The organism is Paraburkholderia sediminicola (assembly GCF_046027355.1).
Taxonomy (GTDB): Bacteria; Pseudomonadota; Gammaproteobacteria; order Burkholderiales; family Burkholderiaceae; genus Paraburkholderia; species Paraburkholderia sediminicola_B.
The window spans coordinates 111534-166630 of record NZ_JAQQEK010000021.1 but is presented as its reverse complement, the minus strand read 5'-3'; the positions used below and the strand labels follow the sequence as shown (position 1 = coordinate 166630).

The following is a 55097-nucleotide window of genomic DNA, read 5'->3' as shown; positions in this document are numbered from 1 at the left end:
TTTGACAAGCGTATTAACGATGCTTGAAAACCGGTTTGCGCTTCTCCACGAACGCGGCCATACCTTCCTTCTGATCTTCGGTGGCGAAGAGCGAATGGAACAGGCGCCGCTCGAAATGCACGCCTTCCGCCAGCGTCGTTTCGTAGGCGCGGTTGACCGATTCCTTCACCATCATCACGGCCGGCAGCGGGAATTCCGCGATCGTCGCAGCCGCAGCCACTGCCTCGTCAACCAGGGAAGCAGCCGGAATCACACGCGACACCAATCCGGCCCGCTCAGCTTCGGCGGCATCCATGAACCGCGCGGTCAGGCAGAGGTCCATCGCCTTCGCCTTGGAGACCGCGCGCGGCAAGCGCTGCGTACCGCCGGCGCCCGGCATGATGCCGAGCTTGATTTCCGGCTGGCCGAACTTCGCCGTGTCGGCGGCGAAAATGATGTCGCACATCATCGCCAGCTCGCAGCCGCCGCCGAGCGCGAAGCCGGCCACCGCCGCAATGATCGGCTTACGAATGGAGCGAACGGTTTCCCAGTTGCGGGTGATGTAGTCACCCTTGTAGACATCCATATAGGTATAGGTGGACATCATGCCGATGTCGGCACCGGCCGCGAACGCCTTTTCACTGCCCGTGACCACGATCGCGCCGATCGCGTCGTCGGCGTCGAACTCGCGCAGTGCCGCCCCCAACTCGTCCATCAATGCGTCATTCAAAGCGTTCAACGCCTTCGGGCGATTCAACGTGATCAAGCCGACTCGTCCCCGCGTCTCAACCAGAATGTTCTCGTAAGCCATGCCGCCTCCTAAGGGTAGAAAAATTGCGCGCGAAAACACTTCGCGCGGTCATCTTAATAATGCTACCATTCACCAACCAACCGGTCGGTCAATTATTCGACAGGCTTTTCCCAACGTACAGCCAAGCCCCTCTGCCATGACACATCCGCTATTCACCAAGCACGAAGACACGCTGCAAAAGGCACTCACCGCGGTTGAAACGCGCGGCTACTGGAGCCCGTTCGTCGAAATGCCCAGTCCGAAAGTGTACGGGGAAACGGCCAACGCGGACGGCGAAGCCGCATTCAAAGCGCATCTCAACGCGACGTTCCAGTTGGACCAACCGTCGACGGGCGAAACCGTGGGCGCCGAAGTCTCACCGTTCGGATTCCCGCTCGGCGTGCGCTACCCGAAGGCCGACCCCACCGCCCTGATCGCGGCCGCCGCCGCTGCCCAGCGCGATTGGCGCGAGGCAGGCCCGCAGGCATGGATTGGCGTGTGCCTCGAAATCCTTGCCCGCGTGAATCGCGCCAGCTTCGAAATTGGCTACAGCGTGATGCACACGACCGGCCAGGCATTCATGATGGCCTTCCAGGCCGGCGGCCCGCACGCGCAAGACCGCGCGCTCGAAGCCGTCGTGTATGCGTGGGACCAATTGCGCCGCATTCCCGGCGACGCCCACTGGGAAAAGCCGCAAGGCAAGAATCCGCCGCTCGCCATGCACAAGCGTTACACCGTCGTGCCGCGCGGCACCGGTCTCGTGCTCGGCTGCTGCACGTTCCCGACGTGGAACGGCTATCCGGGCCTCTTCGCCGATCTGGCCACGGGCAACACGGTCATCGTCAAGCCGCATCCGGGCGCGATCCTGCCGCTCGCACTGACCGTGCGAATCGCGCGCGACGTTTTGCGCGAAGCGGGATTCGATCCGAACGTCGTTACCTTGCTGGCCACCGAGCCCAACGACGGCGCGCTGGTCCAAGATCTGGCCCTGCGCCCCGAAATCAAACTCATCGACTTCACGGGCAGCACGCAAAACGGCACGTGGCTCGAGCGCAATGCGCACCAGGCACAGGTCTACACCGAAAAAGCCGGCGTGAACCAGATCGTGATCGACTCGGTCGACGACATCAAAGCTGCTGCCCGCAATATCGCCTTCTCGCTCGCGCTGTACTCGGGCCAGATGTGCACCGCGCCGCAAAACATCTACGTGCCTCGCAACGGCATCCGCACCGCGGAAGGCACGCTTGGTTTCGACGAAGTCGCTCAAACCATTGCCGGCGCTGTGCAAAAACTCGTCGCCGACCCGGCTCGCGCCGTCGAACTACTCGGCGCGATTCAGAACGATGGCGTGACTCAACGCATCGACGAAGCCGCAAAACTCGGTCGCGTGCTCGTCGAGAGCCTGACGCTCGGACATCCCGCTTTCGCCGGCGCCCGCGTGCGCACGCCGCTCGTGCTTCAACTGGATGCCGCCACCGACCAGGCGCAGTTCACCAAAGAATGGTTCGGTCCTATCTCGTTCGTGATCGCGACGGACTCGACTGCACAGTCGCTCGATCTCGCCGGCGCGATCGCAGCCGAGCATGGCGCGCTAACGCTGTCGGTCTACAGCACGGACGAAGCGGTGCTCGAAGAAGCGCACGAAGCATCGATCCGCGGCGGCGTGGCCTTGTCGATCAATCTGACCGGCGGTGTGTTTGTCAATCAGTCGGCAGCCTTTTCCGACTTCCACGGCACGGGCGCGAACCCGGCGGCCAATGCCGCGCTGGCGGACGCAGCCTTCGTATCGAATCGCTTCCGCGTAGTTCAAAGCCGCGTTCATGTTGAACCGAAAGCGGCGCCGGCGGTAGCTGGCTGAATGGCATAAGACAAAACGCGGCTTCGTCCTATGCCGTTTGGCCGAATGGACCGGGCTGCGCACCCCAACTAACATGAGACATCGGATCGGCACCTCCCGCCGATCCGCCCCAGCAGGAATCCACATGAACGACGCCTTCATTTGCGATGCGATTCGCACTCCAATCGGCCGCTACGGCGGCGCCCTGAAAGATGTCCGCGCCGACGACCTCGGCGCGGTGCCAATCAAGGCGCTGATCGAACGCAATCCCGGCGTCGACTGGCGCGCTCTCGACGAAGTCATTTATGGCTGCGCGAACCAGGCCGGCGAAGACAATCGCAACGTCGCGCGTATGTCTGCATTGCTGGCCGGCTTGCCCACCGAAGCGCCCGGCGCAACCATCAACCGCTTGTGCGGCTCGGGTATGGACGCGGTCGGCACTGCGGCGCGCGCAATCAAGGCGGGCGAAGCACGCCTGATGATCGCCGGCGGCGTCGAAAGCATGACGCGCGCGCCGTTCGTCATGGGCAAAGCGACTGGCGCGTTCTCACGTCAGGCGGACATTTACGACACGACCATCGGCTGGCGCTTCATCAATCCGCTGATGAAACGTCAGTACGGTGTCGATTCGATGCCTGAGACCGCCGAAAACGTTGCCGTCGAATTCAGCGTGAGCCGTGCCGATCAGGACGCGTTTGCGCTGGCGAGCCAGCAAAACGCCGCTCGCGCCCAGCAGGACGGCACCCTGGCCCAGGAAATTGTCGGCGTCGACATCGCGCAAAAGAAGGGTGACCCCGTACGCGTGCTGCTCGATGAGCACCCACGCGAAACTTCGCTCGAAAGTCTGGGCAAGCTCAAGGGCGTGGTTCGTCCGGACGGCAGCGTGACGGCCGGCAATGCGTCGGGCGTGAACGACGGCGCGTGCGCGCTGTTGCTCGCGAACCAGCAGGCGGCCGATCAATACGGCCTGCGCCGCCGCGCCCGCGTAGTGGGCATGGCAACAGCGGGCGTCGAGCCGCGCATCATGGGTATCGGTCCGGCGCCGGCCACGCAAAAGCTGTTGAAGCAACTCGGCATGACGCTCGAACAACTCGATGTGATCGAGTTGAACGAAGCCTTCGCATCGCAAGGTCTGGCTGTTCTGCGCACGCTCGGTCTGCGCGACAACGACCCGCGCGTCAACCCGAACGGCGGAGCCATTGCGCTTGGTCATCCGCTAGGCGCTTCGGGCGCGCGCCTGATCACGACCGCGCTGTACCAGTTGGAGCGAACCAACGGCCGCTTTGCGCTTTGCACGATGTGCATCGGCGTAGGCCAGGGCATCGCGCTGGTCATCGAGCGGATCTGAACGTCAGCGCCACAGCGCCCAACGGTCAAAGAGACTTTGAGGAGACACCCAATGTCATATGAAGCGATTCGACTGGACATCGACGCATCGAGCCATGTCGCAACCATCACGCTGAACCGGCCGGACAAACTCAACAGCTTCACGCGCGCGATGCATCAGGAGTTGAGCGCCGCGCTCGACCAGGTCGAAACGACGGGCGCCCGCGCGCTCGTGCTCACCGGCGCGGGCCGCGGCTTTTGCGCCGGCCAGGACCTCGCCGACCTCGACTTCACGCCAGGCGCCATGACCGATCTGGGTGAACTGATCGAGCAACATTTCAATCCGCTGATTCGCCGCCTGCAAGCGTTGCCGCTGCCTGTTATCGCCGCGGTGAACGGCACGGCCGCCGGTGCGGGCGCCAATCTCGCGCTCGCGTGCGACCTCGTGCTCGCGGCTCGCTCCGCCAGCTTCATTCAGGCGTTCGTGAAGATCGGCCTCGTACCGGACTCGGGTGGCACATGGTTCCTGCCGCAACGCGTCGGCATGGCTCGCGCATTAGGGCTCGCCATCACCGGCGACAAGCTCAGCGCGGAAAAAGCTGAAAGCTGGGGCTTGATCTGGCAAGCAGTCGACGACGCGGAACTCGCCGCCACCGCGGTGAAACTCGCGGCCCAACTTGCGCAACAACCCACGCGCGCCATCGCCGCTATCAAGCAGGCCATGCGTGCGGGCGCGACGCAAACGCTGGACCAGCAACTCGATCTCGAACGCGATCTGCAACGCCAGTTGGGTGCTTGCCACGACTACGCGGAAGGTGTGCAAGCCTTCGTTGAAAAGCGCGCGCCGCGCTTCGAGGGCCGTTGACATGTCCGCTCAAGCCAACCATCCCAATCAGATGACGCCCGACGAACTCGCTCGCGCGACCGCTGCCGCGATGTACGAGAACGACGCGTGCAGCCGCGCGCTCGGCCTCGAAATCGTCGAAGTGCGCCCCGGATACGCGCGCCTGCGCATGGACGTACGCGACGACTTTCTGAACGGCCATCAGATTTGTCACGGCGGCCTGATTTTCACGCTCGCGGATTCGACCTTCGCGTTCGCCTGCAACACGTACAACATCAACACGGTTGCCGCCGGCTGCTCGATCGAGTTTCTGCGGCCCGTGAAAGGTGGCGACGTGCTGACGGCGGAAGCCGTCGAGCAGACGCTGAGTGGCCGAACCGGTATCTATGACATTCGCGTGACGAACCGTGCCGAGGAAACCGTTGCGATGTTCCGCGGCAAATCGGCGCAAATCAAAGGCAATCTGATTCCCACAGGCGATTGATCACGGCAACCTCGCGGCAAACCCGCGAAAACTCCGAGACACCACGCAGCAAACCCATGACAGATTCGCGGCCCAGTAGCGGCTCTTCGCCGCCACACCTTTAAACAGCAGCCAGCCCCGGTTTTTGCGCGCAAGCGCACGTATATCAGACCCAAGCATTGAGGCAGCAAGGAGACATTCGATGACCACCGCCCTTCCGCTCGATCCGATCGAGACCGCCAGCCGCGACGAACTTGCCGCGCTCCAACTTGAACGGCTTAAATGGTCGTTGAACCACGCCTATGAAAACTCGCCGGTTTATCGACACAAATTCGACGAAGCCGGGGTTCATCCGAGCGAAGTGAAAACCCTTGCGGACCTGGCGCGCTTCCCCTTCACCACCAAGAAGGATCTGCGCGACAGCTACCCGTTCGGTATGTTCGCCGTGCCGCAGGAACAGATTTCACGGATTCACGCGTCGTCCGGTACAACGGGTAAGCCGACCGTGGTGGGTTACACCGCGCGCGACATCGACACGTGGGCGAATCTCGTCGCGCGTTCGATCCGCGCCGCCGGCGCGAAGCGCGGCGACAAGGTTCACGTGAGCTACGGTTACGGCCTGTTCACGGGCGGTCTCGGCGCACACTACGGCGCCGAACGCGCGGGGCTCACCGTGATTCCGTTCGGCGGCGGCCAGACCGAAAAGCAGGTGCAACTGATCCAGGACTTCCGGCCGGACATCATCATGGTGACGCCGAGCTACATGCTCTCGATTGCGGACGAACTCGAGCGTCAAGGTATCGACCCGGCCAATTGTTCGCTGCGCCTCGGCATCTTCGGCGCGGAACCGTGGACCAACGACATGCGTCAGGCGATCGAAAAGCGCATGGGCATCGACGCTGTCGACATCTATGGCCTGTCCGAAGTGATGGGTCCAGGTGTGGCGTCGGAGTGCGTGGAAACGAAAGACGGCCCGACCATCTGGGAAGATCATTTCTATCCCGAGATCATCGATCCCGAAACCGGCGAGGTGCTGCCGGACGGCGAACTCGGCGAACTGGTGTTCACGTCGCTGACCAAAGAAGCGCTGCCGATCGTCCGCTACCGGACGCGCGACCTGACGCGCCTGCTGCCGGGCAGCGCCCGCACCATGCGTCGGATGGAGAAAATCACCGGCCGCTCGGACGACATGATGATCGTGCGTGGCGTGAACGTATTCCCGACGCAGATCGAAGAACTGCTGCTCAAGCAGCACGCGCTCGCGCCGCACTATCAGATCGTGCTGACCAAGGAAGGTCCGCTCGACGTGTTGACGTTGAACGTCGAGCCTTGCCCAGAATCTGCGCCGGATACGGCCGCGTTGAACACGGCCAAGCAGGCATTGACCTATGACATCAAGGCGCTGATCGGCGTGAGCGCGGTGGTGAACGTGCTGGGTGTGAATGGGATCGAGCGTTCGGTAGGCAAGGCGCGGCGCGTGGTGGACAAGCGCAAGTCGGGCCTGTAACAAGCGGGAAATAGCGCGCGGCGCGGCTGATCCGCACCGCGCCACGCGCTACTTAAACCTCAAGAATTCGGCAACAACAACCACATCCGGCCGCCCTGCTTCATCTTGCCGGCCAGATCGCCGGCGTCGTCGCCGAGGCCCCAGAAGTAATCCGCGCGTACGCCGCCCTTGATCGCGGAACCCGTATCTTGCGCGAAGACGAGGCGATTCATCGGCGAGTTCGTCAACGGACGCGTGGTCTGCAAAAACACCGGCGTACCAAGTGGAATCGAAGTCGGATCGACCGCAATCGACCGCTCCGGCGTCAGCGGCACACCCAGCGCGCCGATCGGGCCGTCCGCGCCGCCGCTCGGGACGCTTTCCCCGGAAGGCATCTCGCGGAAGAACACGAAGCGCGGATTCGTATCGAGCAGCGCATCGACGCGCGTCGGGTTCGCGCGTGCCCACGCCTTGATGCCCTGCATGGTTGCCTGCGCGGGCGTCAGTTCGCCGCGATCCAGCAGCCAGCGTCCGATCGACTTGTACGGCTGATTGTTGGTGCCGCCAAAGCCCAGACGCATCACGCTGCCGTCTTCCATCACGATGCGCCCGGACCCCTGCACCTGCAGGAAGAAAGCTTCGATCGGATCATCGACCCACACGAGTTCGTTACCGTTGAGCACACCTGCGCGCTCGAGTTGCGCACGCGCCGGCAGCGGCGCGCCCGCGCGATAACTCGCCGGCCAGCGATACAACGCGGTCTGATATACACCGTGCCGCGTGCGCGAACCACGCAGCAAGGGCTCGTAGTAGCCGGTGACGAGCCCGTCGAGCGTGCCGTCGGTGTTCGCTAACTGGAAGGGCGTGAAATAGGCTTCAAAAAAAGCCCGCGCACTGGTGACGTCGAGGTCGTCGATTTGCGAGGCTGCGGCACATGCGCGCGCCCAGTTCGGTTGACGCGCGAGTCTCACGCAGTTTTGCCGCAACGCGGCCGTCGCGCCGATCAACGAGTCGTCCTGCCACCCCGGCACTTGCTGCCACGCAACGGCCGTCAGCCGTGTCGCGGCGATCTGCCCGGGTATGATCGCGGCACCCGTGGGTGGCGAAACCGAGGGCCGAACCGTGCCGCCGCCACCGCAAGACGCCAGCATCACCGCAACCGAAAGCGCTCCGAGCCATGCTCCGGCCGTGCGGACAAAACGCATACAATGTTCGTTCTTGATGGAAACCGCCATGTCTGATCTGTTCGACGAATACCCGATGCTCATCTTCGCGCTGGAATCGCTTCTCGCGCTCTTCCTGCTCGTCTTTATCGTTGTATGGACGTCGTCCGGCAAGAAGAAAGCGGCGCGCGCCAACGCGAGTGAACAGCAAAAGCAGCAAAAATCGCAGTAAAGCTGCGCGTTGCACCGCGCATTGAGCTTCTTAAAGACCGCGGGCCACGCCCTGGGTTCAATGCAGCGTACGCGGCATGCGTAGGATGAACTCCGGCACCGGCGCTTCGAAACGCTCGCCGTCTTCGGCCACGCAGAAATACTCTCCGCGCATGGTGCCGACCGGCGTGGCGATCACCGCCCAACTCGTGTACTCGAAATGCTCGCCCGGTTTGAGCAGCGGCTGGTGCCCGACCACGCCCAAGCCCTTCACTTCCTGCACGTTCTTGTCGCTGTCGGTAATCACCCAATGACGCGCGATCAATTGCGCGGGCACCTGGCCGGTGTTACGGATAGTCAGCGTGTATGCGAACGCATACTGGCGGCGCTCCGGGTCCGACTCTTCGGGCAGATATTGCACCTGCGCCGAGACGCTGAATTCGTACTGGCTCATCGTGATTCCGGTCTGCTGAAACGGGGTGTGAAAAAACGCGGGAAAGCCCGAACGCCAATGGTTTGCGGGCGCGTTGGCAATGCGGCGCTGATGGTTTTGGCATTCTGCTTGATGCGCGGCACGCCCGCAACCGGACAAATCCCTTTGGCCAAGGGCCAATAAGGCGTTTTGTCACGTTCGCCGGTTAAACGTGAGCGGGACTCGAAGCGTCCGCGAACCGGAACGCCGGCGCACAAACCGGTAAAATGGCGCTTTCCCCGCTTGCCTCCGCCCCCGCCATGACGCAATTCCGCATCGCTCCAAGCATTCTGTCAGCCGACTTCGCCCGCCTCGGCGAAGAAGTCCGCAACGTCGTCGCCGCCGGCGCCGACTGGATTCACTTCGACGTGATGGACAACCATTACGTGCCGAACCTGACCATCGGTCCGCTCGTCTGTGAAGCGATCCGCCCGCATGTCGACGTGCCGATCGACGTGCACCTGATGGTGCGCCCGGTCGACCGCATCGTCCCGGATTTCGCCAAGGCCGGCGCGAACCTGATCAGCTTTCACCCGGAAGGCTCGGACCATATCGACCGCACGCTGTCGCTGATCCGCGACCACGGCTGCAAGGCCGGCCTGGTGTTCAATCCGGCCACGTCGCTGAATTATCTGGATCACGTGATGGACAAGCTCGATCTCGTGCTGATCATGTCGGTGAATCCGGGCTTCGGCGGCCAGTCGTTCATTCCGGAAGCGCTCAACAAGCTGCGCGAAGCACGCAAGCGGATCGACGCCTACAAGGAACGCACCGGCCGCCAGATCTTCCTGGAAGTGGACGGCGGCGTGAAGGTGGATAACATCGCCGAAATCGCGGCGGCTGGCGCGGACACCTTCGTGGCCGGTTCGGCGATTTTCGGCCAGCCCGACCACAAGGTCGTGATCGAGAAGATGCGCGCGGCACTCGCCAACATCCAGCACTGAGCACCGACGCAGAACCGGCACGCACGATGACCACTCCGTTCCCCGCCCCGACTTTCACCGGCCCACGCCTGCAAGCCGCGATCATCGACCTCGACGGCACGATGATCGATACCGCCGACGATTTCACCGCCGGCCTGAACGGCATGCTCGCGCAACTCGACGCAGAAGAAACGTCGCGCGAGGAGGTGGTCGGTTATGTGGGCAAGGGTTCGGAGCACCTGATCCGCAGCGTGCTGGCGCCGCGCTTCGAAACGGAGCATGCGCAAGACCGCTTCGACGAAGCGCTCGCGATCTATCAGGAGGAGTACGCGAAGATCAACGGCACGCACACGCGGCTTTATCCGAACGTCGAAGCCGGTCTGATCGCCATGCGCGAGGCCGGTCTCAAACTCGCGTGCGTGACCAACAAGCCGCATCGGTTCGCGGTGGAGTTGCTGCAGCAGTACGGGCTCGCGCAGTATTTCAGCGTCGTGATCGGCGGCGACAGTCTGGCGAAAAAGAAGCCGGATCCGTTGCCCATGCTCACCGCGGCGGCGCAGTTGGGCGTCGAGCCGCAGGCCACCGTGGCCATCGGCGATTCGGAAAACGATGCGCTGGCGGGCCGTGCGGCCGGCATGGCGACGCTCACGGTGCCCTACGGCTACAACCACGGCCAAGCTATACAAACCATAAAATCCGATGGTATAGTTGGCTCGCTGCTCGACGCCGCCAAGGCGATCGCAGCGCACCATTCCACGACCTGAAAAGTCCTTCATCCTCATGTTTCTGAATAAAAAACGGAGTCTGATTAGCATCGACCGGGGAGCCTGGCCCTGGCGTCGCTGGTCGCGCTAACCTCGCCTGAGGTACGCTGAAGCTCGTCTTCGGCAACCGTTTTTTACTTCGCTGCGCTCACGCGTTTTTTCCATCATCTTGTTTCGCTGCATCGGTTGATTCGGCCTGCGTGTACCTGCAAAGTACAGCTGTGCGCTGAAATCCCTTGCACGCGTCGATGGGAAACCCGCGCCGGTCGGTATCATCGTGTCGACACGTCGAACGAACGCCTGACCGGCCGCGCAATGACCCGCTTTGTCCGACGCACACTGTCGCCGGACCACCGTACAGGATCGGAACATGACCGAACTCGAATTCCAGTCCCTCGCCAATGAGGGCTTCAACCGCATTCCGCTGATCGCCGAAGCGCTCGCCGACCTCGAAACGCCGCTCTCGCTATACCTGAAGCTCGCGCAGAGCGAACGCAACGGCGCGAACTCGTTCCTGCTGGAGTCGGTGGTGGGCGGCGAACGTTTCGGCCGCTATTCGTTCATCGGCCTGCCGGCGCGCACGCTGCTGCGCACCCGCAACGGCGTGTCGGAGGTGGTGCGCGACGGCAAGGTCGTCGAGACGCACGAGGGCGACCCGCTCGAATTCATCCAGCAATTCCAGGGCCGCTTCAAAGTGGCGCAGCGTCCCGGCTTGCCGCGTTTCGCGGGCGGTCTGGCCGGCTATTTCGGCTACGACGCGGTGCGCTACATCGAGAAAAAGCTAGCGCACACGGCGCCGAAGGACGATCTGAATCTGCCCGACATCCAGTTGCTGCTGACCGAGGAAGTCGCGGTGATCGACAATCTCGCGGGCAAGCTCTATCTGGTGGTCTACTCCGACCCGACGCAGCCCGAGGCGTACACGAAAGCCAAACAGCGTCTGCGCGAACTGCGCCAGCGTTTGCGCACCACCGTGCAACCGCCGGTCACGTCGGCGAGCGTGCGCACCGAGACCTACCGCGAGTTCGCCAAAGACGAGTATCTGGCGGCCGTGCGCAAGGCGAAGGAATACATCGCCGCGGGCGAACTGATGCAGGTGCAGGTCGGCCAGCGCCTGATCAAGCCGTACCGCGACAATCCGCTCTCGCTGTACCGCGCGCTGCGCTCGTTGAACCCGTCGCCGTATATGTATTACTACAACTTCGGCGACTTCCACGTGGTGGGTGCATCGCCGGAAATTCTGGTGCGCCAGGAAAAGCGCGGCGAGGATCGCATCGTCACGATCCGGCCGCTCGCCGGCACGCGTCCGCGCGGCAATACGCCGGAACGCGATGCGGAACTCGCAACCGAGCTGCTGAACGACCCGAAGGAAATCGCCGAACACGTCATGCTGATCGACCTCGCGCGTAACGACGTGGGCCGCATCGCGCAAATCGGCTCGGTGGTCGTCACCGACAAGATGGTGATCGAAAAGTACTCGCACGTGCAGCACATCGTGAGTTCGGTCGAAGGCAAGCTGAAACCCGGCACCACCAATTTCGACGTGCTGCGCGCCACCTTCCCGGCCGGCACGCTGTCGGGCGCACCGAAGGTCCGCGCGATGGAACTGATCGACGAACTGGAGCCCGTGAAGCGCGGCCTGTACGGCGGTGCGGTCGGCTATCTGTCGTTCACCGGCGAAATGGACCTGGCCATCACGATCCGCACCGGCGTGATCGCGAACGGCAATCTGTATGTGCAGGCGGCAGCGGGTGTAGTCGCGGATTCGGTGCCGGAATCCGAATGGCAAGAGACCGAGAACAAGGCGCGCGCCGTATTGCGCGCCGCCGAACAAGTGCAAGACGGCCTCGATAGCGACTTCTGACCGGAGACACACCATGCTGCTCATGATCGACAACTACGACTCGTTCACCTACAACCTGGTGCAGTACTTCGGCGAACTCGGCGAAGACGTGCGCACCTATCGGAACGACGAAATCACGCTGGACGAAATCGCGAAGCTCAACCCGGAGCGCATTTGCCTGTCGCCCGGTCCGAGCAATCCGCAACACGCCGGCATCACGCTCGACGTGCTGCGCGAATTCGCCGGCAAGACCCCGATTCTCGGCGTCTGCCTCGGCCATCAGGCGATCGGCGAGGCCTTCGGCGGACGCGTGGTGCGCGCGCAAACCATCATGCACGGCAAGGTCAGCACGATCGAAACCGACTGCAAAGGCGTGTTCGCCGACCTGCCGAAGCATTTCGTCGTGACCCGCTACCACTCGCTCGCGATCGAACGCGAATCGCTGCCCGACTGCCTCGAGGTTTCGGCATGGACCGAAGACGGCGAGATCATGGGTGTGCGTCACAAGGAACTGGCTGTGGAAGGCGTGCAGTTCCATCCGGAATCGATCCTGTCCGAACACGGCCACGCGCTGCTCGAAAACTTCGTGAAGCAGTCGAAGCTCGCCGGCGCACAAACGTCCAACCGCAACGCTTGATGAAGAGAGACGACATCATGTCGATTACGCCCCAGGAAGCGCTGCAACGGACCATCGAGCATCGCGAGATTTTCCACGACGAAATGCTGCATTTGATGCGGCTCATCATGCGCGGCGAACTCTCGCCGGTGATGGCGGCCGCGATCATCACCGGCTTGCGCGTCAAAAAAGAGACCATCGGCGAAATCACCGCCGCCGCCACGGTGATGCGTGAATTTGCCCGGCACGTCGACGTGCCGGACAACTCGAACTTCGTCGATATCGTCGGCACCGGCGGCGACGGCTCGCACACCTTCAACATTTCCACGGCAACCATGTTCGTCTCCGCCGCGGCGGGCGCCAAGGTCGCAAAGCACGGCGGCCGCGGCGTGTCGAGCAAGTCGGGCAGCGCGGACGTGCTCGAAGCGCTCGGCGTGAATATCGATCTGCAGCCGGAACAGGTGGCGGCGTCGATCGCCGAAACCGGCATGGGCTTCATGTTCGCGCCGAACCATCATCCGGCCATGAAGAACATCGCGCCGGTGCGCCGCGAACTCGGCGTGCGGACTATCTTCAACATTCTCGGTCCACTGACCAACCCGGCTGGCGCGCCCAATCAACTGATGGGCGTGTTCCACGGGGACCTCGTCGGCATTCAGGTGCGCGTGATGCAGCGCCTCGGCGCGAAGCATGTGCTGGTGGTGTACGGTATGGACGGCATGGACGAAGTCTCGCTCGGCGCGGCGACGCAAGTCGGCGAGTTGCGCGACGGCCAGGTCCACGAGTACGAGATTCACCCGGAAGACTTCGGCATGCAGATGGTGTCGAACCGCACGCTGAAAGTGGCCGACGCCACCGAATCCAAAGCGATGCTGCTCGACGCGCTCGACAACAAGCCGGGCGTCGCCCGCGAGATCGTCACGCTGAATGCGGGCACCGCCCTGTATTCGGCGAACGTGGCTTCGTCGATCGCGGACGGCATCCAGTTGGCGCGCGAAGCGATCGCGAGCGGCAAGGCACGCGCCAAGGTCGACGAACTGGTCCGCTTCACTCAGCAATTCAAGCAGTAATCACGTAGCGAGACACTTATGAGCGACATCCTCGACCGTATCATCGCGGTCAAACGCGAAGAAGTTCGCGCGGCCGAACAGAGCGCACCGCTCGAAGAGCTGCGCCTCGAAGCGTCTTCGCGCGACATTCGCGATTTCGTCGGCGCATTGCGCGCGAAACACGCGGCGGGTCTCGCCGCGGTGATTTCCGAAGTCAAGAAAGCAAGCCCGTCCAAAGGCGTGTTGCGCGAGCACTTCGTGCCGGCCGAGATCGCGCGTTCGTATGAAAAGCACGGCGCGGCCTGCCTGTCCGTGCTCACCGACGTGCAGTTCTTTCAGGGTAGCGTCGCGTACCTGCAGGAAGCGCGCGCGGCCTGCAATTTGCCGGTGCTGCGCAAAGACTTCATCGTCGATCCGTACCAGATCGTCGAAGCCCGCGCGATGGGCGCCGACGCGATCCTGCTGATCGCAGCCGCGCTCGAAACCTCGCAGATGCAGGATCTCGAAGCGCTCGCGCATTCACTGGGCCTCGCCGTGCTGGTCGAAGTGCATGATCACGACGAGCTGATGGAATCCCTCACGCTGAAAACGCCGCTGATCGGCATCAACAACCGCAATCTGCGTACCTTCGAGACGTCGATCGAAACGACGATCGGCATGCTCGAAGCGATTCCGGACGACCGCATCGTCGTCACGGAGTCGGGAATTCTGTCGCGCGCCGACGTGGAGCGCCTGCGCGCGATGGACGTACACACGTTCCTCGTCGGCGAGGCGTTCATGCGCGCGGACGAGCCGGGCGTGGAGCTTGCTCGGATGTTTTTCTGAGCACGGTGTCGACACACGGCACGCGGCGTACGTAGCGGAGCAGATCATGGGCATGGAACGCGAAATCAAACTGGCGCTGCCGCCTGCGCAGGTGGAAGCGGCGACGCGTTGGTTCGTCGCGCGCACCGAGGCGCAGGGTCGTCCGATCAAGCTGGTGAATATTTACTTCGACACGCCTGCCCTGACGCTCGCGAGTTCGAAGAGCGCCTTGCGTTTGCGCCAGACGCCGGACGGCTGGCTGCAAACCTTCAAGACGGTCGGCGACGCCAAGGATGGTTTGCACAGCCGGCATGAATGGGAAATGCCGGTGGCCGGTGAAAAGCTGGAGATCGACGCGTTGCTGCGCGAGTGCGACGAACCGTCCGCCGCGGATGCTTTGCGTAAAGCAGCGCCCGAGCTCGTCGAACTGTTCCGCACGAATTTCACCAGGACGCTGTGGCGCGTCGAAGTGGACGGCTCGGACATCGAAGCGGCGATCGATCAGGGCGACGTGTTCGCCGAGGTCGATAGCGAAACGCGTCGCGCGCCGATCTCGGAAGTCGAGCTCGAACTGAAGTCCGGCGACGAAGCCGCGCTTCACACACTCGCTGCGGAACTTGGCAAGCAGATAGCCGGCCTCGCGCCGGACGACATCAGCAAAGCGCAGCGCGGTTATAAGCTACGGGCTGGTTGAGCCGCGGTAAAGCCGCTTTCCAACTGCTCGGACAGAAGCCGGCCACGGAGAGTGGCTTCTTCCAAGCGGCTACCGGTTTGTGCGACGCATCGTCAAACGGCCGCTCGCATACTTGGCGATCTTGAACACGTGTTTCGTGCTAACGGCCCGTTGAGCGGCGGCGAACGTTGCCTTCGCACACAGCACGTTCGGCGCATCTATCCCGCGTCCACCCCGGGCAAACGCGACAAGCCGCGGCGCACACCTTGAGCAACGCCGCGTTTGCTGCGACACTTCCCCGCCATGACATCCGCTTCCCGTACCCGCCCCAATCCGTCGCAGGACTCGCTGTTCGACGACGCCGCCTCTGCACCGGCAACTGACATGACGACCGCGCCGCCACCGACGCTCGAAGCCCAATTCGACGCCCTGCCACCCGCATGGCGTGCGCATCTCAAACCGTTCATCGAAAGCGACGCCTACGCGCCGCTCTGCCGTTTCGTCGACGGTGAGCGCACCGCCGGCAAAACCGTCTATCCCGCCGACGTGTTCCGGGCGCTACGCCTGACGAGCCCCGACGAAGTGAAAGTCGTCATCCTCGGCCAGGATCCCTATCACGGCGAAGACCGCGGTACACCGCAAGCGCACGGACTCGCGTTTTCCGTCGCGCCGAACGTGCGCACGCCGCCGTCGCTGCGCAATATCTTCAAGGAGATCGCCGCAAGCCTCGGCCACGAGACGCCGCGTCACGGTTGCCTGGACACATGGGCGAAGCAAGGCGTGCTGCTGCTGAACACCGTGCTGACCGTGGAACGCGATTCAGCCGCTAGCCACGCGAAACGCGGCTGGGAAAAATGCACCGACACGCTGATCCATGAGCTGGCGATGCGCCACGACGGCCTCGTGTTCATGCTGTGGGGCGCGCATGCGCAAGCCAAGCGCGCGCTGCTCGGCGGCAAGTCGCATTACGTGCTGGAAGCGCCGCATCCGTCGCCGCTGTCGGCGCATCGCGGTTTTCGCGGCTGCGGGCATTTTGCGAAGGCCAACGAGTATCTTGCGCAGCATGGCCGCGAACCCATCGATTGGCGCCTGCCCGACGAAGCGCAAATGCTTGCGTGAAGCCGCAGGCACCAAGCATCAACGCCAAAAAACGAAAAACGCCACGGACTCAAAATCCGTGGCGTTTTTCATTCCAGCGAGCTAACCGCCGCACTCAAGCGGCGTAGCCAAAAAACCTTACGCGGCAGCGATCGCTTCGCGCGCGGAAGCCAGTGCGGCGCCGGCAGCGTCCGGGCCCATGTTCAGGCCTTCGGCATAGATGAAGTTCACGTCGGTCATGCCGAGGAAGCCGAGGAAGCTCTTCAGGTACGGCGTCTGGCTGTCATTCGGCGTGCCCAGATACTTGCCACCGCGTGCCGACACGACGTGAACCTTCTTGCCCTTCACAAGCCCTTCCGGACCATTCGCCGTGTAGGCGAACGTGATACCGGCACGGGCGATGAAGTCGAAGTACGTCTTCAGTTGCGACGAGATGCCGAAGTTGTACATCGGTGCGCCGATCACGATGATGTCGGCGGCTTGCAGTTCGGCGATCAGCGCTTCGCTGCGTGCGGCGATCTCGGCTTGCTCGGCGGTGCGTTGGTCAGCCGGCGTGAAGAACGCGCCGAGAACGGCGTCGTCCAGGTGCGGCAGCGGTTCAGCTTGCAGATTGCGGACGACGACTTGCGCGCCCGGATTCGATTGTTGCAGCTTTGCGGTCAGCTCGTTGACGAGCAACGTCGAGTTCGCGCCTTGCGAGCGGGCTGCCGAGTTGATTTGCAGGATCGTGGTCATGGTTGACTCCAGTTGGGGCGCGCAGTGTTGCGCGAGTAGAGTCATTGTGTTTTTTTACCGCCTCGGGAAAAAGCCATCCGGCGGCGACGGATTGTTGCACTGGTAGAACAATCCGCCACAACGGACCGTCCATTGGGGGCGGTCCGGACGACGATCAGCTAGCCAACCAGCGCTCGCGCGCCTTGCGCGCGGCGGGGCGCTTGTCGCTGGCGGTGAGCTTGTAGCGCGCCAGCTCCGGCCCGTCCAGCTTGACTTGCGCGGTGCGCAGCTCGTCGCGTCGGAAGGCGTGAATCTCGACTTTCGCGCCCGGCTGGTAGCGTGCGAGCAGCCCGTCAAGATTCGAGCCGGTCACGCGCAGGCCGTCGAGCGCGATCAGCACGTCGCCGGCCGAGAGTCCTGCTTTTTGCGCGGCGCTGCCGTCGTGAACCGCAGCCAGCGTGCAATCCGCGCCGCCGCGCACGCGCGCGCCGAGCGACGGCTTGCCGTTTTTGTCCACTTCGGGCGCGATGTCGACGCCGAACGGCGCGAGCAGCGTATCGAGGGGCAGATCGCGCGTGCCGTGCACGGCTTCGGCGAACAACTCGCCCAGTTTCGCACCGGTCGCTTCGGCGAAAATCGCCTCGATCTCGCTTTCGTCGACGCCAACCGGTTTGCCGCGATAGAAGTCACGGCCAAAGCGCTGCCACAGCAAACGCATCACATCGTCGAGCGATTTGCGGTTGTTGGTCTGCGCGCGGATCGTCAGATCGAACGCGAGCGCGACGAGCGAGCCCTTGGTGTAGTAGCTGACGATCGCGTTCGGCGCGTTCTCGTCCTGCCGGTAGTATTTGACCCACGCGTCGAACGAGCTTTCGGCGACGGTCTGCTTGAGACGCCCGCTGCCGCGCTGCACACCGCCGATCACCTTGCCGAGCATGCCGAAATAGTCGTCCTGCGAAATCAGGCCGCTGCGCACGAGGATCAGATCGTCGTAGTAAGAGGTGAAGCCCTCGAACAGCCACAGCAGCGACGTGTAGTTCTCCACGCTCAGATCGTACGGCGCGAACACGGCCGGCTTGATGCGCTTCACGTTCCACGTGTGGAAGTATTCGTGGCTGCACAAGCCGAGGTAGGTCCGGTAGCCTTCGGTGAGCGCCTCGCGCCCTTCCACCGGCAGATCGCCGCGATTGCAGATCAGCGCGGTCGAAGCCCGGTGTTCGAGGCCGCCATAACCATCGGTGACGGCCTGCGTCATGAATACGTAGCGATCCACCGGCGCTTTCTTCGACTTCGGCTCGAACAACGCGATCTGCTCTTCGCAAATGCGCTTCAGGTCGGCGGACAGACGCGCCATGTCGAGCCCGATCACGCGCCCGGCGATCACGATGTCGTGCGGCACGCCGTGCGCCTTGAACGTCGCCAACGCGAATTCGCCCAGCGTGACGGGATGATCGATCAACTCGTCATAGTTCTGCGCGCGATACTCGCCGAAACCATAGCGCTTCGTGCCGCGCGCTTCCGGCAGCGCGGTGGCGACGCGCCAGTTGCGATACGCCGCGCCTTCGGGCTTCTGAATATCGACCACGCACTGCGCTTCCTCGTGGCCGAGCGGCGACAGGAACACGCTCGTGCCGTTGAAAAAGCCCGTCGTGTCGTCGAGATGCGCCGCGCGCACCGACAGATCCCATGCATAAACTTCGTAGCGCAGCGTAAGCGCGCCCTTGACCGGCGCGGCCTGCCACGTGTGCTTGTCGGTCTTTTCGACGCGCACCTTGCGGCCCGCCTCGTTAAAAGCGCGCAGCGTGACGATGTTGCGGGCGAACTCGCGCACCATGTAGCTGCCCGGAATCCACACCGGCAGCATGAAACGCTGGCCGGCCGGATCGGGATCGGCGACGGTCACGGTGACTTCGAACAGGTGAGCGGCGGGTTGCTTGGGAACGATGGTGTAGCGGATCGGCTTCATCGGCGGCGATTAGAAGAGGTCAGGCGGGGATGTTTGGGCTTGATGCAAAAGGAGGCGCACGTCGCGCCTCCTTTGCTGGATCAGTTCTGCGTGCTCAGTGCACCGCGGACATTTCCTTGTCCAGCCGGTCGGCGGGCACGGCGCCGGGCAGGCGGCGGCCGTCGGCGAGGAACACCGTGGGCGTGCCGTCGACGTTCATCGCGTGGCCGAGCGCCAGGTTCTTGTCGATCGCGGCGGTGTCGCAGGTGCCGGCGGCGGTGGGCGCCTGATGATCCTGCATCCACGATTCCCACGCCTTCGCGCGATCCGTCGAGCACCAGATCGACTTCGATTTCGCCGTCGAATCCGGCGACAGCACCGGGTACAGGAAGGTGTAAATCGTCACGTTGTCGATCGACTTGAGCGACGTTTCGAGCTGCTTGCAGTACGGGCAGTTCGGATCGGAGAACACGGCGATCTTGCGCGTGCCGTTGCCCTTCACGACCTTCACCGCGTTCGAGAACGGCAGGCTCGCGAAATCGATACGATTGGTTTCCGACAGACGCGCTTCGGTCAGATTCTTGCGGGTCTTGGCGTCGACCATGTCGCCGAGCATCAGGTAATCGCCGTTCGCGTCGCTATAGACGATCTGCGTGCCGAGGTTCACTTCGTACAGGCCGGCAATCGGCGACTTCGTCACGCTCTTGATCGAGACGTCGGCGAGACGCGTCTGCAGCGTGGCTTTGAGCTTGTCGGTGGTCTGGTCGGCCTGCGCGGAGCAGCCGATCGTGACGGCGGCGATGGCAAGCACGGCGGCCGCCATGCGGAAAGTTTTTTTCATGCTGAATTCCTGGTTCAATCGCGCGCAATGCGCGCGCAGTGCTCGTTTCCTGACGTTTCCGGTCTGACCGGAACGGCGTCGATCCGTTCATGATACCTGCGTCGCCGGCCACGGCATGCCCGGCCCGGTGCTTCAGCCCAGCGCAGCCGACACCAGCCAGCGTTTGATGAACGGCTGTGCGCCGACAAACGCCATGCCGGTATTGCGCAGCACCTTGGCAAACGGACCGGGAACGGAAAAGAGTTTTTGCAGGCCGTCGGTGGCGATCATCAGCGCGCGGATGTCTTCGCGGCGGGCGCGTTCGTAGCGGCGCAACAGGACCATGTCGCCGAGATCGCGGAACGACTCTTTGCCGGCGACGGTGTCGGCGAGCGCCGCGACGTCGCGCAAACCGAGGTTCATGCCCTGCCCGGCAAGCGGATGAATCAGATGCGCGGCGTCGCCGACCAGCGCGACGCGCGGCGCCACCAGCCGGTCGACCGTTTGCAGTGCGAGCGGGAAACCTTGTGCGGGCGTCACGCAATCGAGCGCGCCGAACTGGCCGCCGGTCACGCGTTCCACTTCGGCGGCGAGTTGCGCCGGATCGAGCGCGATCAGTTGCTCCGCGTGCTCGGTGCGCGCCGACCAGACCAGCGAGACGTGGCCGTCCGGCATGGGCAGCAGCGCGATGATCTCGCCGTCCTTGAACCATTGGTACGCGGTTTCACCGTGCGGCTTTTCGGCCTTGAAATTGGCGACCACGCCGGTTTGCTTGTAGTCGCGCCGGTCCATCTTCGAACCGATCTGGGCACGCACCCACGAATGCGCGCCGTCCGCGCCGACCAGCAGATCGGCATCCAGCACATTGCCGTTGGCCAGCCCGACGCTCGCACTATCCGCGGTGAAGTCCAGCGCCTGCGCGCGGGTGTCGATCCAGGTGAGATTCGGCTGGAAGCGCAGCGCCGCATCCAGCGCGCGCTCGATCACCGACGACTCGACGATCCACGCCAGTTGCGGCACCGAAGCCTGGAACGCGGAGAAATGCAGTTCAGCATGCGCGTCGCCGTAGACGCGCATGTCATACACCGGCCCGAGCCGCGCCAGATCGAGCGCTTGCCAAACCCGCAAACGCTCCAGCAAAGCTTGTGAACTCGACGACAGCGCGTAGACCCGCGAGTCGAAGGCGGCGCCGGCGGGCAGCGCCGCGCAGGGTTGCGCGAGCAGCGCCACGCGCAGTCCGCCTTGCGTCAGCGCGAGCGCCGCGGTCTTGCCGACGAGCCCGCCGCCGATCACGGCGGCATCAAAGGTCTGGTGGTGTGCGTTCATCCGCGCATTATAGCCGCGGGGGTTGCGAGGGACGGATCGATGCACGCGGCTTTTGAGCCCGAACAAGCGCGCCGATGCTCACAGGTGACCGGTCGCCGCCAGCGCGGCGTTCGCTTCGCGCAGCCGCGTGAATTCGCGATCGGAAGACAGGAGCCGCCATGCGCTTGCCTCGAGGTCAGCCTTGCGCTCACGCTGATCGCCGCGTACGGCGCAGTCAGGGAAAATGCGGTCATACACGCGCCACAGTGAATCGAAGTCGTTGGCATCGGCGAATTGCGCGATCTGCTTTTTATCGTCGAGCGTTAAGTGGCTTGAGAGGCAGTTGACCGTCTGCCGGTCCGAGTTCGCCTGAGCGTCGTCGAAGTTCGGCGAGACCCATGACGCAATCGCGCTGCCCAGCGCGACGATAGCCACGCCCGTGATGACCCATCGTATTGTTCTCATTTTTTCCTCGGAATTGGGCTCTAGCGGCCCTGCATCGGCGATTCTACAATGCGTTCGAGAAAATCTTACCTGAACCTTGCAATCGCCGATCGAGTGGCGGGCGCCGCTTCCCCACTGCCGCGTCGGTGCGCCGATCCGAACGGGTTACAATTGCGCTTTCCGTGAAAACTCGCACCCGGTCGTCGAGCAACGCCCCGATCCGGTGTCTTGTCCCGCTCCGCTGCACTGGTCCGCCACGCCACACACGACGGCTTCTCGAATCCTGCACACAGCGTCGAGCGCATCACGCAACTTACTGATTCACTGAAGGATTTCCATGAGCCTCAAATGCGGCATCGTCGGCTTGCCTAACGTCGGCAAGTCCACCCTGTTCAACGCGCTGACCAAGGCGGGCATTGCCGCCGAAAACTATCCGTTCTGCACGATCGAGCCGAACGTCGGCATCGTCGAAGTGCCGGACGCGCGTCTGAAGGCGCTCGCCGACATCGTCAAGCCGGAGCGCATCCTGCCGGCCGTGGTGGAATTCGTCGACATCGCCGGCCTGGTGGCCGGTGCGAGCAAGGGCGAAGGTCTGGGCAACCAGTTTCTCGCCAACATCCGCGAAACCGACGCGATCACGCACGTGGTGCGCTGCTTCGAAGACGAGAACGTGATTCACGTCGCGAACAAGATCGATCCGCTGTCGGACATCGAAGTGATCAACACCGAACTGGCGCTGGCCGACCTCGCGACCGTCGAAAAGGCGCTGGCGCGCTATTCGAAGGCCGCCAAGTCGGGTAACGACAAGGAAGCCATCAAGAACGCCGCCGTGCTGGAAAAGGTGCGCGCGCAGCTCGACCAGGCCAAGCCGGTCCGCGCGCTCGACCTGTCGGATGAAGAAAAGGCCACGCTCAAGCCGTTCTGTCTGATCACCGCCAAGCCGACCATGTACGTGGCCAATGTGAAGGAAGACGGCTTCGCGAACAACCCGCATCTGGACGCGGTCGCGAAGTTCGCGGCGGCGGAAAACGCGCCGGTCGTCGCCGTGTGCGCCGCGATCGAAGCGGAAATCGCCGACCTCGACGAAGCCGACATGGAAGTGTTCCTCGCCGACATGGGCATGGAAGAGCCGGGCCTGAACCGCGTGATCCGCGCCGGCTTCAAGCTGCTGGGCCTGCAGACCTACTTCACGGCCGGTGTGAAGGAAGTGCGCGCGTGGACGATCCATGTCGGCGATACGGCGCCGCAGGCTGCGGGCGCGATTCACACGGACTTCGAGCGCGGCTTCATTCGCGCGCAGACGATCGCGTTCAACGACTACATCACCTATAAGGGTGAACAAGGCGCGAAGGAAGCCGGCAAGATGCGTGCGGAAGGCAAGGAATACGTCGTGCATGATGGCGACGTGATGAACTTCTTGTTCAACGTTTGACGTTTGCTTCAGCTTCAGCTTCGGCGTAGACGGCCATGGGCGAAAACCTGAGCGTTGCCGCCCGCAGCAAGTGACTTCAAGAGAGCCCGCTTTTCAAAGCGGGCTTTTTTATTGGCCGCTAGTTGCCTTGGAACGCGCGCAGCGCAGCGGCAACGCGATACCGTCCCTGACCGCCGCCATTTTCGACGGTGAATCCGCAAGCACCGCGTCGATGCCGAGGCACGCCGCCGTCCGATAATCTTCCGCATCGTTCACGGCAATCGCGACGATTCGCACGTCCGGCTTCTGCCGGAAGCACGCGACCGTTGCAGGCGTCCATAACGTAGCCTGCACATCCGACCGCCCTTCTCCCAGCGTGAATTTCTCCACCACCGTCAGCGTGCGATGCAACTCGAACGCCGTCATCGCGTGTTTGGCCGGCGCGTCCACGCAGCCTTGATTCAACAAGACACGCATGAGCCGCCCACGCGTTGCATCGCGCGATTCGAACAGCCTGGCTTGCGGATATGCTGCAAAGCTTTGCTGATAATCCGCTTCGGTCGAATAGATCGACACGCGCTGCCACGCGTTTTCTTCATCGAGCACGCGCGCGACGGCTTGCGCTTGCGGCCCGGCAGGCAATGCCTTCATGTCGAGGATGACCGGCATGCCCGCTGGCATGGCGCGCAGTGCTTCGCGCAGCGTCGGAATGCCCGAAGGGTGATCGCGGTACGGATACGTCTCTGCGCGGCGGAAACTCCACCCGGCATTCACGCGTGCGAGTTCCGCCGCGGTGAAAGCGGACACCGGCCCTTTCGCGTCGGTCAACGCAGCCAGATCGGCCGGCCGATACAAGACCGGCACGCCGTCCTTGCTCAACTGCACGGTAAGCCACATCGCGTCGGCGTGATGTTCGATCGACAGCCGGATCGCTTCGAGCGTGTTCTCCGGCGCATCGCCTGTACCGCCGCGATGCGCGATGATCGCCGGCAACGAATTCACCTGCGTGACGGCGTCGTTCGTCTTGACGGGCGCGAGCGAACATCCCGCCAAAGCGAGGCCTGCGATCAAGCTGTTCGCCGCCCATCGTACTGAACTTAGCATCTGCAATCCTGATTAATGTGCGCCGTGACGTAACGTACAGGAGTCGACCAGCATGACTCAAACCGGCATTCATCATGCCCTCTTGCAAACGGCCGCGTCCAGCCGGCGACCTCAGGCTTTGCCTTCGCGCAAACTTTCACCTTCAGACACCGACTGTTTCCGTTTTGTGACACCGATGTTAAATTGCGGCATTCGGCGTCCGTCAAAAAATGGTGCACGCCGCCCGGCCACCGTCGCCGGACTGTCATCGAACACAAATAGAATCGCGCGATTCGCATCCGCGCCCGTTCCGACTGGAGACACATCGATGAGTTTGAAGCCGCTAATCCGTTCGCTTTCCGTTGCCGCCGTATTGAGCGCCGGCCTCAGTCAGGCGGCCCACGCCGCAACCGAAATCCAGTTCTGGCACGGCATGGAAGCCGCGCTGGGCGAACGGCTGAACGACATCGCCAACGCGTTCAACGCATCGCAAAGCGACTACAAGATCGTGCCGGTCTTCAAAGGCACCTACGACCAGACCCTCGCTGCCGGCATCGCCGCCTATCGCAGCGGCAATGCGCCGGCCATCCTGCAGGTCTACGAAGTCGGCACCGCCACCATGATGCAGGCGAAGAAGGCCGTGATCCCGGTCTCGGAAGTGTTCAAGCAAGCGGGCGTGCCGCTCGATGAAAAGGCCTTCGTGCCGACCATCGCCAGCTATTACAGCGACGCCAAAACCGGCGAGCTGATCTCGATGCCGTTCAACAGCTCGACGCCGGTGCTCTACTACAACAAGGACGCCTTCAAGAAAGCCGGCCTTGATCCGAACCAGCCGCCGAAAACCTGGGCCGAACTGCAAACGGACGCGCAGAAGCTGAAGGCGTCGGGCATGGCGTGCGGCTATTCGTCGGGCTGGCAGAGCTGGATTCAACTCGAGAACTACAGCGCCTGGCACGGCGCGCCGTTCGCTTCGAAGAACAACGGCTTCGACGGTCCGGACGCGCAACTGGAATTCAACAAGCCGCTGCAAGTCGCGCATATCCAGTTCCTGCAGAACATGCAGAAGGATGGCACCTTCACCTACGTCGGCCGCAAGGACGAACCGGTATCGAAGTTTTATAGCGGCGACTGCGGGATCATCACCAACTCGTCGGGATCGCTCGCCACGATCAAGAAGTACGCGAAGTTCAACTTCGGCACCGGCATGATGCCGTACGACGCGAGCGTGAAGGGCGCGCCGCAGAACGCGATCATCGGCGGAGCGAGCCTGTGGGTGCTGTCGGGCAAGGATCCGGCTGTGTACAAGGGCGTGGCGAAATTCCTCTCGTATCTGTCGTCGGCGCCGGTCGCCGCCAAGTGGCATCAGGACACCGGCTATCTGCCGGTCACCACCGCCGCCTATCAGCTGACGCAGCAGCAAGGCTTCTACGAGAAGAATCCGGGCAGCGATACCGCCATCAAGCAGATGCTGAACAAGCCGCCGCTGCCGTACACGAAGGGCTTGCGTCTGGGCAACATGCCGCAGATCCGCACCGTCATCGACGAAGAGCTCGAACAGGTCTGGGCACAGAAGAAGACGCCGCAACAGGCGCTCGACGCCTCCGTGTCGCGTGGCGATGAACTGCTGCGCCGCTTCGAGAAAGCCGGCAACTAAACGGTCGTCGGCAGGGTTTCGGTGCGCCCGCACCGAAACCCGTGGTTGCAGCAGAACCTTGGAAATCATCGATGGAAAAGCGCTCCAGCTTCGGCACCAGCCTGCTGCCCTACCTGCTCGTCGCGCCGCAACTGGCAATCACGCTGCTGTTTTTCCTGTGGCCGGCCGGTGAGGCGCTCTGGCAATCCACGCAAAGCCAGGATGCGTTCGGCACCTCGAGCGAGTTCGTCGGACTCGCCAACTTCAAGCAACTTTTTGCCGACCCGCTCTACCTGTCGTCGTTCAATACGACGCTGATCTTCTGCGCGCTCGTCACGGTGTCGGGGCTCGTGATCTCGCTGCTGCTCGCGGTCTGCGCCGATCGCGTGACGCGCGGTGCCAAGACTTATCAAACGCTGCTGATCTGGCCGTACGCGGTTGCGCCCGCGATCGCCGCCGTGTTGTGGTCGTTCCTGTTCAACCCGAGCATCGGCCTCGTCACCTACGCGCTGGCCAAGTACGGCATCGTCTGGAATCACGCGCTGAACGCGGGTCAGGCGATGTTTCTGGTCGTGCTCGCGTCCGTCTGGAAACAGGTCAGCTATAACTTTCTGTTCTTCTATGCGGGCCTGCAGGCGATCCCGCGCTCGCTCATCGAAGCGGCGGCGATCGACGGCGCCGGTCCGGTGCGGCGCTTCTTCGGCATTGCACTGCCGCTTTTGTCGCCGACCAGCTTCTTCCTGCTGGTAATCAACATCACCTACGCCTTCTTCGACACCTTCCCGGTGATCGACGCCGCCACCGGCGGCGGTCCCGCGCAAGCCACCCGCACGCTGATCTACAAGATCTTCGCCGAAGGTTTCCAAGGGCTCGACATCGGCAGCTCCGGCGCGCAGTCGGTGATCCTGATGGTGATCGTCGTTGCGTTGACGGTCGTGCAATTCCGCTTCATCGAACGCAGGGTTCAATACTCATGATCGAGAACCGCCGCGGTTTCGACCTCTTCTGCCACGCGGTGCTGATTCTGGGCGTCGTGCTGGTGGTGTTTCCGGTGTACGTCGCGTTCTGCGCGGCGACCATGAGCGAGCACGAAGTGTTCAGCGTGCCGCTTTCGCTGGTGCCGAGCACGCATCTGCTTGAAAACATCGCGACCGTCTGGTCGCAAGGCAGCGGCAACGCAGCGGCGCCGTTCGGCCGCATGCTGTTCAACAGCCTCGTGATGGCGCTGGTGATTTCGATCGGCAAGATCGCCGTCTCGATGATCTCCGCGTACGCGATCGTGTTCTTCCGTTTTCCGTTTCGCAACCTCGCGTTCTGGCTGATCTTCATCACGCTGATGCTGCCGGTCGAAGTGCGGATCTTTCCGACCGTGCAAGTCGTCTCGTCGATGCATCTGAGCAATACGTATAGCGGTTTGACATTGCCGCTGATCGCCTCGGCTACCGCGACATTCCTGTTCCGCCAGTTCTTCATGACGCTGCCGGACGAATTGATGGAAGCGGCGCGCATCGACGGCGCCGGCGCCATGCGGTTCTTCTGGGACGTCGTCTTGCCGCTGTCGAAAACGAACATGGCTGCCCTGTTCGTGATCACGTTCATCTACGGCTGGAATCAGTACTTGTGGCCGATTCTGATCACGAGCCAGCAATCGCTGACGACGGCCGTGGTCGGCATCAAAAGCATGATCGCGTCGGGCGACACCGCGACCGAATGGCATCTCGTGATGACCGCGACGCTGCTCGCCATGCTGCCGCCGCTCGCGGTCGTGCTGACGATGCAGCGCTGGTTCGTGCGCGGACTCGTGGACGCGGAGAAGTAAGTGGCGCCCTTTTGAGCGAGCTTCTTCCGGCATTGAAATAACAACACCGCGCGATCCGCGGCAAGCAACGAAAGGCTAAAACGGCATGGCTGCACTGACTCTGCAAGGCGTGAAAAAAACCTACGACGGCAAACAGTTCGTGTTGCACGGCATCGACGTGGACGTCGCCGACGGCGAGTTCGTCGTGATGGTCGGCCCGTCCGGTTGCGGCAAATCGACCTTGCTGCGGATGGTGGCGGGACTCGAGCGCATCTCCGAAGGCAGCATTTCGATCGCCGGCAAAGTGGTCAATCAGCTCGAGCCGAAGGATCGCAACATCGCGATGGTGTTTCAGAACTACGCGCTGTATCCGCATATGAGCGTGGCTGAGAACATGGGCTACGCGCTGAAGATCGCTGGCGTCGAGCGCGCGCAGATCGAAAAGCGCGTGCAGGGCGCCGCGCAGATTCTCGAACTCGAAGCGTTGTTGCAACGCAAGCCGCGCGAGTTGTCCGGCGGGCAACGGCAACGTGTCGCGATGGGCCGCGCAATTGTGCGCGAGCCGGCGGTGTTTCTGTTCGACGAGCCGCTGTCGAATCTCGATGCGCGCCTGCGCGTGCAGATGCGACTCGAAATCCAGCGCCTGCATGCGCGGCTCGCGACGACGAGTCTGTACGTGACACACGATCAGATCGAAGCGATGACCTTGGCGCAGCGCGTGATCGTCATGAACAAGGGCCACGCCGAGCAGATCGGCGCGCCGACCGAGGTCTATGAACGGCCCGCCACGGTGTTCGTCGCGAGCTTCATCGGCTCGCCGGGGATGAATCTGCTGGAAGGCCGCGTGTCGGACGACGGCTCTGTTTTCGAAGTGGCCGGCAACGGTCCGAAGCTACCGTTGACGGACGCGGCGTCGATCGGCCGCGAAGTCGCCAAGGGACGCGAGTGGACGCTCGGCATTCGTCCGGAACACATGAGCCCGGGCCAGGCGGATGCGCCTCACGCGACGCTCACCGTCGATTCCTGCGAATTGCTCGGCGCGGACAATCTCGCCCACGGTCGCTGGGGCAAGCACGACGTGACGGTGCGTTTGCCGCACGCGCATCGGCCCGCGGCAGGCGAAGCGCTGCAAGTGGCGCTGCCCGCGCGGCATCTGCATTTCTTCGATCCGGCGAGCGGACGACGCGCGAACTGAAGACCTGGCAAGACGCACAAGCGGTCAGAATAACAAGCACTCGAAAGACCATGACAGGCATGACTCGTAACACCCTGCGCGCCTGCACGGCAGTTGCCGCGGCGCTGCTGTTCAGCGTGTCCTCCGCGTTCGCGTATGTCGCGCCGGGCACCACGCCCGACGAAGCCGACCTCAGCAATCACAACACGTACACCAATCGCGACGGCAACACCGTGCACGCGCCGGCCCGCTCGTCATCGGGCAAGGCGCCGGAAGGCGCGACCGCGCGCTGCCGTGATGCCACCTACAGCTTCAGCCGGCATCGCAACGGCACGTGTTCGCGGCATGGCGGCGTGGCGGATTGGCTCTGAGCATCCGAGCGGGCCCTGGCCGAACGGACACCCACTGCCGCCCCGCTCCTCTGCCGAAGTACAATGCCACCTGAACCACCCGCCCGCGCGCGGGGCGTCGCGAAGCTCGACGCCGCGCTTCACGCCGCGCCGGCCGGCGCCGGGCGCTCCGCCCGGCCATGACACCGATTACCCATCCACCCACGATCGCCCGCCCCCACGCGGCCGGCGTCGTCAACGTCTATTGCAAGCAAATGGCCCAATACGTCTTCACCATGAACCGGGTCGGCAAAATCGTGCCGCCCAAGCGTCAAATCCTGAAAGACATCTCGCTGTCGTTTTTTCCCGGCGCGAAGATCGGCCTGCTCGGCCTGAACGGCTCGGGCAAGTCGACGCTGATCCGCATCATGGCCGGTGTGGACAAGGACATCGAAGGCGAAGCCACGCCGATGCCGAACCTGAACATCGGCTATCTGCCGCAGGAACCACAACTCGATCCGAACAAGACGGTGCGTGAAGCGGTCGAGGAAGGTCTCGGCGACGTGTTCAACGCGCAAAAGAAGCTCGACGAAATCTACGCGGCCTACGCCGAACCGGACGCCGATTTCGACGCGCTCGCCGCCGAACAGGCGAAGTACGAAGCGATCCTTGCCACGTCGGATGGCGGCAACGCCGAGCAGCAGATCGAAATCGCCGCCGACGCGCTGCGCCTGCCGGCCTGGGACGCGAAGATCGAACATCTGTCAGGCGGCGAAAAGCGCCGCGTCGCGTTGTGCAAGCTGTTGCTCGAAAAGCCGGACATGCTGCTGCTCGACGAGCCGACCAACCACCTGGACGCGGAATCGGTCGACTGGCTCGAACAGTTCCTCACGCGCTTCCCGGGCACCGTCGTGGCCGTGACCCACGATCGCTACTTCCTCGATAACGCCGCCGAGTGGATTCTCGAACTCGACCGCGGCCACGGCATTCCGTGGAAGGGCAACTACAGCAGCTGGCTCGACCAGAAGGAAGAGCGCCTGAAGCAGGAAGAATCGTCGGAGTCGGCGCGTCAGAAGGCCATCAAGAAGGAACTGGAGTGGGTGCGCCAGAACCCGAAGGGCCGTCAGGCGAAGTCGAAGGCGCGGATCGCCCGCTTCGAGGAACTGAACAGCCAGGACTACCAGAAGCGCAACGAAACCTCGGAAATCTTCATCCCGGTCGGCGACCGTCTGGGCAATGAAGTGATCGAGTTCAAGAATGTCAGCAAGTCGTATGGCGACCGTCTGCTGCTCGACAACGTCAGCTTCAAGATTCCGGCGGGCGCGATCGTCGGCATCATCGGGCCGAACGGCGCGGGTAAGTCGACGCTGTTCCGCATGCTGACCGGCCGCGAACAGCCGGATTCGGGCGAGATCGTGCAAGGCCCGACCGTCAAGCTCGCGTACGTGGATCAGAGCCGCGACGCACTCGACGGCTCGAAGACCGTGTTCGAGGAAATCTCCGGCGGCGCCGACGTGCTGACGGTCGGCAAGTACGAAACGCCGTCGCGTGCCTATATTGGCCGCTTCAACTTCAAGGGCGGCGACCAGCAGAAGGTGGTCGGCAATCTGTCGGGCGGTGAACGCGGCCGGCTGCATCTGGCCAAGACGCTGATCGCGGGCGGCAACGTGCTGCTGCTGGACGAACCGTCGAACGATCTGGACGTCGAAACGCTGCGCGCGCTCGAAGACGCCTTGCTCGAGTTCGCCGGCTCGGTGCTGGTGATCTCGCACGATCGCTGGTTCCTCGACCGGATCGCCACGCACATCCTCGCGTTCGAAGGCGATTCGCAAATCACGTTCTTCGACGGTAACTACCAGGAATACGAAGCGGACAAGCGCGCGCGTCTGGGTGAAGAAGGTGCACGTCCGAAGCGTCTGCGTTACAAGCCGATCGCACGATAAGCTCGAAGCGGGTGGCCTGCGCGCCGGTTGGGCTGACGCGCGGGCCGTCTCGACGGGGCGCTTTTCGGAGGGCGCGCGCGAGACATGCGCCGCGAACACCTGCCGTCGACGGTATGAGCGGTAGGGCACACGCATTGCGTGTCATGGCGTGATACACGTCATCGCGGCGAGACATGTGCGTTCCGCGTTCCGCCCGGACGAACACCGCTAAGCGCGCCCACCCGATGAGCGCACTGGTCGATCACTGCCACACCGCGCGCCACGCGGTGACGAGGAGGCAAGCATGGCGATGTCGAAGGGCAAGCGCTGGGCCGTCGCTGTAGGCGGCGTGCTGCTGGTGCTGATCGTCGCCGTGGTCGGCGCCTTGCAGTTCGCGCAACGCGAGATCAAGGAGCGCGTAATCGCGGCGCTCGGTCCTTTGGGCAGCGCCGAAACCATCGAGGTCGGCCTCACCTCGGTTCATCTCACCAACGTTCTTCTCAAAGCGCCGCCCGGTTGGCCGGCCGGCGATCCGCTCAGAGCGGACGAAATCACCCTCACACCGGACATTCGCGATCTGATCGCGCGGCGCATGCATGTCCGTAGCGTGGTGGTGCGCGGCTTCGACATCGCCGTGCTGCGCACGAAGGACGGCGCGATTCGCTTGATGCCGAATCTGCGGGAGTCGGTAAACCGGTCCGACAACGAAGCCAGCGGCGCGGCGGTATCCATTCCCCGCGAAAAGCAGGTCGATCACATCAGCTTCGAGCAGGGCAACTTCCACTTCTACGACATGACGGTCGGGCCACCGCCGTTCAAAGTGACGGTCAGCGATGCCAACGCGACCGTCGACAATCTGCACTTGCCCGCCCTCACTGAGCCGACCAACGTCAATATGACGGGCTCGATCAAAGGCCCGGCGCACACGGGAACGGTGTCGTTCGGCGGCTGGATCAAGATCGCCAGCAAGGATTCGCAGACCACCAGCAAACTGCGCGGTGTCGACATCGTGATGCTCGACCCGTACCTGATCAAGAAGGCCGGCGCCAAGGCACAAGTGACGGGCGGCACGGTCGACCTGACGGTCGACTCGACTGTACGCAACTATCAGTTGCACGCCCCCGGCACGCTGACGGTCCACAATCTGCAACTCGCCGACACCGGCAACCCGCTCGACACCTTCATGTCGATTCCGACCAAGGCTGCCGTCGCCGCGCTCAAGTCGCACAACGGCGACATCACGTTGCATTTCGTGCTGGATGGGAATTTGCGCGACCCGAAATTCTCGGTGCAGGAAGGCCTGATGAAGCGCATCGGCACCGGCTTTGCGAAGGCGCTTGGGGTAAGCGTCGAGGGCGTGGCAAAAGGCGCGGGAGAAACAGTGAAAGGCTTGGGTAACGCGTTGAAAAATCTGCTCGGTCAGTAGGACGGGGCAAACTGCGTCGATGCGGGCAGAGCTAACGCGGCGCCGTTGGAACACGGCCGCGCCGCCCTGCTGCCAGGAACGCGAGCTTCGAACCGCTGGCGCCAATCTCGCGCAGTTTCCCTTCAGTTTATGAGACGCTGGAACTGGAACGCAGTCGCCTCACTATGTCTTTAAAACCGCCTCAGCCTTAAACCGGCAGCCCCAACTCGCGCAGTTTCGCTTCGGTACGCGCGGCGCTGGTGTGATGCACGCCGTGCCAGCCGAGCGCCGTCGCGGCCTCGGCGTTCTTCAGGTTGTCGTCGATGAAGACGAGCTCGCCGGGCTCGACGCCCGGCAATTGCGCGTCGATCCGTTCGCGCATGGCGGCGAAAATGGCCGGATCGGGCTTCACCATCTTCACCCGCCCCGAGACGACGATGTCGCGAAACCGCCGCAGCACCGGGTAATGCTCCCACGCATACGGAAAGGTCTCCGCCGACCAGTTGGTCAACCCGAAGAGCGGCACCTCGGCCGCTTCGAGCTTTTCCATGATTGCCACGCCCTCTTCCAGCACGCCGGCCACCATGTCGTGCCAGCGTTCGTAGAACGCGCGGATCAGCGCTTCGTGATCGGGAAACTTCGCGACGAGCTCGTCGGTTGCCTCGACGATCGGCTGGCCGCCGTCTTGACGGATCACCCAGTCCATCGAGCAAACGTGGGTCAGAAACCAGCGGCGCTCGGTCTCGTCAGGGATCAGTTCCCGATACAGATACTCGGGGCTCCAGTCGATCAGCACGCCGCCGAAATCAAACACCACTGCCTTGATGGCCATGCACTCTCCGTAAGCAGGTTCCTTAAGCGATCAGACGGGTTGCGTGCGCAACTCCAGCCACGCTTTGGCGTCGCCCGATACATGCGGCGACAGACGCGTGCGCACCGTCTCGTGATACGCATTGAGCCACGCGCGTTCGTCCTCGCGCAGCAGCGACAGGTCGAGGCAACGCGTATCGATCGGGCACAGCGTCAAGGTCTCGAACTTGAGGAAGTCGCCGAATTCGGTTTGACCGGCCGGCACGTTCAGCACGAGATTCTCGATCCGCACGCCCCATTTGCCCGGACGGTAAATGCCCGGTTCGACCGAGGTAATCATGCCCTCTTCCATCGCGGTCCACGGTTCGGCCGGCGCGTAGTGCGAGATCACCTGCGGACCTTCGTGCACGTTCAGGAAATAGCCCACGCCGTGGCCGGTGCCGTGACCGTAATCGGCGCCGGCTTCCCAGATCGGCGCGCGGGCGATCGCATCGAGCATCGGCGAACGGATGCCGCGCGGGAACTGCGCGCGCGACAACGCCATGGTGCCCTTCAGCACGATCGTGAAATCGCGCCGCTGCGCTTCGCTGGCGGTGCCGATCGGCACCACGCGCGTGATGTCGGTCGTGCCGCTCAGATACTGCGCGCCGGAATCGATCAGCAACAGACCGTTGCCTTCGATCACGGAATGCGAGTCCTCAGTGGCGCGGTAATGCGGCATCGCGCCGTTTGCGTTAAAGCCGGCGATCGTCGCAAAGCTCAGCGACACGAAGCCCGGACGGCGCGCGCGAGCCGCCGTCAGACGTTCGTCGATGGTGAGTTCGGTGATCGTCTCGCGGCCCAGCGCGCCTTCGAACCACGCGAAAAATTCCGCCAGCGCCGCGCCGTCCTGTTCCATCGTCTCGCGCACATGCTCGGCTTCCGCCTCGGTCTTGCGCGACTTGAAGAAGGTGGACGGATTGACCGCCTCCACCACGTTGACCGTCGACGGCACCGATTGCAGCGAGCCGAACGTGATGCGGCGCGGGTCGATCAACAGCGTGCTGCCGGCGGGTAGCGCGGCCAGCGCGTCCGCGGCCTTCGCATACGGCTCGACGCTGATGTTGTCCTTCGCCAACGCATCGGCCAGAGCCTGCGGCACCTTGCCGTCGGCGACGAACAGCGACGCGTGGTCGACGCCGATCAGCGCGTGCGCCACGAACACCGGGTTGTAGCTGACGTCCGCGCCGCGCAGATTCAGCAGCCACGCGAGGTCGTCGAGCGTGGAGATGAAGTGCCATTGCGCGCCTTTGTCCGCCATCGCGCGGCGAATCTGCGCGAGCTTGTCCGAACGGGCGACGCTCGCATGCGGCGCGGCGTGCTCGAACACGGCGGCCGCCGGCAGCGACGGACGCTGCGGCCAGATCGCGTCGAACAGATCGACGTCCGTGCGCAACTGCACGCCGCGCGCGTTCAGCGCCTGGCTCAAGGCCCGCGCCGCCGTCACGCCGAGCACGGCGCCGTCCACGCCGACCGTGGCGCCTGCCGGCACGTTCTGAGCGAGCCATTCGAAATGCGGCACGGTCTGCTGGCCGCCGGTCATCTTCATCAACTGAACGCCGGTGCCGGCCAATTGCGCGTTGGCCTGTTCCCAATAGCGGCTGTCTGTCCAGACGCCGGCGAAGTCCGCGGTCACGACCAGCGTGCCGGCCGAGCCGGTGAAGCCGGACAGCCACTGCCGGCCTTGCCAGCGCCCAGGCAGATACTCGGACAGATGCGGGTCGGCGGACGGCACCAGGTAGGCGGCGACGCCTTCGCGTGCCATTGCGTTGCGCAAGGTGGCAAGACGTTCGGGAATGGAGGAAGTTTCGGGGAGTCGGGCATTCATCGGAGTCACCTGCAAATATTCATCGACGGGAAAGCAAGCCGACCGTCACGGCAACGGCGATCAACGCGACGGCGGTGCAAACCGGCCATTCGAGCGTATCACCGTCATGGAAGAGACCAATCACGTTGCCGGCCATGTGCGCGACGGCCGCGCCCAGCACGCCGGCCAGCAGCGCCACCCACCACCGGGCGCGGCTCGCGCGTCGCAGCGGATGCAGCCACCAGCCCGCGAGGCCAATCGCCGCCCCCAATACTACAAGGCCGGGCCACCCCATTAACGGCTGGCCTCGCGCAGTTTCGGATTCGTCTCATGGGCGCAAGGGGCCAACACAGCTAGCATTTTTGTCTCATTAACTATAGAAGTTCAGCACGGCGCTTTCCGCATAGCGGTTGAGTTTAGGGGTCGGGGTGATGTTAGGCAAGCTGTGAGCCTTACGGAAAAGCCTGGTCCCCGGTCATTGCCACGCTGAAAGCGCGTCATGCGAATCGCCCTTATCGAGCCGGACTTGCGGCACGCTGAACTGGTCGGCCGGCTAGTCTTCGCCGGCGGTCATCTGTGTCAGCACTTCACCGCGAGCGTGCCGTTCCTGACGCACGCCAACGAAGAATTCTTCGACCTGCTCATCACCGAAAGCTGGGCCGGCGACCATTCCGCCGAAGACGTCATCCCGCGCGCCCGCGCCATCCTGCCGGGCTTGCCGGTGATCGTGCTGATGTCGGCGCCGCGCGAAAGCCAGATTGTCGCCGCGCTGCACGCCGGCGCCGACGACTGCCTGACCAAACCGGTCCGCGGCCCGGAGATGCTGGCCCGCGTGGACGCGCTGCTGCGCCGCGCGGGCCTGCGGCGGCCGCCCAATCGGCGGCGCGACATCATCGGTGAATATGCGTTCGATGCGGCGCAATTTGCCGTCACATTCCGCAAGCAAACAGTCACGCTCACGCCGAAGGAATTCCGCCTTGCGCTGCTACTGTTCAGCAATCTCTCGCGGCCGGTGTCGCGAGCGCATATTCTTGAAAATGTCTGGACGCGCCGCCGCGACGTAAGGTCGCGTACGGTCGACACGCACGCGTCGCGCGTGCGCAGCAAATTGCAGCTTCATCCTGAACACGGCTATTGCCTGACGCCGCTTTACGGCTACGGCTACCAACTCGACGCGATTCCGCCGGAGGCGGTTGTAAACGCGGAATAAGCTGCGCACAATGTGAAAATCGTGGAAACGCTATAATATTGGGCTAAACCATAGCTCCCCCAAATGCAGCTTCTAACGATCGGAATCAATCACCACACTGCGCCTGTCGCCTTGCGCGAACGCGTGGCGTTTCCGCTCGAACAGATCAAGCCTGCTTTGGACACCTTCAAGAGCGTCTGGCTCGGCCCGTCGGCCCGCACGGCGCCTGAAGCGGCCATTCTGTCCACCTGCAATCGCACCGAACTTTACTGCGCGACCGACGACCAGGCCGCGCGCGAAGCCGCGATCCAGTGGCTGTCCAAGTACCACAACCTGCCCATCGACCAACTCGCGCCGCACGTCTACGCGCTGCCGCAGTCGGAAGCCGTGCGCCACGCGTTCCGCGTCGCGTCCGGGCTGGATTCGATGGTGCTGGGTGAGACGCAAATCGTCGGACAAATGAAGGATGCGGTGCGTACCGCGTCCGAAGCCGGCGCGCTCGGCACCTATCTGAACCAGTTGTTCCAGCGCACCTTCGCCGTCGCGAAGGAAGTGCGCAGCACGACCGAAATCGGCGCGCAGTCGGTTTCCATGGCGGCCGCCGCCGTGCGCCTCGCTCAGCGGATTTTCGACAAGGTCTCGAACCAGCGCGTGCTGTTTATAGGCGCGGGCGAAATGATCGAGTTGTGCGCCACGCACTTCGCAGCGCAGCAACCGAAGGAACTCGTCGTCGCGAACCGCACGGCCGAGCGCGGCACGCGTCTTGCCGAGCGCTTCAACGGCCGGGCCATTCCGCTGTCGGAACTGCCTTCGCGCATGCATGAGTTCGACATCATCGTGTCGTGCACCGCGTCCACCTTGCCGATCATCGGTTTGGGCGCGGTTGAGCGGGCGGTCAAAGCGCGCCGTCACCGGCCGATTTTCATGGTCGATCTGGCCGTTCCGCGCGATATCGAACCCGAAGTCGGCAAGCTCGAAGACGTGTTCCTGTACACCGTCGACGACCTCGGCGCGATCGTCCGCGAAGGCAATGCGTCGCGGCAAGCCGCGGTCGCGCAGGCGGAAGCGATCATTGAAACGCGCGTGCAGAATTTCATGCAATGGCTGGACGCGCGCAGTATCGTGCCGGTTATTCGCCATATGCACACGCAGGCCGACGTGCTGCGCCGCGCGGAAGTCGAACGCGCGCAGAAAATGCTCGCGCGCGGCGACGATCCGGCCGCCGTGCTCGAGGCGTTGTCGCAATCGCTCACCAATAAACTGATCCACGGTCCCACGCACGCGCTCAATCGCGCGAGCAGCGAGAACCGTGACACGCTCATCGAACTCATGAGCGGTTTCTACAAGCACTCCGGTTCCACGGAGCGTTAGCGGCGCAGCCACCGCCGCGCTGTCCGGGCTACCCGCAAGTGGCCCGCGACGTGCTTCTGACCAGGGCATCCGCCCACTCCCCTAGTCGTCGTCCTTGCCGGAGCCCGCTCCGATACCCGTCCGATGAAAACGAGCATGCAACGCAAGCTCGACCAGCTCACTACCCGGCTGGCCGAACTGAACGATCTGTTGAGCCGCGAGGACATCACCTCGAATCTCGACCAATACCGCAAGCTCACGCGGGAACACGCCGAGCTCGGGCCGGTGGTCGACCACTACGCGCTCTGGCGCCAGGCCATGAACGACGCGGCCACCGCGCAGGAACTGCTGGCGGATGCGTCGATGCGCGACTTCGCGGAAGACGAAATTCGCGCGGCGCGCGAGCGCATGGAAAAACTCGGCGCCGAGTTGCAGAAAATGCTGCTGCCGAAAGACCCGAACGACGACCGCAACATCTTCCTCGAAATCCGTGCCGGAACGGGCGGCGACGAATCCGCGCTGTTCGCGGGCGACCTGCTGCGCATGTATCTGCGCTTTGCCGAGCGCAACCGTTGGCAAGTGGAAATGATGTCGGCGAGCGAGTCGGATCTGGGCGGCTACAAGGAAGTGATCGTGCGGATCGCGGGCGAAGCCGCCTATTCGAAGCTCAAGTTCGAGTCCGGCGGCCACCGTGTGCAACGCGTGCCGGCGACCGAAACGCAAGGCCGCATTCACACGTCGGCGTGCACGGTCGCGGTCATGCCGGAAGCGGACGAAATCGGCGAAGTCGAGATCAATCCGGCCGATTTGCGGATCGACACGTTCCGCGCGTCCGGCGCGGGCGGGCAGCACATCAACAAGACGGATTCCGCAGTGCGCGTCACGCATTTGCCGACGGGGATCGTCGTCGAATGTCAGGACGACCGTTCGCAGCACAAGAACAAGGACCGCGCGCTGAAGGTGCTGGCCGCGCGCATCAAGGACAAGCAATCGCACGAGCAGCAGGCGAAGGAAGCCGCCACGCGCAAGAGCCTGATCGGCTCGGGCGACCGCTCGGAACGGATTCGCACGTACAACTTCCCGCAAGGGCGTCTGACGGATCACCGCATCAATTTGACGCTTTACCGCCTCGACGCGATCATGGACGGCGATCTCGACGAGCTGATCGCGGCGCTCGTCAGCGAGCATCAAGCCGAATTGCTGGCGTCGCTGGGCGACGCGGATTAACGCACGCATGACTTCGGCCACGCCCGCCACACCCGCCGCGCTGTTGCGCGCCTCGACGCTGCCGGCGCTCGAAGCGCGCATCCTGCTCACGCATGTGCTCGGCTGGCGGCCCACGCAGCTGATTACGCGCAGCGACGAAGCGCTCGACACCGAGTGTGTCGAGCGTTATCAGGCGCTGGAAGCACGGCGCGTAGCCGGTGAACCGGTAGCACAACTGGTCGGCGCCCGTGAATTTTTCGGGCTGGATTTCGAAGTCACGCCGCACGTGCTGATTCCGCGCCCCGAAACGGAATTGCTGGTCGAAACGGCGCTGACGGCACTGGAAAACCTCTCGCGGCCTCGCGTGCTCGATCTCGGCACGGGCACCGGCGCCATTGCCGTCGCGATCGCGTCGATGCGGCCAGACGCGCAAGTCTGGGCGCTCGACCGTTCCGGCGAAGCGCTGGCCGTCGCCACGCGCAACGCCGCCCGCCTGCTCGACGCGAAACGCCCCGGCGGCGCCTTGGCATTGATACAAAGCGACTGGTACGACTCACTCGACGCCACCTTGCGCTTTGACGTGATCGTCAGCAACCCGCCGTATATCGCAAGCGGCGACCCACATCTATCAGAAGGCGATCTGCGCTTCGAACCGCGCGGCGCGCTCACCGACGAAGCCGACGGACTCAGCGCGATCCGCGCGATCATCGCGGGTGCGCCCACACGGCTCGCCGCCGATGGCGTATTGTGGATCGAGCACGGTTACGATCAGGCCGAAGCCGTGCGCGAGTTACTGACGGCGCAACGTTTCGCGCAAGTCTGCTCGGAGCGCGATCTGGCCGGCATCGAGCGGATCAGCGGTGGGCGTTTGGACGGCTGACGCGCACCGCCTAATATCCACAAACGTTGCACGGACAAAGCGGCGCTCGGCCGGCTGTATCGAAATCCGCTATCATTTCAGCCTATTCCCTACACATAACGGAACCGCAAGGTCAGTCATGGATACGCAACAACGCATCAAGCAAATCGTCGACGAGAACAATGTCGTCCTCTTCATGAAGGGCACTGCTCAGTTCCCGATGTGCGGCTTCTCGGGCCGCGCCATCCAGATTCTGAAGGCGTGCGGCGTCGGTGAGATCAAGACCGTCAACGTCCTCGAAGACGACGAAGTCCGCCAGGGCATCAAGCAGTTCTCGAACTGGCCGACCATTCCGCAGCTCTACGTGAAGGGCGAATTCGTCGGCGGCTCGGACATCATGATGGAAATGTACGAATCGGGCGAACTGCAGCAACTGTTCGCCGCGGCCTAAGCGGCCACGGTCCACACGCTTCTATCCCCAAGGCGCCGCGAGCCATGGAAACACCCGCTGCGGCGCCACGCCGGCTGATCGTCGCGATCACCGGCGCGACGGGTGCCATCTACGGCATCCGGATACTCGAAACGCTGCGTAGACTGGGCGGCGTCGAGAGCCATCTGCTGATTTCCAGCGCGGGTTGGCTCAATATCCAGCACGAACTCCAGTTGAGCAAAGAAGACGTACATCCGCTCGCGGATGTCGTCCATTCGGTGCGCGACGTCGGCGCGAGCATCGCGTCCGGTTCGTTTGCCACCGACGGCATGGTCGTCGCCCCTTGCTCGATGAAGACGCTCGCCAGCGTCGCACACGGTTTCTCGGATAACCTGATCACGCGCGCCGCCGATGTCACGCTCAAGGAGCGCCGCCGCCTCGTGCTGCTCGTGCGCGAGACGCCGTTCAATCTTGCGCACTTGCGCAACATGACGGCCGTCACCGAAATGGGCGGCGTGATCTTCCCGCCCTTGCCTGCTTTCTACAACCAACCCGCTTCCATCGACGAAATGGTCGATCACATCGTGGCGCGCGTGCTGGATCTGTTCGCGCTCGGACCGGCTTTGTCGCCGGCGTGGGCGGGACTGCGCGGCACGCAGGAGTAGCGCTCGTCAGCCGCGGTCTGTGCTTGCCGTGCATACGCACGGATTCACAACATCTGCGACACAATCAATTCTGTTTTCACCCGTTTATCAAATCGCGGTGCAACCCTATATTGGTAGCAACCCAATCTCTGCGCCGCGCTCTCGCGGCCGCGCTGCTGCCATGAACCGCATACCTTCGCTTTTCCTGTCCCACGGCGCGCCCACGCTGCCAATCGACCCGTCGTTGCCGTCTGCTGAATTCGGCGCACTGAGCGCCCAGTTGCCGCGTCCGGAAGCCGTACTGATGCTGTCGGCCCATTGGGGTACGGCGCAGCCGGTGGTGAGTACGTCCACGGCGCCGGAAACCATCCACGATTTCTACGGCTTTCCGCGTCAGTTGTACGAAATTCAGTATCCGGCTCCGGGCGCGCCCGATGTCGCGCGCCGCGCGGCGGTGCTGCTCGGCGAAAACGGCATCCTCACCGGCGCCCAGCCGCACGGACTCGACCACGGCGCATGGGTGCCGATGCTGCTCATGTTTCCGGATGCAGACGTGCCCGTCGCGCAACTGTCGATCCAGCCGCACATGGACGCGGCGCATCACTTCCGCGTCGGCCGGGCGCTGCGGTCGTTGAAAGACGACGGCGTGATGGTGATCGGCTCCGGCCAGATCACGCACAACCTGCGCGCCGCCGACTTTTCCGCGCGCCCTGAAGACGCCGATCCGCGCGTCGCCGAATTCACCGACTGGTTCGAGGAAAAACTCGCCGCGCACGATATCGACGCGCTGCTCGACTACCGCCGCCAAGCGCCGCATGCCGTGCTGATGCATCCCACCGACGAGCATCTGCTGCCCGTCTTCGCCGCATTGGGCGCGGCGGACGACGATTATTCCCTGGCCATCCAGTCGCTCGGAACCTACCAGCGCTCGCTCGCCATGACGAACTACGTGTTCGGCACCGCCTGACGCAGCGTCATAAGCAGGGCAGAAAGGAAAAACCCCCGCCTGGGCAACTCAGGCGGGGGTTTTCTTCCTACAGACTCAGCGCAGCACCTTAATGAGCGCCCATGCCTTCGAGCACCTCGTCGTGCTCTGTGCGCTCGTCCAGGTATTCCGAGCGATAACCGCTCGTCACGCCCCAGTAGTAGAACACCAGCGAAAACGCGATAACCACCACCATGTCCCAGCCGTAAGGGATAAGGTCGTGACCGCCGAACTGCTTGCTGCCGATCAGCGACAGAATCGCCATCACCGGCAGATAAGCGACCAACCACCACGCCGCCTTCAGATCACGCCCCCAGCCGGCAAAGCCCGACTTCGCCTGAAAGTAGAAGTACACCGGCAACGCGACGACCATCAGCAGAATGATTTCGCCCGTGAGCGGCCACTTCGCCCAGTACAGGATCAGCGACGCGCAGACGAACGCGAACGGCGCAATGATCTTCATGCCAGGAATATGCAGCGGACGCTCGAGGTCCGTCGCCGCGCGGCGCAGGGCCATCAGGCTGATCGGGCCGGTCAGGTACGAAATCACCGTTGCAACCGAGATCACCGCCGCCAGCGAACTCCAGCCGCGGAAGAAGAACAGGAAAATAAACGACACCAGCAGGTTGAACCACATCGCCTGACGCGGCACGCCGTAGAACGGGTGCACGTTGCCGAACATCTTCGGCATCGTGTTGTTGCGTTCCATCGCGTAGATCATGCGGCTGGTGGTCGCCATGTAGGTCGTGCCGGTGCCGCTCGGGCTGACGAAGGCGTCGACGTACAGCAGGATCGCGAGCCAGTTCAGGTTCAGCGCGATTGCGAGTTCCGCGAACGGCGAGGCGAAGTTGAAGTGGCTCCAACCCTGCATCACGTCGCTCGGGTTCACCGCGCCGATATAAGCGATCTGCAGCAGCACGTAGATCACCAGCGCGAGCAGGATCGAGCCGATCACCGCGAACGGCACGCTTTTGGCCGGATTGCGCGCTTCTCCGGCGAGATTGATCGGGCTCTGGAAACCGTTGAACGCGAACACGATGCCGCTCGTCGACACGGCCGTCAGCACCGCCGACCAGCCGTACGGCGCGAACGTGCTCGCTTCGCCGAAGTTTTCCTTGTGGAAGCCCGTCAGCATCAAGCCGAGGATCGTCGCGCCGGGAATCAGAAACTTGAAGATCGTGATCGCCGAATTGGCGCGCGCGAACAGTTTCACGCCCCAGTAGTTCAGCATGAAGTAAATGATCACGAGCGCAGCGGACAGTAATAACCCGTTAGTAGTTAATGACCCATCCACGAATAGCGCATGCGCCCAGGGATAGGGCCACGTACTCATATATTGAATCGACGCTTCAGCCTCGATGGGAATCACCGAGACAATGGCGATCCAGTTGGCCCATGCGCTAATGAAACCAACCAGCGCACCGTGCGAATAGCGCGCGTAACGCACCATGCCGCCGGACTCCGGGAACATCGCGCCGAGTTCCGCGTAGGTCAACGCGATCGCGAGAATCACAACCGCGCCGATCACCCATGCACAAATGGCAGCAGGCCCGGCAATTTTTGCGGCCTTCCACGCGCCGAACAGCCACCCGGACCCGATGATGGAACCCAGGCCCGTCAGCATTAGCGCGAACGGCCCGATGTTCCGTTGTATAGAACTTTTCACGTCTTCTCCTGTGTCGGCCGGAGTGAGTGCTTCGGCACGTACTCCGGCCCATGCAAGTTTGCAGCAGAACCATGTCGGCACCGCGTGACATCGCCTTGGGGCGCTGGAGACGGGTGACGCGCATGCGTACGCGACGGTCATTCCAGACAGGTGCAACCGACGCGAGGCGCGTAGTTTAACGGTTGCACCCGGTCCCTGCAGCGAAACTAAGGGTTCTCCCTAGCAAAAAAATCGGACGAATAGCAAGCTTTGTAAGCAACTTTTACGCCAAGTTGATGAAAGTTCGTAAAGTTGTGGGGAGACTGTTGACCTTCTCTCAAAATCGCCGTATAACGTTCGGGCAGGATTTCAAGCGGCGAGTGAATTGGTCTTTCGTAGTTCGCCCATCAACGGTACTCCGGTTGGTCCCATTACCCCCTTCCTTGATTTTCATGCACCCTCTGGGCTTCGGCCTTATTTACCATCTTTAGGAACAAGTAATATGGAAACCGGTACCGTCAAGTGGTTCAATGACGCAAAGGGCTTTGGCTTCATCACGCCGGACGGCGGCGGCGAAGATCTGTTCGCGCATTTCTCGGAAATCCGCACGGAAGGCTTCAAGACGCTGCAAGAAAACCAAAAGGTTACGTTTGAAGTGAAGACGGGCCCGAAGGGCAAGCAAGCTGCTAACATCAAGCCGGTGTAAGCAACACGCTTCCTTCTGGACGCAAAAAAACCCCGCCTCGGCGGGGTTTTTTTATATGCGTCGCCATTGCGAATGGTGATTATCTTCGCAGTATGCGGTTGGTGATTCCGGTTATCCGAATAGTCGCCGCGCGTGAATACCGAGTCCAGTCGCGACACTCGCAAGCCGGTCGCCGAATACTGCTTTAGCATCCGGAAATGCCGCCGCTAATGCGCCCGATAGAAACGCCAATCCGGTCGAACCGCCCGTAAAGTAAATCGCGTTGACGTCGCGTGTCGCGACGCCGGCCGCCTGCACCGTGTCGCGCGCCGCCTGCACGATGCGCAGCGTTTCGTCCTGGCCGGCCTTGATGAGTTGCGCCTCGTCGAACGCGAGGCGCAGGTCGTCTTCCACCTCGTCGAGGTCGATCACGGTCTCTCCGCCCGCCGCCACGCCGATCTTCGCCTCTTCCGCGTGCGCCGCCAGCGCATGACCCAAGCGGCGGTCCACGACGCGCATCAGGCGGTCGTGATGCTTGGCCTCGGTGAACAGGTGCCGCATCAGCGCGAGTTCGCTGACGCGCTTCGGGGCGTACACCGTGTTGATCAGATGCCAGGTCGCCAGATCGAAATAGATCCGGTTGGGAATCTCGCGGCCTTCCGGGTCCAGCGTCTGATAACCCATTTCGCGCAGGATCGTCGCCAGTTCCACGCGACGGTCGAAATCCGTACCGGCGACGTGCACGCCGTGGTGCGCCAGCACGTCGTCCTTGCGCTCGACGCGCTTCATCCGCTCCGGCCCGACCCGCACCAGCGAAAAGTCCGAGGTACCGCCGCCGATGTCGGCCACCAGCACGAGCCCTTCTTCCGTCAGATGCGATTCGTAGTCGAACGCGGCCGCGATCGGCTCATACTGAAAGTGGATTTCCCGCAGGCCGACCGAGCGCGCGGCGGCTTCGAGCTGCTGCTGCGCCATCTGATCGGCGCGCGGGTCGTCGTCGACGAAAAACACCGGGCGGCCCAGCACCGCGCGATTGATTGGACCGCCGACGCTTTTTTCCGCCGAGCGCTTGAGGTGATCGACGAAGATCGCGATCACATCCGTGTATTTGATCGCGGAGCCGTCGCCGAGATCGGTGGAGTTCTCGGCGAGCGGCGAGCCGAGAATGCTCTTCATCGAGCGCATCAGGCGGCCGTCGAAGCCGTCAATGTAGGCTGCGAGCGCCGCCCGCCCGAATTCGCGGGTGTTTTCGTCGGTATTGAAAAAGACCGAGGTGGGCAGCGTCGTGTAGACACCCTCGACCGGCGCGAGCTTGAGCGCACCGCCGTCAGGAACGGCCACAGCCGAGTTGGAAGTACCGAAGTCAATCGCGCAATAGTTCATGGCAGGAATCGCCGCTCACGGCTGGCGCGGACAGAAAGGGGAGCGGCTTTGTAACACGAAAGCCCAATAGGCATCAACTGACGCTTAGGCACGCTCCAGATAATGGAAAAATCCAGCTCAACGGAACGAATATTGCTCATTTTGACAGGATACGCCGCTAATTTTCGGAATTGGGGAGACTTCAAGCAATGAGCGCGCCGCCTACTGCCGCTGTACACGAAAAAAACGCCACCGTCGTCGAAACCGATCTGCCCTCGCGGCTCGATCGTCTGCCGTGGGGCCGGTTTCACTCGTTGCTCGTGATGGCGCTTGGCGTGACGTGGCTGCTCGACGGTCTGGAAGTCACGCTGGCGGGCGCGGTGGCGAGTGCGTTGAAGTCTAGTCCATCGTTGCACTTTACCAACGCCGACGTCGGTCTGGCCGGCAGCGCCTATATCGCCGGCGCGGTTCTCGGCGCGTTGGGGTTCGGCTGGCTGACTGACCGGCTCGGCCGCCGCAAGCTGTTTTTCATCACGCTCGCGCTGTATCTGGCAGCGACTGCGGCGACGGCGCTGTCGTGGAATCTGGCCAGCTTTCTGCTGTTTCGCTTCCTGACCGGCGCCGGGATCGGCGGTGAATACACGGCGATCAATTCGACGATCCAGGAATTCACGCCGGCGCGCTTGCGTGGCTGGACCGATCTCGGCATCAACGGCACGTTCTGGGTCGGTGCGGGGCTCGGCGCGGCCGGCTCGCTGGTGCTGCTCGATCCGCATCTGCTGCCAGCAGACTGGGGCTGGCGCGCCTGCTTCTTCATCGGCGCGGTGCTCGCGCTGGGGATCCTGCCGATGCGCATCTGGCTGCCCGAAAGCCCGCGCTGGCTGCTTACGCATGGCGACGAGCGCGACGCGCGCGCCATCGTCGAAGGCATCGAGACGCGCTTTCGCAACGAAGGCCACACGCTCTCCGACGACGACCTCACGCGCCTGCGCTTACGCGCTCGCGGACACACGCCGCTGCCCGAGGTATTCCATACGCTCTTCAACGTGCATCGACGGCGCGCGCTGGTCGGCCTGTCGCTAATGACCGCGCAGGCGTTCTTCTACAACGCGATCTTTTTCACCTACGCGCTAGTGCTCACCGATTTCTACCAAGTGCCGGGCGACCACATCGGCTGGTATCTGCTGCCCTTCGCGCTCGGCAATTTCCTCGGACCGCTGCTGCTCGGCCGACTCTTCGACGTGATCGGCCGGCGCAAGATGATCGCGGCGACTTACGCGATCTCCGGCATTCTGCTGACGTTGAGCGGTTACCTCTTCGAGCAAGAGAGGCTCACCGTTGTGACGCAGACAATCGCGTGGATGGTGATTTTCTTCTTCGCGTCGGCGGCCGCGAGTTCGGCTTATCTGACGGTCAGCGAGTCGTTTCCGGTGGAAATTCGCGCGCTGGCCATCGCGGTTTTCTACGCGTTTGGGACTGCGCTCGGCGGCATCGCCGGGCCGGCGTTCTTCGGCCGGCTGATCGACACGCATCAGCGCAGTCAGGTGTTTTCGGGCTATCTCGTCGGCTCAGGGCTGATGCTCGCGGCAGCGGTGATCGCGGCGATCTGGGGCGTGGATGCGGAGCGCAAGTCACTGGAGAGCGTGGCGACGCCGCTGTCGAGCGTCGCGGAGGACGCGGAATAAAAAACGCGCGGTTGTTGCCGCGCGTTCGACTTCAATACACCAATTGCAACCCGCTCAGAACGCCTTCTTCCAAGCGCCACCGTAGGCGATCTCCGCCAGCGGCAGACGCTGACGCACCGACTTCTCGCGCTCGCGCAACACCGGATCCAGCTTGTCGACGTCGCCGTAATGACCGAGCGAAATCATCGCGATCACCTCGACGTCGCTCGGCAGCTTGAATGCCGTGCGGAACGCGTTCGGGTCGAAACCGCTCATCTGGTGCGCGGCAAGTCCGAGCGCGTGCGCCTGCAATACCAACGCCATCGCCGCGGCACCCGCATCGTACGGCGCGCAGCGATTCACGTCGCCCTTATTGGTGAGCGTGTGCGTGGTCACCGCGATCAGCACCGGCGCCGGCGCATTCCAGCCCTGGTTGAACGGCACCAGTGTGGCAAAAGCCTGCTTGAACGAGACTTCATCGACGCTGCGGTCGAATACGAGAAAACGCCACGGCTGCGCGTTGTACGAAGACGGCGCCCAGCGTGCCGCTTCGAGCACGGCTTGCAGATGCTCGCGGCTCACCGGCTCGCTCGAATACGCGCGCGGGCTCCAGCGGCCTGCAATCAGCTCGTGAATGGCAATTGCGGTAGGGGCGGGTTTGTTGGTCATGCGCTTCTCTCGGTCGAAATTCATGATCGACGGGCAACTGCCCGGGGTCACATAGCATAACCGGGCTTCGGCGCGCGTGCGCCTACAAGCGAGCAGTTTGTTTAGCGCTGGCTGCGATAGCGAAACGGCCCCTTGCGGGGCCGTGGTTCTCGCGATGCCCGGATCGCGGCGTGGGGTTTTACGCCACCTGCGGTTCCGGCACTTTGGCGGGCCGGTTGATCCGCAACACGATCACCGCCGCCACGAGGCACAAGCCGCCGGAAATCATCGATGCCACCGTGTAGGTGCCGAGGCTCGCGCGCAGCATGCCCGCGCCGAGCGCCGCGAACGCCGCACCGAGCTGATGGCCGGCGACGACCCAGCCGAACACCACCGGCGCCGATTCCTTGCCGTAGACGTCGGTGGCCAGACGCACGGTCGGCGGCACGGTCGCGATCCAGTCCAAACCGTAGAACACGGCGAACAACGGCAGACCGAAGAAGTCGATGCCGAACGCGTGCGGCAGAAACATCAGCGACAAACCGCGCAGACCGTAGTACCAGAACAGCAGCACGCGGCTATTGAAGCGGTCCGACAGCCAGCCTGAGAGAGTCGTGCCGAATAGATCGAAGATGCCCATTGCGGCGAGCAGCGAGGCGCCCTGCACTTCCGTCATGCCGTAGTCGCCACACATCGCGATCAGATGGGTGCCGACATAGCCGTTGGTGCTCGCGCCGCAGATAAAGAAGCTGAAAAACAGCAGCCAGAAGTCGCGGGTCTTGCTCGCCATGGCGAGTGTGCCGAAGGCGATTGCCAGCGGATTCTGTTTGGTGACGGTGCTGTTGATGGGCGAATTGTGCGGCTCGCCGTACGGGCGCAGCTTCATGTCGGCCGGCCGTTCGGGCAATAGAAACGCAACCAGAGGAATCACGATCGCGGCCGCGATGGCAACGACCCATACCACTTGCCGCCAGCCGTGGTGCTCGGCGATGGCCGCGAGCATCGGCAGGAACACCAGTTGGCCGGTCGCTGAACTCGCCGTGAGAATGCCCATGACGAGGCCACGCCGCGTGGTGAACCAGCGCGTGACCACCGTCGCCGACAGCGACAGCGCCGCGACGCCCGTCGAGCCGCCGACCATCACGCCCCAGATCAGCACCATCTGCCACGGGTGCGTCATCAGCGACGACAGCGCCACGCCTGCCGCCATCGTCCCAAGCGCGGCCAGCAGCGTGGGGCGCACGCCGAAACGTTGCATCGCCGCCGCCGCGAACGGTCCCATCAGACCATACAGCGCGATGTTCACGGAGATCGCCAATGAAATCGTTGCGCGACTCCAGCCAAATTGATGCTCGAGCGGCACCATCATCACGCTTGGGGTGGCGCGCGTGCCGGCCGCCGCCAGCAGTACCAGAAACACCACCGCGACGGTTAACCAGCCGTAGTGGAAACGTCCGCCAATCAGTCTCGCTGCCCAGTTCATCGGCTCTCCAATCGACACCTGCTCCGCAGGCGACGCCGCTAATATTGTTACGCGTTCGGTAAAGGACTTGTGACAGATCAGTCACAATAGGTGTTGCGATCTTAGTTACTGATCGGTAACATGTCAAGGCGTTAATTGAGTTCAGGTGGCCATCATGTCCGACAGTGAATCCCTCAAACCGTCCGCGGCCCGGCGCACGCGCGGCGCGCAGACCGCCGGACCGCAGGCGCAACAGCACTTGCTCCGTGCCGCGGACGAGCTGTTCTATCGCGAGGGTGTGCGAGCCGTCGGCGTGGACGCGGTGGTCGAGCGCGCCGGCGTGAACAAGATGAGCTTGTACCGGCAGTTCTCGTCGAAGGACGAACTGGTCATGGCCTATCTGGAGCGCAAGGACGAGCAGTTCTTCGCCTACGTGGAGAGGAGCTTCGCCAAACATCCTGGCGAGCCGGCCCGGCAGCTTCAGCAATATTTCGACGACCTCGCGGTGCGCGCGTCCGTGGATGATTATCGCGGCTGTCCGTTTGTGAACGTGTCGGTGGAGTTTCCGGATGCGGCGCATCCGGCGCGGCAGTTCGTGTTTCACAACAAGGCGCGGTTGATGGCGCGGCTCACGGAACTGACGACGGCAGCAGGCGCCGATGATCCGGTCGCGTTGGCTAATGCGCTCGGTTTGATGATCGAAGGCGTGTATGCGGCCAGCCAGACGTACGGCCCCGGTTGCGGGCCTATTCTGGCCGCGCCGAAAGTCGCCGCGCAGTTGATCGCCGCTGCGTGCGGCGCGGCGGCGGCGTCGTCGACTGACTGACTGAATTTTCTGCTTTGCGGTTCTGTTTGCGCGAGGCGCGAATCGATGCCGATCCGCCCCGTTAAAATGGCGTTTTATCTCCCGTACCGCCTGCCATGTCGTTGTCCGCCGAATCCCACGATGCTGTCATCGCCGCTACTCGTCATTGGCTGACCGAGGCTGTGATCGGCCTCAACCTGTGTCCGTTCGCGAAGGCAGTCCACGTGAAAGGGCAGATTCGCTATGCCGTCAGCGATGCCACGGAAATGGAAAGTGTGCTGGCCGATCTGGAAACCGAGCTTCAGAGGCTGGTCGCAACCGACCCGAATGCCGTGGATACGACGCTTTTAATCGTGCCGCAGGCGCTCAGCGATTTTCTCGACTACAACGACTGCCTGTTTTTCGCCGAACGCATGCTCAAGCAGCTTCGGCTGGAAGGCATCGTTCAGATCGCCAGCTTTCACCCTCTTTATCAGTTTGAAGACAGCGGCCCTGACGATATCGAGAACTACACGAATCGCGCGCCGTATCCGATTTTGCATCTGCTGCGCGAGGACAGCATCGAACGCGCGGTTCAGGCTTTTCCCGATGCCGAAGAGATTTACGAGCGGAATCAGCAAACGCTCCGGCGAATCGGCCTGGCCGGCTGGAATGCGTTGATGAAGCGCTGATTTACGCAGCGGCTCGCACCGAACCACCGCGCGACGCCGCCCGAATCAGGCTGAAACAAAAAACCGTTCCTTCAGTTCCTCGATCCCGAGCGTTTCCATCACCTCGTTCAAGCGCTCGGCCGGCCGGCGCCTCGGCAAATCCTTGTACTGGGCGATGATGAGTTCATTCTTCATGGAATGCTCCCAACCCACCAGCTCGGTCACGCTGACCTGATACCCGTGCGCTTCGAGCTGCAAACACCGCAGCACGTTCGTGATCTGGCTCCCGAACTCCCGCGTGTGCAACGGATGCCGCCACATCTCCGTCAAGGCGTTCGCGAGAGATTTGCCCTTGTTCTGCCGCAACACCCCTGCCACCTCGGCCTGGCAACAAGGCACGACCACGATGTACTTCGCCTTCTTCTCGAGCGCGAAGCGCAGCGCGTCGTCGGTCGCGGTATTGCAGGCGTGCAGCGCCGTGACAATATCGATCTGGGCCGGCAAACGGTCCGACGTGATCGAGTCCGCCACCGACAGATTCAGAAACGACATGCCCGTAAAACCCAGCCGGCCAGCCAGTTCCTCCGACTTCGCGACGAGCTCCTCGCGCGTCTCAATGCCGTAGATGTGTGACGCACCGCCCGCATCTTCCTGAAACTCCTTGAAGAAAAGGTCGTACAGGATAAAACCTAGATAGGACTTGCCCGCGCCGTGGTCGACGAGGGTCACGGCGCCCTGTTTGTCCTTGAGGTCTTTGAGCAGCGGCTCGATGAACTGGAACAGGTGATAGACCTGTTTCAGTTTGCGGCGGCTGTCCTGGTTCATCTTGCCGTCGCGCGTGAGGATGTGAAGCTCCTTAAGCAACTCGACGGATTGGTTCGGACGGATTTCGTGCGTTTTGCTGGACATCGGGGGAAATCGCCAAGAATTGCAACGTGAACGTGCGACAGATGACGGAAAAAGGGAAAAGTTGCTGCCAGTTTACCCAAAGTGCGGCTTGCTGACCGAAGGAGCCGCGCGAAGCATGTCAGAAAGAGCATCAACTGGAACACTTCCTGCTCAAAAAGCGTCACGCGGAAGGTTCCAGAAAGGCGCAAAAAGCATAGCTTGCGTAACGGCCGGCCCCGATGGTGCCGGGCCGTGCCGCCTATAACAACGGGCTGCGGCCGTGGCTTTCACCACGCGAACCGAATGCATGTGGGGAGGACGGTCCCGGAACACGGGCCGAACGTTACGTAACCAGCAGCGCGCCGAGACGTCAAGCGGACGCGCGCTCGGAAAATAGAAGAGGCGGCAATGGATACGGTACCCAACGGAAACGTCGAACAGAAATTTCAGGAAATGCTGGCGAAGCTCATCGCCACCCCGGCATGGTCCGAGAAGCAGCAACTTGAACTGGAAATGGCCCGCGACATCTCGACGGAAATGCTCCGTCTGGCCGAAGTCATGCGCGACGGCAGCGTGGACATGGAAACCTGCCTGACCATGCTCAAGTACGCGAAAGTGCTCGACTTCGTCATGACTACGCTCGCATCGCGGCGCGATATCAAACCGCAGACGCTGCGGGTCATCTTCAAGCTCGCCGGGCTCAAGGTGGACGAGGCGTACCCCGGCTAAGACATAGTTCAACGATGCTGCGACCCGCGCGGGCGGCAAGACGCCGCTCGCGCGGGTCGCTCGTTCTGTAGCTCCCCCAACAAAAGACGGCAGCTCACGCGCTCGGCGCTTCGACCGGTGGCGTGCCGTCGTGAAAGAGCGTCTTAAGTTGCGAGCGCAGTTCCGGCGAATCCGCATGTTTGTGCACAGCGACCGCATGCTGCACGGCGGCGTCGAGCAATTCGCTCTCGCTGTCGGCAGATAGGGCGACGGTGCAGTTCATTTCGCTCGGGAACTCACGGCAATCGATGTATTTGCGGGACATGGCAGTCTCCTTGATCCAGATGACGTTCAGACATCCACGCAGGCAGCAGACGCGCGGACCACATCGCCGGCCGTGACACGCCGGCTCCGATAGCGCGGATAGCGCCGGGTGGCAGGGAAGACGGCGAGTTGGTATGACGCAAGGAAGACGCGCACGGCGTCCGATGGAAGGTGTCTGAAAAGTATAGATCGCGCCGGTCGATAACGAAGCCGCCGACGCAATCCAGGCGGATGCAGGACCGCCTGAACCCAGCCTTTTTCGGCCTGCCGGCCCGCTCGCGCGTTTGCCCTGCGCTGCCCGCGGTGTGAAAATAGCGCCCTTCGCGCCGCCGGATCATCCGAACCGCCGGCGCGCCGCCTCTTCCGCTCATCCGCAGGCCCGCATGTCATCCTCATTCGATTCCGCCCGCGTCGCCGTGATCGGCGGCGGCCCCGCCGGCTTGATGGCCGCCGAGGCGCTCGCCCAGCAAGGCGTGCAGGTCGACGTCCATGACGCCATGCCGTCGGTCGGCCGCAAATTCCTGATGGCGGGCAAAGGCGGCATGAACATCACGCATTCGGAGCCGCTTGAGCCGTTCCTCGGCCGCTACGGCGCGCGCCGAGAGCAGATTGCGCCGCTCGTGCAAGCCTTCGATCCCGACGCCTTGCGCGCGTGGCTGCATGCGCTGGGCGTGGGGACGTTCGTCGGCAGTTCGGGGCGCGTTTTTCCGACCGACATGAAAGCCGCGCCGATGCTGCGTGCGTGGTTGCATCGACTGCGCGAGGCGGGCGTGCGTTTTCACATGCGCCACAAGTGGACCGGCTGGGATACCGAAGCTGGCGAAGCCGCCACGCATACGCTCCGTTTCGCGACGCCCGACGGCGAACGAACCCTGACCTTCGACGCCGTCGTGTTCGCGCTGGGCGGCGCAAGCTGGCCGCGGCTTGGATCGGATGCCGCCTGGGTCCCGCTGATGGCCTCGCGCGACGTGCCGGTGACGCCCTTGCTGCCCGCGAACTGCGGCTTCGACGCGGACTGGAGCCCCTATCTGCGAGAGCGTTTCGCGGGTCAACCTGTCAAGCCGGTGGCCATCGCGCTCTCCGGCGTAGACAATAGAGTCCACAATCGACAAGGTGAAATACTTCTGACCGAAACGGGCCTCGAAGGGAGTCTGATTTATGCTTTGTCGGCCGTGATCCGGGAGCGGATTCTGACCGACGGCGATGTCACGATCGCGCTGGATCTGGCGCCGGGCTTGGCTTTGGAGCGGGTCGTCGCGGAAGTCACGCGACCACGCGGCTCACGCTCGATGTCGAGCCACCTGCACGGCAGAATCGGAATTGGCGGAGTGAAACTGGCTCTGCTGCACGAGATTTTGTCGAAAGAAGCCTTCGCCGACGCCAATGGCCTAGCGCACGCCATCAAGGCGCTGCCCGTGCGGCTCACGCGCGCCCGACCGATCGCGGAAGCGATCAGCACCGCCGGCGGTATTCCCTTCGAGGCGCTCGACGAGCACTTGATGATTGAGCGCCTGCCCGGCGTCTTCTGCGCGGGCGAGATGCTCGACTGGGAAGCGCCGACGGGCGGTTACCTGCTCACCGCCTGCTTTGCCAGCGGCCTCGCGGCAGGGCGTGGCGCGGCTGCGTATGTCGGCAAGATCAAAGGTCGCGGCGCGTTGGCGTGACGTACCGCTCTCGCTTAAAAGCGAGAGCAGCGCATCTCACCGCTTATCGAGCCTTCAAACGCCACAGCGACGTCACTTCGGCCATGCGCGCCGTATGCAGCGCATCGGTTTCATCGGTCGACTTCGGGTGTCGCGGACGAATATCCTCGCGACCCACCACGGTCAAACCAGCCGTGTCGATGGCGGCAAGCAGGAAGTCGCGCGTGCGCAAGCCGAGATGCTCGGCGAAATCCGACATGATCAGCCAGCCCTCTCCGCCCGGCGACAGATGCTCCGCCAAGCCGTTCAGGAAACCGAGCAGCATGCGGCTTTCCGGATCGTAGATCGCGTACTCGATCGGCGAGGCGGGCCTGGCCGGCACCCACGGCGGATTGCAGACCACCAGCGGCGCGCGGCCTTCCGGAAACAGATCGGCCTGCACGACCTCGACCTGCTGGTCATAGCCGAGACGCGTCAGGTTCTCGCGTGCACAAGCGAGCGCGCGCGGATCCTGATCGGTAGCGATGATTTTCTTCACGCCGCGTTTGGCGAGCAGCGCGGACAACACGCCCGTGCCGGTGCCGATATCGAACGCCTTGTTCAACGAAGGCAGCGGCGTGCGCGCGACGAGATCCACGTACTCGCCGCGCACCGGCGAAAACACGCCGTAGTGCGGATGAATCCGGTCACCCAGCGCGGGAATCTCGACGCCCTTCTTGCGCCACTCGTGCGCGCCGATCATGCCGAGCAGTTCGCGCAGCGACACGACGGAGAGCTCGTCAGTGGACGGTCCGTACGTCTCGATGCAGGCTTGCTGAACATCTGGCGCGCGGCGCAGCGGAATAGCGTACGCGGCGTCGAGCGGAATCAGGATCATGCCGAGCGTGCGCGCGCGTTGCGACTGCGCCTGCCGATGCAGATTGAATGCGTCGATCGGCGTTTCGCCGTGCTTGCGAGGTTTGCGCTCCAGC

Annotated in this window: 54 protein-coding genes (1 of these 54 only partly in view); 35 read left to right on the top strand and 19 right to left on the bottom strand. The window is 63.2% G+C overall.

Features of this window, described 5'->3' with window-relative positions; genetic code table 11:
- Window positions 1-13: 13 nt before the first annotated feature.
- Window positions 14-790 (bottom strand): enoyl-CoA hydratase, encoded by a 777-nt coding sequence (locus PQR42_RS30475; protein WP_408241714.1) that lies wholly within the window; start codon window positions 788-790, stop codon window positions 14-16.
- A 136-nt stretch (window positions 791-926) separates the two neighbouring features.
- Between PQR42_RS30475 and paaN the strand changes: the two genes are divergently transcribed.
- The 5 genes from paaN to paaK all read left to right on the top strand — a co-directional run bounded on the left by paaN (window position 927) and on the right by paaK (window position 6746).
- Window positions 927-2627 carry a phenylacetic acid degradation protein PaaN gene (gene paaN / locus PQR42_RS30470; protein ID WP_408388810.1) on the top strand — a complete coding sequence of 567 codons (1701 nt, stop codon included), beginning with the start codon at window positions 927-929 and terminating at the stop codon, window positions 2625-2627.
- A 124-nt stretch (window positions 2628-2751) separates the two neighbouring features.
- Window positions 2752-3954 (top strand): 3-oxoadipyl-CoA thiolase, encoded by a 1203-nt coding sequence (gene pcaF / locus PQR42_RS30465; protein WP_408388808.1) that lies wholly within the window; start codon window positions 2752-2754, stop codon window positions 3952-3954.
- A gap of 51 nt (window positions 3955-4005) precedes the next feature.
- Entirely contained in the window at window positions 4006-4797 is a 792-nt protein-coding gene (gene paaG / locus PQR42_RS30460; RefSeq protein WP_408388806.1) for a 2-(1,2-epoxy-1,2-dihydrophenyl)acetyl-CoA isomerase PaaG, read from the top strand.
- A 1-nt stretch (window position 4798) separates the two neighbouring features.
- Window positions 4799-5260: a hydroxyphenylacetyl-CoA thioesterase PaaI gene (paaI, locus tag PQR42_RS30455; RefSeq protein WP_408388804.1), complete on the top strand. Its 462-nt coding sequence runs from the start codon at window positions 4799-4801 to the stop codon at window positions 5258-5260.
- Window positions 5261-5441: 181 nt separating this feature from the next.
- Entirely contained in the window at window positions 5442-6746 is a 1305-nt protein-coding gene (gene paaK, locus PQR42_RS30450) for a phenylacetate--CoA ligase PaaK (RefSeq protein WP_408443676.1), read from the top strand.
- A gap of 59 nt (window positions 6747-6805) precedes the next feature.
- Here the strand turns inward: paaK and mltA are convergent, their stop codons facing one another.
- Window positions 6806-7930: a murein transglycosylase A gene (gene mltA / locus PQR42_RS30445; protein ID WP_408388800.1), complete on the bottom strand. Its 1125-nt coding sequence runs from the start codon at window positions 7928-7930 to the stop codon at window positions 6806-6808.
- A 28-nt stretch (window positions 7931-7958) separates the two neighbouring features.
- On the opposite strand from mltA, the gene PQR42_RS30440 reads away from it, so the two are divergent.
- Complete coding sequence (locus PQR42_RS30440; RefSeq protein WP_012434443.1) at window positions 7959-8120, top strand: hypothetical protein; 162 nt, start codon at window positions 7959-7961, stop codon at window positions 8118-8120.
- 57 nt (window positions 8121-8177) lie between these two features.
- Here PQR42_RS30440 and apaG read toward each other — a convergent pair whose 3' ends face one another.
- On the bottom strand, window positions 8178-8552 hold the full coding sequence (gene apaG / locus PQR42_RS30435; RefSeq protein ID WP_132376796.1) for a Co2+/Mg2+ efflux facilitator ApaG/CorD: 375 nt from the start codon (window positions 8550-8552) through the stop codon (window positions 8178-8180).
- A 278-nt stretch (window positions 8553-8830) separates the two neighbouring features.
- On the opposite strand from apaG, the gene rpe reads away from it, so the two are divergent.
- The 8 genes from rpe to PQR42_RS30395 all read left to right on the top strand — a co-directional run bounded on the left by rpe (window position 8831) and on the right by PQR42_RS30395 (window position 16361).
- Window positions 8831-9514: a ribulose-phosphate 3-epimerase gene (gene rpe / locus PQR42_RS30430; protein WP_310813776.1), complete on the top strand. Its 684-nt coding sequence runs from the start codon at window positions 8831-8833 to the stop codon at window positions 9512-9514.
- A gap of 26 nt (window positions 9515-9540) precedes the next feature.
- Window positions 9541-10257, top strand: coding sequence for a phosphoglycolate phosphatase (locus tag PQR42_RS30425; protein WP_408388798.1), 717 nt, complete (start codon window positions 9541-9543; stop codon window positions 10255-10257).
- 370 nt (window positions 10258-10627) lie between these two features.
- Window positions 10628-12121 (top strand): anthranilate synthase component I, encoded by a 1494-nt coding sequence (gene trpE, locus PQR42_RS30420; protein ID WP_408388796.1) that lies wholly within the window; start codon window positions 10628-10630, stop codon window positions 12119-12121.
- 13 nt (window positions 12122-12134) lie between these two features.
- Complete coding sequence (locus PQR42_RS30415; RefSeq protein ID WP_408215461.1) at window positions 12135-12737, top strand: aminodeoxychorismate/anthranilate synthase component II; 603 nt, start codon at window positions 12135-12137, stop codon at window positions 12735-12737.
- A gap of 17 nt (window positions 12738-12754) precedes the next feature.
- Window positions 12755-13786, top strand: coding sequence for an anthranilate phosphoribosyltransferase (gene trpD, locus PQR42_RS30410; protein WP_408388794.1), 1032 nt, complete (start codon window positions 12755-12757; stop codon window positions 13784-13786).
- Between the two features lie 18 nt (window positions 13787-13804).
- Window positions 13805-14590 carry an indole-3-glycerol phosphate synthase TrpC gene (gene trpC / locus PQR42_RS30405; RefSeq protein ID WP_408388792.1) on the top strand — a complete coding sequence of 262 codons (786 nt, stop codon included), beginning with the start codon at window positions 13805-13807 and terminating at the stop codon, window positions 14588-14590.
- 46 nt (window positions 14591-14636) lie between these two features.
- Window positions 14637-15263, top strand: coding sequence for a CYTH domain-containing protein (locus tag PQR42_RS30400; protein ID WP_408215453.1), 627 nt, complete (start codon window positions 14637-14639; stop codon window positions 15261-15263).
- A gap of 282 nt (window positions 15264-15545) precedes the next feature.
- On the top strand, window positions 15546-16361 hold the full coding sequence (locus PQR42_RS30395; protein WP_408388790.1) for a uracil-DNA glycosylase: 816 nt from the start codon (window positions 15546-15548) through the stop codon (window positions 16359-16361).
- Window positions 16362-16478: 117 nt separating this feature from the next.
- On the opposite strand, the gene PQR42_RS30390 is transcribed toward PQR42_RS30395, so the two are convergent.
- The 5 genes from PQR42_RS30390 to PQR42_RS30370 all read right to left on the bottom strand — a co-directional run bounded on the left by PQR42_RS30390 (window position 16479) and on the right by PQR42_RS30370 (window position 21589).
- Complete coding sequence (locus tag PQR42_RS30390; protein WP_408215448.1) at window positions 16479-17075, bottom strand: FMN-dependent NADH-azoreductase; 597 nt, start codon at window positions 17073-17075, stop codon at window positions 16479-16481.
- Window positions 17076-17229: 154 nt separating this feature from the next.
- Window positions 17230-19020: a M61 family metallopeptidase gene (locus PQR42_RS30385; protein WP_408388788.1), complete on the bottom strand. Its 1791-nt coding sequence runs from the start codon at window positions 19018-19020 to the stop codon at window positions 17230-17232.
- Window positions 19021-19114: 94 nt separating this feature from the next.
- On the bottom strand, window positions 19115-19840 hold the full coding sequence (locus PQR42_RS30380; protein ID WP_408388786.1) for a DsbC family protein: 726 nt from the start codon (window positions 19838-19840) through the stop codon (window positions 19115-19117).
- Between the two features lie 132 nt (window positions 19841-19972).
- Entirely contained in the window at window positions 19973-21145 is a 1173-nt protein-coding gene (locus PQR42_RS30375; RefSeq protein WP_408388784.1) for a UbiH/UbiF family hydroxylase, read from the bottom strand.
- Window positions 21146-21223: 78 nt separating this feature from the next.
- Window positions 21224-21589 (bottom strand): hypothetical protein, encoded by a 366-nt coding sequence (locus PQR42_RS30370; protein ID WP_408215437.1) that lies wholly within the window; start codon window positions 21587-21589, stop codon window positions 21224-21226.
- A 316-nt stretch (window positions 21590-21905) separates the two neighbouring features.
- Here PQR42_RS30370 and ychF point away from each other — a divergent pair, with 316 nt between their 5' ends.
- Complete coding sequence (gene ychF / locus PQR42_RS30365; protein ID WP_408215434.1) at window positions 21906-23000, top strand: redox-regulated ATPase YchF; 1095 nt, start codon at window positions 21906-21908, stop codon at window positions 22998-23000.
- A gap of 108 nt (window positions 23001-23108) precedes the next feature.
- Here ychF and PQR42_RS30360 read toward each other — a convergent pair whose 3' ends face one another.
- Window positions 23109-24083: a glycerophosphodiester phosphodiesterase family protein gene (locus tag PQR42_RS30360; protein WP_408388782.1), complete on the bottom strand. Its 975-nt coding sequence runs from the start codon at window positions 24081-24083 to the stop codon at window positions 23109-23111.
- A gap of 307 nt (window positions 24084-24390) precedes the next feature.
- Here PQR42_RS30360 and ugpB point away from each other — a divergent pair, with 307 nt between their 5' ends.
- The 7 genes from ugpB to PQR42_RS30325 all read left to right on the top strand — a co-directional run bounded on the left by ugpB (window position 24391) and on the right by PQR42_RS30325 (window position 32344).
- Window positions 24391-25716, top strand: coding sequence for a sn-glycerol-3-phosphate ABC transporter substrate-binding protein UgpB (gene ugpB, locus PQR42_RS30355; RefSeq protein WP_408388780.1), 1326 nt, complete (start codon window positions 24391-24393; stop codon window positions 25714-25716).
- Between the two features lie 71 nt (window positions 25717-25787).
- Window positions 25788-26672, top strand: a complete 885-nt coding sequence (gene ugpA, locus PQR42_RS30350) for a sn-glycerol-3-phosphate ABC transporter permease UgpA (RefSeq protein WP_408388778.1) — start codon at window positions 25788-25790, stop codon at window positions 26670-26672.
- Window positions 26669-27514 carry a sn-glycerol-3-phosphate ABC transporter permease UgpE gene (gene ugpE / locus PQR42_RS30345; protein WP_012434462.1) on the top strand — a complete coding sequence of 282 codons (846 nt, stop codon included), beginning with the start codon at window positions 26669-26671 and terminating at the stop codon, window positions 27512-27514. Before ugpA ends, ugpE begins: the two co-directional genes overlap by 4 nt.
- Before the next feature lie 85 nt (window positions 27515-27599).
- The gene (locus PQR42_RS30340) at window positions 27600-28688 is read left to right on the top strand and encodes a sn-glycerol-3-phosphate import ATP-binding protein UgpC (RefSeq protein WP_408388776.1); all 1089 of its coding nucleotides are present in this window, start codon (window positions 27600-27602) and stop codon (window positions 28686-28688) included.
- A 50-nt stretch (window positions 28689-28738) separates the two neighbouring features.
- Window positions 28739-29038, top strand: a complete 300-nt coding sequence (locus tag PQR42_RS30335) for a DUF3761 domain-containing protein (RefSeq protein ID WP_408388774.1) — start codon at window positions 28739-28741, stop codon at window positions 29036-29038.
- Between the two features lie 233 nt (window positions 29039-29271).
- Window positions 29272-30939: an energy-dependent translational throttle protein EttA gene (gene ettA, locus PQR42_RS30330; protein WP_408388812.1), complete on the top strand. Its 1668-nt coding sequence runs from the start codon at window positions 29272-29274 to the stop codon at window positions 30937-30939.
- Between the two features lie 283 nt (window positions 30940-31222).
- A complete protein-coding gene (locus tag PQR42_RS30325; RefSeq protein WP_408215415.1) occupies window positions 31223-32344 on the top strand; it encodes a DUF748 domain-containing protein in 1122 nt (373 codons plus the stop codon).
- A gap of 187 nt (window positions 32345-32531) precedes the next feature.
- On the opposite strand, the gene PQR42_RS30320 is transcribed toward PQR42_RS30325, so the two are convergent.
- From PQR42_RS30320 to PQR42_RS30310, 3 genes are read right to left on the bottom strand one after another with little or no spacing between them, the layout of a single operon-like run.
- Window positions 32532-33155 carry an HAD family hydrolase gene (locus PQR42_RS30320; protein WP_408388772.1) on the bottom strand — a complete coding sequence of 208 codons (624 nt, stop codon included), beginning with the start codon at window positions 33153-33155 and terminating at the stop codon, window positions 32532-32534.
- Window positions 33156-33185: 30 nt separating this feature from the next.
- Entirely contained in the window at window positions 33186-35000 is a 1815-nt protein-coding gene (locus PQR42_RS30315) for an aminopeptidase P family protein (protein WP_408215411.1), read from the bottom strand.
- Between the two features lie 19 nt (window positions 35001-35019).
- Window positions 35020-35274 (bottom strand): hypothetical protein, encoded by a 255-nt coding sequence (locus tag PQR42_RS30310; protein ID WP_408179091.1) that lies wholly within the window; start codon window positions 35272-35274, stop codon window positions 35020-35022.
- Window positions 35275-35478: 204 nt separating this feature from the next.
- On the opposite strand from PQR42_RS30310, the gene PQR42_RS30305 reads away from it, so the two are divergent.
- The 7 genes from PQR42_RS30305 to PQR42_RS30275 all read left to right on the top strand — a co-directional run bounded on the left by PQR42_RS30305 (window position 35479) and on the right by PQR42_RS30275 (window position 41624).
- Complete coding sequence (locus PQR42_RS30305) at window positions 35479-36189, top strand: response regulator transcription factor (RefSeq protein ID WP_408388770.1); 711 nt, start codon at window positions 35479-35481, stop codon at window positions 36187-36189.
- 63 nt (window positions 36190-36252) lie between these two features.
- On the top strand, window positions 36253-37539 hold the full coding sequence (gene hemA / locus PQR42_RS30300; RefSeq protein WP_132376774.1) for a glutamyl-tRNA reductase: 1287 nt from the start codon (window positions 36253-36255) through the stop codon (window positions 37537-37539).
- A 123-nt stretch (window positions 37540-37662) separates the two neighbouring features.
- Window positions 37663-38745 (top strand): peptide chain release factor 1, encoded by a 1083-nt coding sequence (gene prfA / locus PQR42_RS30295; RefSeq protein ID WP_408215404.1) that lies wholly within the window; start codon window positions 37663-37665, stop codon window positions 38743-38745.
- A gap of 7 nt (window positions 38746-38752) precedes the next feature.
- On the top strand, window positions 38753-39604 hold the full coding sequence (gene prmC / locus PQR42_RS30290) for a peptide chain release factor N(5)-glutamine methyltransferase (protein WP_408388768.1): 852 nt from the start codon (window positions 38753-38755) through the stop codon (window positions 39602-39604).
- A gap of 118 nt (window positions 39605-39722) precedes the next feature.
- Window positions 39723-40034 carry a Grx4 family monothiol glutaredoxin gene (gene grxD / locus PQR42_RS30285; protein ID WP_012434475.1) on the top strand — a complete coding sequence of 104 codons (312 nt, stop codon included), beginning with the start codon at window positions 39723-39725 and terminating at the stop codon, window positions 40032-40034.
- Between the two features lie 44 nt (window positions 40035-40078).
- Entirely contained in the window at window positions 40079-40678 is a 600-nt protein-coding gene (locus tag PQR42_RS30280; RefSeq protein WP_408388766.1) for a UbiX family flavin prenyltransferase, read from the top strand.
- A 160-nt stretch (window positions 40679-40838) separates the two neighbouring features.
- The gene (locus PQR42_RS30275; protein ID WP_408388764.1) at window positions 40839-41624 is read left to right on the top strand and encodes a DODA-type extradiol aromatic ring-opening family dioxygenase; all 786 of its coding nucleotides are present in this window, start codon (window positions 40839-40841) and stop codon (window positions 41622-41624) included.
- Window positions 41625-41712: 88 nt separating this feature from the next.
- Here the strand turns inward: PQR42_RS30275 and PQR42_RS30270 are convergent, their stop codons facing one another.
- Window positions 41713-43308: an APC family permease gene (locus PQR42_RS30270; RefSeq protein ID WP_408388762.1), complete on the bottom strand. Its 1596-nt coding sequence runs from the start codon at window positions 43306-43308 to the stop codon at window positions 41713-41715.
- 481 nt (window positions 43309-43789) lie between these two features.
- Here PQR42_RS30270 and PQR42_RS30265 point away from each other — a divergent pair, with 481 nt between their 5' ends.
- Window positions 43790-43993, top strand: coding sequence for a cold-shock protein (locus PQR42_RS30265; protein WP_007180251.1), 204 nt, complete (start codon window positions 43790-43792; stop codon window positions 43991-43993).
- A gap of 111 nt (window positions 43994-44104) precedes the next feature.
- Here PQR42_RS30265 and PQR42_RS30260 read toward each other — a convergent pair whose 3' ends face one another.
- Window positions 44105-45355: an Hsp70 family protein gene (locus PQR42_RS30260; protein ID WP_408388760.1), complete on the bottom strand. Its 1251-nt coding sequence runs from the start codon at window positions 45353-45355 to the stop codon at window positions 44105-44107.
- 188 nt (window positions 45356-45543) lie between these two features.
- On the opposite strand from PQR42_RS30260, the gene PQR42_RS30255 reads away from it, so the two are divergent.
- Complete coding sequence (locus tag PQR42_RS30255) at window positions 45544-47019, top strand: MFS transporter (RefSeq protein WP_408388758.1); 1476 nt, start codon at window positions 45544-45546, stop codon at window positions 47017-47019.
- A 54-nt stretch (window positions 47020-47073) separates the two neighbouring features.
- Here PQR42_RS30255 and PQR42_RS30250 read toward each other — a convergent pair whose 3' ends face one another.
- On the bottom strand, window positions 47074-47667 hold the full coding sequence (locus PQR42_RS30250) for a nitroreductase family protein (RefSeq protein ID WP_408215386.1): 594 nt from the start codon (window positions 47665-47667) through the stop codon (window positions 47074-47076).
- Window positions 47668-47845: 178 nt separating this feature from the next.
- Window positions 47846-49129 (bottom strand): MFS transporter, encoded by a 1284-nt coding sequence (locus PQR42_RS30245; protein ID WP_408215383.1) that lies wholly within the window; start codon window positions 49127-49129, stop codon window positions 47846-47848.
- 154 nt (window positions 49130-49283) lie between these two features.
- On the opposite strand from PQR42_RS30245, the gene PQR42_RS30240 reads away from it, so the two are divergent.
- Window positions 49284-49934 carry a TetR/AcrR family transcriptional regulator gene (locus PQR42_RS30240; protein WP_408388756.1) on the top strand — a complete coding sequence of 217 codons (651 nt, stop codon included), beginning with the start codon at window positions 49284-49286 and terminating at the stop codon, window positions 49932-49934.
- A 95-nt stretch (window positions 49935-50029) separates the two neighbouring features.
- A complete protein-coding gene (locus PQR42_RS30235) occupies window positions 50030-50584 on the top strand; it encodes a DUF1415 domain-containing protein (RefSeq protein ID WP_408388754.1) in 555 nt (184 codons plus the stop codon).
- A 45-nt stretch (window positions 50585-50629) separates the two neighbouring features.
- Here the strand turns inward: PQR42_RS30235 and PQR42_RS30230 are convergent, their stop codons facing one another.
- The gene (locus PQR42_RS30230; protein ID WP_408388752.1) at window positions 50630-51472 is read right to left on the bottom strand and encodes a class I SAM-dependent methyltransferase; all 843 of its coding nucleotides are present in this window, start codon (window positions 51470-51472) and stop codon (window positions 50630-50632) included.
- 387 nt (window positions 51473-51859) lie between these two features.
- On the opposite strand from PQR42_RS30230, the gene PQR42_RS30225 reads away from it, so the two are divergent.
- On the top strand, window positions 51860-52180 hold the full coding sequence (locus tag PQR42_RS30225) for a type II toxin-antitoxin system HicA family toxin (protein WP_012434486.1): 321 nt from the start codon (window positions 51860-51862) through the stop codon (window positions 52178-52180).
- A gap of 94 nt (window positions 52181-52274) precedes the next feature.
- Here the strand turns inward: PQR42_RS30225 and PQR42_RS30220 are convergent, their stop codons facing one another.
- Window positions 52275-52484: a DUF1059 domain-containing protein gene (locus PQR42_RS30220; RefSeq protein WP_408215372.1), complete on the bottom strand. Its 210-nt coding sequence runs from the start codon at window positions 52482-52484 to the stop codon at window positions 52275-52277.
- A gap of 382 nt (window positions 52485-52866) precedes the next feature.
- On the opposite strand from PQR42_RS30220, the gene PQR42_RS30215 reads away from it, so the two are divergent.
- Window positions 52867-54147 (top strand): TIGR03862 family flavoprotein, encoded by a 1281-nt coding sequence (locus tag PQR42_RS30215; RefSeq protein ID WP_408388750.1) that lies wholly within the window; start codon window positions 52867-52869, stop codon window positions 54145-54147.
- Window positions 54148-54190: 43 nt separating this feature from the next.
- Here the strand turns inward: PQR42_RS30215 and PQR42_RS30210 are convergent, their stop codons facing one another.
- A protein-coding gene (locus PQR42_RS30210) for a methyltransferase (RefSeq protein ID WP_408388748.1) crosses the window boundary here: on the bottom strand, window positions 54191-55097 show its 3' portion. 218 nt of this gene lie beyond the right edge of the window; only the last 907 of its 1125 coding nucleotides appear in the window; the start codon falls outside the window, past its right edge — the gene reads right to left on this strand; the stop codon is at window positions 54191-54193.

What these genes read in the sequence shown, in the direction of transcription:
- PQR42_RS30475 (WP_408241714.1), bottom strand. Translation starts at nt 790, where the DNA reads ATGGCTTACGAGAACATTCTGGTTGAGACGCGGGGACGAGTCGGCTTG.
- paaN (WP_408388810.1), top strand. Translation starts at nt 927, where the DNA reads ATGACACATCCGCTATTCACCAAGCACGAAGACACGCTGCAAAAGGCA.
- pcaF (WP_408388808.1), top strand. Translation starts at nt 2,752, where the DNA reads ATGAACGACGCCTTCATTTGCGATGCGATTCGCACTCCAATCGGCCGC.
- paaG (WP_408388806.1), top strand. Translation starts at nt 4,006, where the DNA reads ATGTCATATGAAGCGATTCGACTGGACATCGACGCATCGAGCCATGTC.
- paaI (WP_408388804.1), top strand. Translation starts at nt 4,799, where the DNA reads ATGTCCGCTCAAGCCAACCATCCCAATCAGATGACGCCCGACGAACTC.
- paaK (WP_408443676.1), top strand. Translation starts at nt 5,442, where the DNA reads ATGACCACCGCCCTTCCGCTCGATCCGATCGAGACCGCCAGCCGCGAC.
- mltA (WP_408388800.1), bottom strand. Translation starts at nt 7,930, where the DNA reads ATGCGTTTTGTCCGCACGGCCGGAGCATGGCTCGGAGCGCTTTCGGTT.
- PQR42_RS30440 (WP_012434443.1), top strand. Translation starts at nt 7,959, where the DNA reads ATGTCTGATCTGTTCGACGAATACCCGATGCTCATCTTCGCGCTGGAA.
- apaG (WP_132376796.1), bottom strand. Translation starts at nt 8,552, where the DNA reads ATGAGCCAGTACGAATTCAGCGTCTCGGCGCAGGTGCAATATCTGCCC.
- rpe (WP_310813776.1), top strand. Translation starts at nt 8,831, where the DNA reads ATGACGCAATTCCGCATCGCTCCAAGCATTCTGTCAGCCGACTTCGCC.
- PQR42_RS30425 (WP_408388798.1), top strand. Translation starts at nt 9,541, where the DNA reads ATGACCACTCCGTTCCCCGCCCCGACTTTCACCGGCCCACGCCTGCAA.
- trpE (WP_408388796.1), top strand. Translation starts at nt 10,628, where the DNA reads ATGACCGAACTCGAATTCCAGTCCCTCGCCAATGAGGGCTTCAACCGC.
- PQR42_RS30415 (WP_408215461.1), top strand. Translation starts at nt 12,135, where the DNA reads ATGCTGCTCATGATCGACAACTACGACTCGTTCACCTACAACCTGGTG.
- trpD (WP_408388794.1), top strand. Translation starts at nt 12,755, where the DNA reads ATGTCGATTACGCCCCAGGAAGCGCTGCAACGGACCATCGAGCATCGC.
- trpC (WP_408388792.1), top strand. Translation starts at nt 13,805, where the DNA reads ATGAGCGACATCCTCGACCGTATCATCGCGGTCAAACGCGAAGAAGTT.
- PQR42_RS30400 (WP_408215453.1), top strand. Translation starts at nt 14,637, where the DNA reads ATGGGCATGGAACGCGAAATCAAACTGGCGCTGCCGCCTGCGCAGGTG.
- PQR42_RS30395 (WP_408388790.1), top strand. Translation starts at nt 15,546, where the DNA reads ATGACATCCGCTTCCCGTACCCGCCCCAATCCGTCGCAGGACTCGCTG.
- PQR42_RS30390 (WP_408215448.1), bottom strand. Translation starts at nt 17,075, where the DNA reads ATGACCACGATCCTGCAAATCAACTCGGCAGCCCGCTCGCAAGGCGCG.
- PQR42_RS30385 (WP_408388788.1), bottom strand. Translation starts at nt 19,020, where the DNA reads ATGAAGCCGATCCGCTACACCATCGTTCCCAAGCAACCCGCCGCTCAC.
- PQR42_RS30380 (WP_408388786.1), bottom strand. Translation starts at nt 19,840, where the DNA reads ATGAAAAAAACTTTCCGCATGGCGGCCGCCGTGCTTGCCATCGCCGCC.
- PQR42_RS30375 (WP_408388784.1), bottom strand. Translation starts at nt 21,145, where the DNA reads ATGAACGCACACCACCAGACCTTTGATGCCGCCGTGATCGGCGGCGGG.
- PQR42_RS30370 (WP_408215437.1), bottom strand. Translation starts at nt 21,589, where the DNA reads ATGAGAACAATACGATGGGTCATCACGGGCGTGGCTATCGTCGCGCTG.
- ychF (WP_408215434.1), top strand. Translation starts at nt 21,906, where the DNA reads ATGAGCCTCAAATGCGGCATCGTCGGCTTGCCTAACGTCGGCAAGTCC.
- PQR42_RS30360 (WP_408388782.1), bottom strand. Translation starts at nt 24,083, where the DNA reads ATGCTAAGTTCAGTACGATGGGCGGCGAACAGCTTGATCGCAGGCCTC.
- ugpB (WP_408388780.1), top strand. Translation starts at nt 24,391, where the DNA reads ATGAGTTTGAAGCCGCTAATCCGTTCGCTTTCCGTTGCCGCCGTATTG.
- ugpA (WP_408388778.1), top strand. Translation starts at nt 25,788, where the DNA reads ATGGAAAAGCGCTCCAGCTTCGGCACCAGCCTGCTGCCCTACCTGCTC.
- ugpE (WP_012434462.1), top strand. Translation starts at nt 26,669, where the DNA reads ATGATCGAGAACCGCCGCGGTTTCGACCTCTTCTGCCACGCGGTGCTG.
- PQR42_RS30340 (WP_408388776.1), top strand. Translation starts at nt 27,600, where the DNA reads ATGGCTGCACTGACTCTGCAAGGCGTGAAAAAAACCTACGACGGCAAA.
- PQR42_RS30335 (WP_408388774.1), top strand. Translation starts at nt 28,739, where the DNA reads ATGACAGGCATGACTCGTAACACCCTGCGCGCCTGCACGGCAGTTGCC.
- ettA (WP_408388812.1), top strand. Translation starts at nt 29,272, where the DNA reads ATGGCCCAATACGTCTTCACCATGAACCGGGTCGGCAAAATCGTGCCG.
- PQR42_RS30325 (WP_408215415.1), top strand. Translation starts at nt 31,223, where the DNA reads ATGGCGATGTCGAAGGGCAAGCGCTGGGCCGTCGCTGTAGGCGGCGTG.
- PQR42_RS30320 (WP_408388772.1), bottom strand. Translation starts at nt 33,155, where the DNA reads ATGGCCATCAAGGCAGTGGTGTTTGATTTCGGCGGCGTGCTGATCGAC.
- PQR42_RS30315 (WP_408215411.1), bottom strand. Translation starts at nt 35,000, where the DNA reads ATGAATGCCCGACTCCCCGAAACTTCCTCCATTCCCGAACGTCTTGCC.
- PQR42_RS30310 (WP_408179091.1), bottom strand. Translation starts at nt 35,274, where the DNA reads ATGGGGTGGCCCGGCCTTGTAGTATTGGGGGCGGCGATTGGCCTCGCG.
- PQR42_RS30305 (WP_408388770.1), top strand. Translation starts at nt 35,479, where the DNA reads ATGCGAATCGCCCTTATCGAGCCGGACTTGCGGCACGCTGAACTGGTC.
- hemA (WP_132376774.1), top strand. Translation starts at nt 36,253, where the DNA reads ATGCAGCTTCTAACGATCGGAATCAATCACCACACTGCGCCTGTCGCC.
- prfA (WP_408215404.1), top strand. Translation starts at nt 37,663, where the DNA reads ATGAAAACGAGCATGCAACGCAAGCTCGACCAGCTCACTACCCGGCTG.
- prmC (WP_408388768.1), top strand. Translation starts at nt 38,753, where the DNA reads ATGACTTCGGCCACGCCCGCCACACCCGCCGCGCTGTTGCGCGCCTCG.
- grxD (WP_012434475.1), top strand. Translation starts at nt 39,723, where the DNA reads ATGGATACGCAACAACGCATCAAGCAAATCGTCGACGAGAACAATGTC.
- PQR42_RS30280 (WP_408388766.1), top strand. Translation starts at nt 40,079, where the DNA reads ATGGAAACACCCGCTGCGGCGCCACGCCGGCTGATCGTCGCGATCACC.
- PQR42_RS30275 (WP_408388764.1), top strand. Translation starts at nt 40,839, where the DNA reads ATGAACCGCATACCTTCGCTTTTCCTGTCCCACGGCGCGCCCACGCTG.
- PQR42_RS30265 (WP_007180251.1), top strand. Translation starts at nt 43,790, where the DNA reads ATGGAAACCGGTACCGTCAAGTGGTTCAATGACGCAAAGGGCTTTGGC.
- PQR42_RS30260 (WP_408388760.1), bottom strand. Translation starts at nt 45,355, where the DNA reads ATGAACTATTGCGCGATTGACTTCGGTACTTCCAACTCGGCTGTGGCC.
- PQR42_RS30255 (WP_408388758.1), top strand. Translation starts at nt 45,544, where the DNA reads ATGAGCGCGCCGCCTACTGCCGCTGTACACGAAAAAAACGCCACCGTC.
- PQR42_RS30250 (WP_408215386.1), bottom strand. Translation starts at nt 47,667, where the DNA reads ATGACCAACAAACCCGCCCCTACCGCAATTGCCATTCACGAGCTGATT.
- PQR42_RS30245 (WP_408215383.1), bottom strand. Translation starts at nt 49,129, where the DNA reads ATGAACTGGGCAGCGAGACTGATTGGCGGACGTTTCCACTACGGCTGG.
- PQR42_RS30240 (WP_408388756.1), top strand. Translation starts at nt 49,284, where the DNA reads ATGTCCGACAGTGAATCCCTCAAACCGTCCGCGGCCCGGCGCACGCGC.
- PQR42_RS30235 (WP_408388754.1), top strand. Translation starts at nt 50,030, where the DNA reads ATGTCGTTGTCCGCCGAATCCCACGATGCTGTCATCGCCGCTACTCGT.
- PQR42_RS30230 (WP_408388752.1), bottom strand. Translation starts at nt 51,472, where the DNA reads ATGTCCAGCAAAACGCACGAAATCCGTCCGAACCAATCCGTCGAGTTG.
- PQR42_RS30225 (WP_012434486.1), top strand. Translation starts at nt 51,860, where the DNA reads ATGGATACGGTACCCAACGGAAACGTCGAACAGAAATTTCAGGAAATG.
- PQR42_RS30220 (WP_408215372.1), bottom strand. Translation starts at nt 52,484, where the DNA reads ATGTCCCGCAAATACATCGATTGCCGTGAGTTCCCGAGCGAAATGAAC.
- PQR42_RS30215 (WP_408388750.1), top strand. Translation starts at nt 52,867, where the DNA reads ATGTCATCCTCATTCGATTCCGCCCGCGTCGCCGTGATCGGCGGCGGC.